General features: G+C 64.8%; 53 protein-coding genes (1 of these 53 only partly in view). 24 read left to right on the top strand and 29 right to left on the bottom strand.

The features are described 5' to 3' along the window. The 4 genes in view from CH283_RS22510 to CH283_RS22495 are tightly spaced (at most 8 nt apart) and all read right to left on the bottom strand, a layout consistent with a single transcriptional unit that may run on beyond the window. Window positions 1–849 carry the 5' portion of an ABC transporter ATP-binding protein gene (locus tag CH283_RS22510; protein ID WP_094640466.1) on the bottom strand. 171 nt of this gene lie to the left of the window's left edge, so 849 of the gene's 1,020 nt are visible here — the first part of the coding sequence; it begins with the start codon at window positions 847–849; its stop codon lies off the left edge, out of view. Continuing rightward, window positions 846–1,832: an ABC transporter permease gene (locus CH283_RS22505; RefSeq protein ID WP_094640467.1), complete on the bottom strand. Its 987-nt coding sequence runs from the start codon at window positions 1,830–1,832 to the stop codon at window positions 846–848. The genes CH283_RS22510 and CH283_RS22505 overlap by 4 nt, the downstream gene beginning before the upstream one ends. Before the next feature lie 8 nt (window positions 1,833–1,840). Next, window positions 1,841–2,770 carry an ABC transporter permease gene (locus CH283_RS22500; protein WP_068048905.1) on the bottom strand — a complete coding sequence of 310 codons (930 nt, stop codon included), beginning with the start codon at window positions 2,768–2,770 and terminating at the stop codon, window positions 1,841–1,843. 1 nt (window position 2,771) lies between these two features. Then, window positions 2,772–4,349, bottom strand: a complete 1,578-nt coding sequence (locus tag CH283_RS22495) for an ABC transporter substrate-binding protein (RefSeq protein ID WP_094640497.1) — start codon at window positions 4,347–4,349, stop codon at window positions 2,772–2,774. 339 nt (window positions 4,350–4,688) lie between these two features. Here CH283_RS22495 and CH283_RS22490 point away from each other — a divergent pair, with 339 nt between their 5' ends. Both CH283_RS22490 and CH283_RS22485 read left to right on the top strand, forming a co-directional pair. Continuing rightward, window positions 4,689–5,684: a 2-hydroxyacid dehydrogenase gene (locus CH283_RS22490; RefSeq protein ID WP_094640468.1), complete on the top strand. Its 996-nt coding sequence runs from the start codon at window positions 4,689–4,691 to the stop codon at window positions 5,682–5,684. Then, window positions 5,681–6,076, top strand: a complete 396-nt coding sequence (locus CH283_RS22485; RefSeq protein ID WP_094640469.1) for a universal stress protein — start codon at window positions 5,681–5,683, stop codon at window positions 6,074–6,076. The genes CH283_RS22490 and CH283_RS22485 overlap by 4 nt, the downstream gene beginning before the upstream one ends. Before the next feature lie 3 nt (window positions 6,077–6,079). On the opposite strand, the gene CH283_RS22480 is transcribed toward CH283_RS22485, so the two are convergent. Further along, window positions 6,080–6,973, bottom strand: coding sequence for a LysR substrate-binding domain-containing protein (locus tag CH283_RS22480; RefSeq protein WP_068048920.1), 894 nt, complete (start codon window positions 6,971–6,973; stop codon window positions 6,080–6,082). Window positions 6,974–7,127: 154 nt separating this feature from the next. On the opposite strand from CH283_RS22480, the gene CH283_RS22475 reads away from it, so the two are divergent. Both CH283_RS22475 and CH283_RS22470 read left to right on the top strand, forming a co-directional pair. Then, a complete protein-coding gene (locus tag CH283_RS22475; protein ID WP_255183307.1) occupies window positions 7,128–8,636 on the top strand; it encodes a SulP family inorganic anion transporter in 1,509 nt (502 codons plus the stop codon). Between the two features lie 30 nt (window positions 8,637–8,666). Further along, on the top strand, window positions 8,667–9,074 hold the full coding sequence (locus CH283_RS22470; protein WP_068048924.1) for a MerR family transcriptional regulator: 408 nt from the start codon (window positions 8,667–8,669) through the stop codon (window positions 9,072–9,074). A gap of 8 nt (window positions 9,075–9,082) precedes the next feature. On the opposite strand, the gene CH283_RS22465 is transcribed toward CH283_RS22470, so the two are convergent. Together CH283_RS22465 and CH283_RS22460 are read right to left on the bottom strand one after the other, a co-directional pair. Further along, window positions 9,083–10,339: a lipase family protein gene (locus CH283_RS22465; RefSeq protein ID WP_094640471.1), complete on the bottom strand. Its 1,257-nt coding sequence runs from the start codon at window positions 10,337–10,339 to the stop codon at window positions 9,083–9,085. Window positions 10,340–10,497: 158 nt separating this feature from the next. Next, window positions 10,498–12,084 (bottom strand): ribonuclease J, encoded by a 1,587-nt coding sequence (locus CH283_RS22460; protein ID WP_373454847.1) that lies wholly within the window; start codon window positions 12,082–12,084, stop codon window positions 10,498–10,500. Between the two features lie 378 nt (window positions 12,085–12,462). On the opposite strand from CH283_RS22460, the gene CH283_RS22455 reads away from it, so the two are divergent. The 4 genes from CH283_RS22455 to CH283_RS22440 are packed head-to-tail and all read left to right on the top strand — an operon-like array spanning window position 12,463 to window position 17,049. Next, window positions 12,463–13,953: a SulP family inorganic anion transporter gene (locus CH283_RS22455; protein WP_094640473.1), complete on the top strand. Its 1,491-nt coding sequence runs from the start codon at window positions 12,463–12,465 to the stop codon at window positions 13,951–13,953. A gap of 56 nt (window positions 13,954–14,009) precedes the next feature. Then, a complete protein-coding gene (locus tag CH283_RS22450) occupies window positions 14,010–15,548 on the top strand; it encodes a flavin-containing monooxygenase (RefSeq protein ID WP_255183305.1) in 1,539 nt (512 codons plus the stop codon). After that, complete coding sequence (locus tag CH283_RS22445) at window positions 15,545–16,390, top strand: SDR family NAD(P)-dependent oxidoreductase (protein ID WP_094640474.1); 846 nt, start codon at window positions 15,545–15,547, stop codon at window positions 16,388–16,390. Before CH283_RS22450 ends, CH283_RS22445 begins: the two co-directional genes overlap by 4 nt. Next, window positions 16,387–17,049 (top strand): TetR/AcrR family transcriptional regulator, encoded by a 663-nt coding sequence (locus CH283_RS22440; protein WP_094640475.1) that lies wholly within the window; start codon window positions 16,387–16,389, stop codon window positions 17,047–17,049. The genes CH283_RS22445 and CH283_RS22440 overlap by 4 nt, the downstream gene beginning before the upstream one ends. Here CH283_RS22440 and CH283_RS22435 read toward each other — a convergent pair. Next, a complete protein-coding gene (locus CH283_RS22435) occupies window positions 17,046–17,978 on the bottom strand; it encodes an alpha/beta hydrolase (RefSeq protein WP_094640499.1) in 933 nt (310 codons plus the stop codon). The two genes, CH283_RS22440 and CH283_RS22435, sit on opposite strands and share 4 nt — an antisense overlap. 81 nt (window positions 17,979–18,059) lie before the next feature. On the opposite strand from CH283_RS22435, the gene CH283_RS22430 reads away from it, so the two are divergent. Then, the gene (locus CH283_RS22430; protein WP_094640476.1) at window positions 18,060–18,602 is read left to right on the top strand and encodes a TetR/AcrR family transcriptional regulator; all 543 of its coding nucleotides are present in this window, start codon (window positions 18,060–18,062) and stop codon (window positions 18,600–18,602) included. Window positions 18,603–18,624: 22 nt separating this feature from the next. Here CH283_RS22430 and CH283_RS22425 read toward each other — a convergent pair whose 3' ends face one another. From CH283_RS22425 to CH283_RS22410, 4 genes are read right to left on the bottom strand one after another with little or no spacing between them, the layout of a single operon-like run. Further along, a complete protein-coding gene (locus CH283_RS22425) occupies window positions 18,625–19,572 on the bottom strand; it encodes a GGDEF domain-containing protein (RefSeq protein WP_141215202.1) in 948 nt (315 codons plus the stop codon). A 49-nt stretch (window positions 19,573–19,621) separates the two neighbouring features. Next, window positions 19,622–20,890, bottom strand: a complete 1,269-nt coding sequence (locus CH283_RS22420; RefSeq protein ID WP_094640477.1) for a glucarate dehydratase family protein — start codon at window positions 20,888–20,890, stop codon at window positions 19,622–19,624. After that, window positions 20,890–21,816, bottom strand: a complete 927-nt coding sequence (locus CH283_RS22415; protein ID WP_094640478.1) for a 5-dehydro-4-deoxyglucarate dehydratase — start codon at window positions 21,814–21,816, stop codon at window positions 20,890–20,892. Before CH283_RS22415 ends, CH283_RS22420 begins: the two co-directional genes overlap by 1 nt. A gap of 32 nt (window positions 21,817–21,848) precedes the next feature. Beyond that, the gene (locus CH283_RS22410) at window positions 21,849–23,447 is read right to left on the bottom strand and encodes an aldehyde dehydrogenase (NADP(+)) (RefSeq protein ID WP_094640479.1); all 1,599 of its coding nucleotides are present in this window, start codon (window positions 23,445–23,447) and stop codon (window positions 21,849–21,851) included. A 288-nt stretch (window positions 23,448–23,735) separates the two neighbouring features. Between CH283_RS22410 and CH283_RS22405 the strand changes: the two genes are divergently transcribed. The 6 genes from CH283_RS22405 to CH283_RS22385 all read left to right on the top strand — a co-directional run bounded on the left by CH283_RS22405 (window position 23,736) and on the right by CH283_RS22385 (window position 29,543). Then, a complete protein-coding gene (locus tag CH283_RS22405; protein WP_094640480.1) occupies window positions 23,736–25,082 on the top strand; it encodes an enolase C-terminal domain-like protein in 1,347 nt (448 codons plus the stop codon). Window positions 25,083–25,096: 14 nt separating this feature from the next. Next, window positions 25,097–26,050 (top strand): 2-hydroxyacid dehydrogenase, encoded by a 954-nt coding sequence (locus tag CH283_RS22400; protein WP_094640500.1) that lies wholly within the window; start codon window positions 25,097–25,099, stop codon window positions 26,048–26,050. A gap of 73 nt (window positions 26,051–26,123) precedes the next feature. Then, window positions 26,124–26,348, top strand: coding sequence for a hypothetical protein (locus tag CH283_RS28995; protein ID WP_303396123.1), 225 nt, complete (start codon window positions 26,124–26,126; stop codon window positions 26,346–26,348). Window positions 26,349–26,360: 12 nt separating this feature from the next. Continuing rightward, window positions 26,361–27,323 carry an L-talarate/galactarate dehydratase gene (locus CH283_RS22395; RefSeq protein WP_303396124.1) on the top strand — a complete coding sequence of 321 codons (963 nt, stop codon included), beginning with the start codon at window positions 26,361–26,363 and terminating at the stop codon, window positions 27,321–27,323. A 248-nt stretch (window positions 27,324–27,571) separates the two neighbouring features. After that, window positions 27,572–28,885, top strand: coding sequence for a TrkH family potassium uptake protein (locus CH283_RS22390; protein WP_094640481.1), 1,314 nt, complete (start codon window positions 27,572–27,574; stop codon window positions 28,883–28,885). Beyond that, entirely contained in the window at window positions 28,878–29,543 is a 666-nt protein-coding gene (locus tag CH283_RS22385) for a potassium channel family protein (protein ID WP_082898696.1), read from the top strand. Before CH283_RS22390 ends, CH283_RS22385 begins: the two co-directional genes overlap by 8 nt. Here the strand turns inward: CH283_RS22385 and CH283_RS22380 are convergent. Then, a complete protein-coding gene (locus CH283_RS22380; protein WP_094640482.1) occupies window positions 29,527–31,002 on the bottom strand; it encodes a mannitol dehydrogenase family protein in 1,476 nt (491 codons plus the stop codon). The two genes, CH283_RS22385 and CH283_RS22380, sit on opposite strands and share 17 nt — an antisense overlap. Then, window positions 30,999–32,021, bottom strand: coding sequence for an NAD(P)-dependent alcohol dehydrogenase (locus CH283_RS22375; RefSeq protein ID WP_094640483.1), 1,023 nt, complete (start codon window positions 32,019–32,021; stop codon window positions 30,999–31,001). Before CH283_RS22375 ends, CH283_RS22380 begins: the two co-directional genes overlap by 4 nt. Before the next feature lie 115 nt (window positions 32,022–32,136). On the opposite strand from CH283_RS22375, the gene CH283_RS22370 reads away from it, so the two are divergent. From CH283_RS22370 to CH283_RS22350, 5 genes are read left to right on the top strand one after another with little or no spacing between them, the layout of a single operon-like run. Further along, window positions 32,137–33,162 carry a sugar-binding transcriptional regulator gene (locus CH283_RS22370; protein WP_094640484.1) on the top strand — a complete coding sequence of 342 codons (1,026 nt, stop codon included), beginning with the start codon at window positions 32,137–32,139 and terminating at the stop codon, window positions 33,160–33,162. Beyond that, window positions 33,159–34,511: an ABC transporter substrate-binding protein gene (locus CH283_RS22365; RefSeq protein WP_441344161.1), complete on the top strand. Its 1,353-nt coding sequence runs from the start codon at window positions 33,159–33,161 to the stop codon at window positions 34,509–34,511. The genes CH283_RS22370 and CH283_RS22365 overlap by 4 nt, the downstream gene beginning before the upstream one ends. Then, on the top strand, window positions 34,508–35,458 hold the full coding sequence (locus CH283_RS22360; RefSeq protein WP_037196012.1) for a carbohydrate ABC transporter permease: 951 nt from the start codon (window positions 34,508–34,510) through the stop codon (window positions 35,456–35,458). Before CH283_RS22365 ends, CH283_RS22360 begins: the two co-directional genes overlap by 4 nt. Beyond that, a complete protein-coding gene (locus tag CH283_RS22355; RefSeq protein ID WP_068049004.1) occupies window positions 35,458–36,342 on the top strand; it encodes a carbohydrate ABC transporter permease in 885 nt (294 codons plus the stop codon). Before CH283_RS22360 ends, CH283_RS22355 begins: the two co-directional genes overlap by 1 nt. An 11-nt stretch (window positions 36,343–36,353) precedes the next feature. Beyond that, window positions 36,354–37,460 carry an ABC transporter ATP-binding protein gene (locus CH283_RS22350; RefSeq protein WP_094640485.1) on the top strand — a complete coding sequence of 369 codons (1,107 nt, stop codon included), beginning with the start codon at window positions 36,354–36,356 and terminating at the stop codon, window positions 37,458–37,460. On the opposite strand, the gene CH283_RS22345 is transcribed toward CH283_RS22350, so the two are convergent. Further along, the gene (locus CH283_RS22345; protein ID WP_217901133.1) at window positions 37,457–37,930 is read right to left on the bottom strand and encodes a DUF3995 domain-containing protein; all 474 of its coding nucleotides are present in this window, start codon (window positions 37,928–37,930) and stop codon (window positions 37,457–37,459) included. The two genes, CH283_RS22350 and CH283_RS22345, sit on opposite strands and share 4 nt — an antisense overlap. Before the next feature lie 77 nt (window positions 37,931–38,007). On the opposite strand from CH283_RS22345, the gene CH283_RS22340 reads away from it, so the two are divergent. Next, entirely contained in the window at window positions 38,008–39,723 is a 1,716-nt protein-coding gene (locus tag CH283_RS22340; RefSeq protein ID WP_373557647.1) for an AMP-binding protein, read from the top strand. 13 nt (window positions 39,724–39,736) lie between these two features. Here CH283_RS22340 and CH283_RS22335 read toward each other — a convergent pair whose 3' ends face one another. From CH283_RS22335 to CH283_RS22325, 3 genes are all read right to left on the bottom strand, one after another. Next, window positions 39,737–40,549, bottom strand: a complete 813-nt coding sequence (locus CH283_RS22335) for an alpha/beta fold hydrolase (RefSeq protein ID WP_373557648.1) — start codon at window positions 40,547–40,549, stop codon at window positions 39,737–39,739. Between the two features lie 72 nt (window positions 40,550–40,621). Beyond that, window positions 40,622–42,232, bottom strand: coding sequence for an ABC-F family ATP-binding cassette domain-containing protein (locus tag CH283_RS22330; RefSeq protein ID WP_094640487.1), 1,611 nt, complete (start codon window positions 42,230–42,232; stop codon window positions 40,622–40,624). A gap of 133 nt (window positions 42,233–42,365) precedes the next feature. Further along, complete coding sequence (locus CH283_RS22325) at window positions 42,366–42,911, bottom strand: hypothetical protein (RefSeq protein ID WP_068049016.1); 546 nt, start codon at window positions 42,909–42,911, stop codon at window positions 42,366–42,368. Window positions 42,912–43,002: 91 nt separating this feature from the next. On the opposite strand from CH283_RS22325, the gene CH283_RS22320 reads away from it, so the two are divergent. From CH283_RS22320 to CH283_RS22310, 3 genes are all read left to right on the top strand, one after another. After that, window positions 43,003–44,832, top strand: a complete 1,830-nt coding sequence (locus CH283_RS22320; protein ID WP_094640504.1) for a penicillin-binding transpeptidase domain-containing protein — start codon at window positions 43,003–43,005, stop codon at window positions 44,830–44,832. Window positions 44,833–44,938: 106 nt separating this feature from the next. Then, window positions 44,939–46,600, top strand: a complete 1,662-nt coding sequence (locus CH283_RS22315) for an NTF2-like N-terminal transpeptidase domain-containing protein (RefSeq protein WP_176460201.1) — start codon at window positions 44,939–44,941, stop codon at window positions 46,598–46,600. A gap of 67 nt (window positions 46,601–46,667) precedes the next feature. Next, a complete protein-coding gene (locus CH283_RS22310) occupies window positions 46,668–47,414 on the top strand; it encodes a sulfite exporter TauE/SafE family protein (protein WP_068049019.1) in 747 nt (248 codons plus the stop codon). A gap of 18 nt (window positions 47,415–47,432) precedes the next feature. Here CH283_RS22310 and CH283_RS22305 read toward each other — a convergent pair whose 3' ends face one another. The 11 genes from CH283_RS22305 to CH283_RS22255 all read right to left on the bottom strand — a co-directional run bounded on the left by CH283_RS22305 (window position 47,433) and on the right by CH283_RS22255 (window position 57,153). Next, the gene (locus tag CH283_RS22305) at window positions 47,433–48,767 is read right to left on the bottom strand and encodes an FAD-dependent oxidoreductase (protein ID WP_094640488.1); all 1,335 of its coding nucleotides are present in this window, start codon (window positions 48,765–48,767) and stop codon (window positions 47,433–47,435) included. After that, complete coding sequence (locus CH283_RS22300; protein WP_094640489.1) at window positions 48,764–49,819, bottom strand: ArsO family NAD(P)H-dependent flavin-containing monooxygenase; 1,056 nt, start codon at window positions 49,817–49,819, stop codon at window positions 48,764–48,766. Before CH283_RS22300 ends, CH283_RS22305 begins: the two co-directional genes overlap by 4 nt. Window positions 49,820–49,824: 5 nt before the next feature. Further along, window positions 49,825–50,241 (bottom strand): arsenate-mycothiol transferase ArsC, encoded by a 417-nt coding sequence (locus tag CH283_RS22295; RefSeq protein WP_068049029.1) that lies wholly within the window; start codon window positions 50,239–50,241, stop codon window positions 49,825–49,827. Then, window positions 50,238–50,660 carry an arsenate reductase ArsC gene (locus CH283_RS22290; RefSeq protein ID WP_068049031.1) on the bottom strand — a complete coding sequence of 141 codons (423 nt, stop codon included), beginning with the start codon at window positions 50,658–50,660 and terminating at the stop codon, window positions 50,238–50,240. The genes CH283_RS22295 and CH283_RS22290 overlap by 4 nt, the downstream gene beginning before the upstream one ends. Window positions 50,661–50,696: 36 nt before the next feature. Further along, complete coding sequence (locus CH283_RS22285) at window positions 50,697–51,371, bottom strand: arsenate reductase ArsC (protein WP_094640490.1); 675 nt, start codon at window positions 51,369–51,371, stop codon at window positions 50,697–50,699. Next, the gene (gene arsB, locus CH283_RS22280) at window positions 51,371–52,459 is read right to left on the bottom strand and encodes an ACR3 family arsenite efflux transporter (protein ID WP_068049037.1); all 1,089 of its coding nucleotides are present in this window, start codon (window positions 52,457–52,459) and stop codon (window positions 51,371–51,373) included. Before arsB ends, CH283_RS22285 begins: the two co-directional genes overlap by 1 nt. Further along, window positions 52,456–52,821 (bottom strand): ArsR/SmtB family transcription factor, encoded by a 366-nt coding sequence (locus CH283_RS22275; RefSeq protein ID WP_094640491.1) that lies wholly within the window; start codon window positions 52,819–52,821, stop codon window positions 52,456–52,458. The genes arsB and CH283_RS22275 overlap by 4 nt, the downstream gene beginning before the upstream one ends. Window positions 52,822–52,852: 31 nt before the next feature. After that, window positions 52,853–54,106: an APC family permease gene (locus CH283_RS22270; RefSeq protein ID WP_094640492.1), complete on the bottom strand. Its 1,254-nt coding sequence runs from the start codon at window positions 54,104–54,106 to the stop codon at window positions 52,853–52,855. Window positions 54,107–54,172: 66 nt separating this feature from the next. Then, a complete protein-coding gene (locus CH283_RS22265; RefSeq protein WP_217901132.1) occupies window positions 54,173–55,270 on the bottom strand; it encodes a serine hydrolase domain-containing protein in 1,098 nt (365 codons plus the stop codon). 42 nt (window positions 55,271–55,312) lie between these two features. Further along, on the bottom strand, window positions 55,313–56,623 hold the full coding sequence (gene nhaA, locus CH283_RS22260; protein WP_068049049.1) for a Na+/H+ antiporter NhaA: 1,311 nt from the start codon (window positions 56,621–56,623) through the stop codon (window positions 55,313–55,315). Window positions 56,624–56,772: 149 nt separating this feature from the next. After that, window positions 56,773–57,153, bottom strand: coding sequence for a DUF3054 domain-containing protein (locus tag CH283_RS22255; RefSeq protein WP_373455117.1), 381 nt, complete (start codon window positions 57,151–57,153; stop codon window positions 56,773–56,775). Window positions 57,154–57,303 lie beyond the last annotated feature (150 nt).

The following is a 57,303-nucleotide window of genomic DNA, read 5'->3' as shown; positions in this document are numbered from 1 at the left end:
CGACTTGAGATCCTCACCGCGGACGGCGTGGACGGGCACCGAGTCGAGCAGTCCCTTCGTGTACGGATGGCGTGGTTCACCGAACACCTCGGACACCGGTCCGGTCTCGACCACGTTGCCCGCGTACATGATGGCGACCCGATCGGCCTCCTCGGCCACCAGGGCGAGGTCGTGGGTGATCAGGACGACGGCCATGTCGTGTTCGGTGCGCAATTCCTTGAGCAGAGCCATGATCTGGGCCTGGACCGTCACGTCGAGGGCGGTGGTGGGTTCGTCGGCCAGCAGTACCGACGGACTCAGGGCCACGGCCATGGCGATCAGCAGGCGTTGGCGCATGCCACCGGAGAATTGGTGTGGGTACGAGTCCGCGCGTGATTCGGGCTCGGGAATTCCCACTCGGGTCATCAGCGCGATGGCTTCCGCGCGTGCTTGCTTGGCGGACATACCCCGGTGGATCCGAAACGGTTCGGCCAGTTGGGTTCCGACGGTGTAGACGGGATTGAGGGCCGTCAGCGCGTCCTGGAAGACGATGGCCAGTTCTGTGGCGGCGATGGTGCGCCGCACTTTGGTCTTGGCGGTGACCAGGTCCACCTCACCCATCTCCACCGAGCCGCCGGTGATGTCGGCGATCGGCTCGAGCAATCCGACGATGGCCTGTGCCGTCATGGACTTGCCGCAACCGGATTCGCCGAGCAGAGCCAGGGTTTCACCGCGCCGGGCGGTGAAGGTGACGTTGTCGACGGCGCGAATGACACCCGACGGCGTCCGCAGATCGACGGTCAGTCCGCGAACGTCGAGGGCGATGCTGCCGGTGTCGGGTCGCTGGTGTGCGGTTGCCGGTGCGCTCATGAGATGACCTTTCGTACGGGGAGCAGGCGAGAGCGCTTGGAGCGGGGGACGTTGAGTCGCCAACGCTGCGCCGGGTCGGTGGCGATGCGCGCCCAGGCAGCGAGCACAGTGGCCGAGACGGTCGTCAGCACGATGGCCAGACCGGGGAAGAACGAGAGCCACCAGGCGGTCTGCAGGTAGGTGCGGCCCTGCGAGACCATCAGTCCCCACGAGACGTCCGGTGGCTGAATGCCGATGCCCAGGAAGCTCAACGACGATTCGGCGAGAATGACGAAGCAGAAGTCCAGGGTGGCGACGGTCAGCAGGGTCGGCAGCAGAATCGGGGCCACATGCCGGCGGATCACCGATCCGCTCTTCGCGCCGAAGGTGCGGGCGGCGTCGACGAACAACCGACTCTGCAGCTCGGCGGACTCGGCGCGGGCGGTACGTAGGTAGATCGGAATGCGCGTAACAGTGAGGACCAGAACGATGTTCGCGGCACTGGGCGAGAAGACGTAGAGCACCACGACGGCCATCAGCAGGGACGGGAAGCTGAGGATGACGTCGGCGACGCGCATGGCCGCGGTCTCACGCCAGCCGCGATGGAAGCCGGCCCACATCCCGATGAACGAGCCGATGATCGCCGAGAGGATCACGGCCGGAACGGCCACCGAGAGTGTGGTTCTGCTGGCCACGATCAGCCGGGCCAGCATGCTGCGTCCCAGCGGATCCGTGCCGAGGATGTTCATCCACCCGGTGTCGAGGGTGAACGGCGGCAGATTCGAGCGGTCGAGATCCTGATCGGTGGCGGCGTCACCGACCAGCATCGGGCCGAAGATCGCGGTGAGGAAGACCAGTACCAGGATCGCGGCGGCGACGGTGGCGACCCGGTCGCGCAGCAGCAGCTTCCACAGCGGGGCCGACGCCTTGCGGGCTTCCACCGGAACCGACGGTGGAACATCCTCGGGCTCGGATGTTTTCGGTGCTTCGAAGTCGAGTGACATGTTCCTACCTAGACCTTCACCTTGTCGCGAACCCGGGCGTCGAGCAGTGCGTAGCAGGCATCGATGACGATGTTGAGCACGAATATGCTCACCGCCGTCAACAACACGGCCGCCTGCAGAACAGCGAAATCGCGCTGCAGGATGGCGTCGATCATCAACTTTCCGATGCCGGGCCAGCCGAAGATGGCCTCGACGACCACCGCGCCGTTGACGAGCCCGACCATCAGGTCGCCGGCAACCGTGAGCGCCGGTGCAGCGGCGTTGCGTAGAGCGTGGTGGGTGACGACTCGAAGATCGCCTGCGCCTTTGCTTCTCGCGAGGCGAACGTACGGTGCCGACAGCGCCGAGACCATCGCGCCGCGCACCACCTGGGTCAGTACGCCGAGAGGGCGAATGAGCAGGGTGGCGATCGGCAGCACCCAGGAGAGCATTCCGCTGTCCACGCCCGAGGTGGGCAGCCAGCCGAACAGGATGGCGAAGACGTAGACACCCATGATGGCGAACCAGAAATCGGGGATGGACGCGGCCGTCATCGACAGCAGGCTCGAGATGCGATCGGCCAGCGAATTCGGTCGGTAGGCAGCCCAGCATCCGATGATCACAGCGCCGAGGATGGCGAGGAACATCGTCGCGAACGCCAGCTGCAGCGTCGCGGGGAACGCGCGCAGTGCCATCGCCGACGCGTCCTCGCCGGTGCGCAGCGACTGCCCGAAGTCGAGTTGCACGACGCCCTTGAAGTAGTCCATCAGTTGCGTCAGGACCGGCTGGTCGAAGCCGTTGGTGGCGCGGAACGCCTCGCGTTGGGCCTGGGTTGCAGACTCGGGCAGGTACAGGCTGGTGGGGTCGCCGGTGAGCCGAGCGAGGAAGAACACGCCCAGCAGAACGACGAACAGCGGGATCAGGCTGGTGTAGATCCGTCGGCGCAGGAATCTGAACATGTCAGGGCCTCTCGGTGTCGGCGCGGGTCATGGCGGCGAGGTGCATTTCGTCGACCGTGGCCGAGTTGGGGGTGTAATCGACCGAGGATGCCTTGGCGAGCACCCCGTTCATGTGCGCGATGTAGGCCATCTGCATGATGTCCTTCGGTTCGTCGGCGAACACCTGCGCGTACGCGGCCTGCCTGTCCTCGCCGGTGAGAGCCCCTGCGGCAGCGATCTTCCGGTCGAATTCTGCTGTGCCGTAGGCACTCTGGAATCCGTCACTGGTGAAGTACTGATCGACGGTGAACGCGGAGTCGCCGGCTTGATTGCCGTGCTGAATCACCAGCAGATACGGGCCGACGTCGGGGAACGGCCGCTCCTGGTACTCGGCGGTGCCTGCGGCGTCCATCATTTCGATCGTGACGTTCATGCCGATCTTGGACAGTGAGTTCTGGATGACCTCCACCGTTTCGTTGATCTTCGGGAACTGCCCGGTGCGTCCGATCAGGCGGATCTCGGTATCGACGGGCACGCCATCGGCCCGGGCCTCGTCGATCAGTGTGCGGGCCTGGTCCATGTCGTAGGGCCACGGTGTCAAGTCCTCGTTGAAGCCGACGACACCCTCGGAGATCAATTGTTCTGCAGGGGAACCGAGTCCACGGAACAGTGCCTTGACGATGCCCTCGCGATTGATGGCGTAGTTGATCGCCTGGCGTACGCGCATGTCGTCCAGGGGCGGTTGCATGGCCTGGATGCGCAGCGCTGTGGTTTCGTTGTTGGGGTACGCGACTCCCAGATCGCCTGCGCCGTCCTCCGGTCCGACCGAGGTGGCGATCTCGGCCTCACCGTTGGTGACCATCGATGCGCGGACGCTGCCCTCGCTGCGCCACTGGTACTCGGCCCTGGCGTACTCGGGCTTCGGGCCCCAGTAGGTTTCGTTGCGCACCAGCGAGAGCTTCTGACCGTAGTCCCACCGCTCGATCGCGAACGGTCCCGTTCCGATGGGTTCGCGTACCCGCTCGGTGTAGCTCGAGGTGCGGGGCACCATCTCCACGAACGAGAGCCGAAGCGGCAGAATGGGATCGGGCTCGGGCGACTGCACGGTCAGCGTCATCGGGTCGACTGCGGTGACCACCAGGTTCGCGTCGCCGAACACGTACCCCTCGACGTTGCAGCCCAGTTCGGAATTGACGGTGCGATCGATCGAGAACGCGGCGTCCTCGGCCTCGAACGGACTGCCGTCGCTGAACGTCACGCCGGGGTGGATGGTGAACGTCCATTCGGTGTCGGAGGTCTGCTCCCAGGAGTCAGCGAGCTTGGGCTCGAGATCGCCGGTGCTGGGGTTGCGTTCCATGAGTGGCTCGGTGATGTTCGAGCGCGTCACCACACCCACCGACGTGAGCGAGACGTCGCAGGCTTCGAGGGTCGGCGGCTCCTGCGGCAGAACGATGCGAAGAGTATCTGCGCGGGCGGCTCCGCCGTTGTTGGAGTTGGCGACGGTGCATCCGCTCGCGACAAGTGAAAGTGACAGCGCGCCAACGGCTATTGCGGCGACACGGTGGGTCCGTCCCTGCTGCACGAAGAGTGCAGGGCTCATGGTGGCCTCCAGTGGGAAAAAGGATCCGCGTCTGCAAGTCGCAGCCGAATCTGTGACGGTAGACACACGGTATGAGCGGGTCATCTCCACCGTCAACCGGACGAAATCGACTTTTCGTCCAGTTCTGTGGGTCACAGCGACGGCTTGACTGCGGTCCGAGTCACAGCATTGCTGGACTGACCAGGCAAGATGCATGACGACCCCGGCGGAGCTGCATCGGCGACGCGTCGTTCATGCCGTTTGGGTATCGGTCCATGTTATTTCCGTGTTGGACAGGTATTCGAAGGGCGGCATACTGTACAGGAAACGCGCACGCTCCACCATCTCGCGAGGAGAACCATGGTCACCGTCAGCTCGCAGAAAACCTCTGTGTCTCAATCCGATTCGCAACGAGGCGGTCGAGTTCTCCGAGTGGGACCGCTGAAGCCGTCGTTGATGGACACCCTGGTTACCGAGTACGACGCGCTGGAACTGCCCGAGGGCGACGATCGCGACGAGTTCCTGTCCGAGCACGGTGCGTCGATCTCTGCGGTGGTCACCTCCGGCCGCACCGGCGTCGATGCTGCGTTGATGGAACGGTTGCCGCAGCTCGGAGCCGTTGTGAACTTCGGCGTCGGCTACGACACCACCGACGTCGACGCGGCAGCCGAACGCGGCGTCGTCGTCAGCAACACCCCCGACGTGTTGACGGACTGTGTGGCCGACCTCGCCGTCGGTCTGGTGATCGACACCGTGCGCGGCCTGTCCTCGGCCGAGCGATTCGTGCGCGCCGGCCGCTGGCCCACCGAGGGCAACACGCCACTGACGCGTCAGGTCACCGGCAAGCGTGTCGGAATCATCGGCCTCGGCCGCATCGGCTCGGCAATTGCCGATCGGCTCAACGGGTTTCGCTGCGAGATCTCGTACCACAATCGCAACGAGATCGACGGTTCGCCCTACGTTTACGCTGCCGGCCCGACAGCGCTCGCCGAGAACGTCGACATATTGATCATCGCCGCGTCCGGCGGTTCGGGTACTGCGCATCTGGTCGATCGCGCAGTGCTCGAAGCTCTGGGACCGCAGGGATATCTGATCAACGTGGCCCGCGGAAGCGTCGTCGACGAGGAGGCGCTCATCGAGTTGCTCGGTGCGGGGAAGCTCGCCGGAGCGGGCCTGGACGTCTTCGCGCACGAACCGGACGTGCCCGACGCCCTGTTGGCGATGGACAACGTGGTGCTGCTGCCGCACGTGGGCAGCGCAACGGTGGAGACGCGGGCTGCGATGGAAGCGCTCACGCTCGAGAACCTCGATCGCTTTCTGGCCGACGGCACCCTCGTCACCCCGGTGACGCAGTGACCGTCGTCGTCGGCTACTCGCCGACCACCGAGGGAAAAGGCGCGCTGCCCTTCGCTTTTCGCGAGGCACACATGCGTGGTACGGACCTGATCGTCGTCGCCGAGGACAGCAGTGCATCCGATGCCGACTTCGGTGCGGCCGTCGAATCTGCCCGCGAGGAGGCGTCGGCCATCGGGGTGGCGGCGAAAATTCACGACAACGAAGCGGGCCGCTCGCATGCCGACAATCTGATCGACCTGTCGTTCGACGAACAGACGCAACTGGTCGTCATCGGCATCAGGCGTCGATCACCCGTCGGAAAGTTGTTCATGGGCAGCATCTCTCAGCGCGTTCTCCTCGAGGCCCACTGCCCGGTGACGGCCGTCAAGCCGCCGGTGGGGACGCCGCGATAGCCATCACGACCATTCCCGCGTCGGCAGCACATCGGTCATGAAGCGGTGCAGTGCCGGGTTGTCGTTGTCCACTCGCCAGGCGGCGTCCAACTCGACGGGGCGTTCCTTGACCGTCCGAACCGGCCGGAACACAACACCTTCCGGCCGCATGGTCGACGCGGACTCCGGTACCAGTGCCAATCCGATTCCGGAACGAACGAGCACCAGCATCGTGTGCACCTGGGTCACGTACTGCACGTAGCGCGGAGACACCCCGACGATGGTGAAGGTACTGATCAGCAGTTCGTGGAAGTACCGCGCGTCGACCGGTGAATACATGATGATCGGCTGCTCGTCGAAGTCCTCCACCGACAGTTCGCTCTTCTCGGCCAGCGGATGAGTGTCGGGCATCGCCGCGATCAACGACTCGTGCAGCACCGGCCGCGACGCGATGCCCGGACGCTTGAGCGGTGGCCTGGCCAACCCGAGATCGATATCGCCGACGGCCAAGGATTCCATCTGCACCGCCGAGACCATTTCGCGTAGAACGAGTTTCACGTCGGGTAACTTCTCGCGTGCGGCGTCGAGCAGCTGCGGTAGCACCGCATGCGCCGATGCGCCGGTGAATCCGACGACGACGGTCCCCAGGTCTCCGGTGGGGACACGTCGCACAGTGAGGAGGGCGCCCTCGGCGAGGTCGAGGATGCGTCGGGCCTCGGGAAGGAATGCCAATCCCGCGGCCGTCAGGGTCACCGATCGGCTGGTGCGGTCGATCAGCTGCACGCCGACTTCGCTTTCGAGCTGTTGGATCTGCCTGCTCAGGGGCGGCTGCGTCATGTGCAGTCGCTCGGCAGCGCGGCCGAAGTGCAGTTCCTCGGCCACGGCGATGAAGCAGGACAACCTGTTGAGCGAGAACATCGATTCATTCCTTGCATCGCGCTGGCGGTTTCGGCGTGCCTTGTCACATCAATCTAGCGGAGAGCCGACAGCGGCGACGAGTAGCAACCTTCCCTCCGGTAAGAGTAGAGTCGCCCGCGCAGGACGTCCCCTGCACTCATCGAATGGAGCCGTCGTGTCTCGAGCTGCCCAGGTGCCTGCCACCGCCGTCGAAGACGTCTCGGTGCTGGGTGCATTGCGATCGCCGAAGCGGCTGAAGACCGAAGTGCTCGCAGGCCTGGTCGTGGCGCTGGCGTTGATTCCGGAAGCCATTTCGTTCTCGATCATCGCCGGCGTGGATCCGCGCGTCGGGCTGTTCGCGTCGTTCACGATGGCCGTCACCATCTCCATCGTCGGCGGCCGGCCGGCGATGATCTCCGCGGCCACCGGAGCGATTGCGCTGGTCGTCGCTCCCTTGGCGCGCGAGTACGGTCTCGACTATCTGATCGCAGCAGTGATTCTCGGCGGAGTGCTGCAGGTCGTGCTCAGCGTTCTCGGTGTCGCGAAGTTGATGCGATTCATTCCGCGCAGCGTCATGGTCGGATTCGTCAACGCGCTGGCGATCCTGATCTTCAGCTCCCAGGTGCCGTACCTGATCGGGGTGCCGTGGTTGGTCTACCCGATGGTCGCCGTGGGCCTGCTCATCATGTTCTTCCTGCCCAAGCTGACGACCATCGTGCCGGCACCGCTGATCGCGATCGTGATACTCACCGGCGTCACACTCGTCTTCGCGTTGGCGGTTCCGGATGTGGGCGACGAGGGCGAACTGCCGTCCTCGCTGCCGTCGTTCCTGATTCCGGACGTGCCGTTCACGTTCGACACACTGTCGATCATCGCGCCGTTCGCACTTGCGATCGCGCTCGTCGGCCTGCTGGAGTCTCTGATGACGGCCAAGCTCGTTGACGACATCACCGATTCGCATTCCGACAAGACCCGCGAGGGTTGGGGCCAGGGCGTGGCGAATCTGGTCACCGGATTCACCGGCGGTATGGGGGGCTGCGCGATGATCGGCCAGACCATGATCAACGTCAAGGTCTCCGGTGCGCGTACGCGGATCTCGACATTCTTGGCCGGAGTCTTCCTGCTGATCCTGGTCGTCGTCCTCGGCGACATCGTCGCGCTCATTCCGATGGCCGCACTAGTCGCGGTGATGATCATGGTCTCCATCGGCACTTTCGACTGGCACAGCATTCATCCGAAGACGTTGCGGCGCATGCCCAAGAGCGAGACCCTGGTCATGGTGGCCACGGTTGCGGTCACCGTCGTCACCCACAACCTCGCCTACGGCGTGTTGGTCGGTGTGGTCACCGCGATGGTGCTGTTCGCCCGACGGGTGGCCCACCTGACCGAGGTCGTCGATGTGGCTCATCCCGACGAGGACACCCGGGTCTACGCGGTGAAGGGTGAGTTGTTCTTCGCGTCGAGCAACGATCTGATCTATCAGTTCGACTACGTGGGAGATCCGAAGAACGTCGTCATCGACATGTCGGAGTCGCACATCTGGGACGCGTCGACCGTCGCGACCCTCGATGCCATCACCACCAAGTACGCAGCGAAGGGCAAGACGGTCGAGATCGTCGGCCTGAACGCGCCGTCGATCGAGCGGCACGAGCGCCTCAGTGGAAACCTCGGTGCCGAACACTGACTAGGGTGGGCGGTCGAGGAGAGGCGGCACATGGCAGACGACGGCATGCACATGCAGATCGGGCAGGTAGCTCAGAGAACCGAGCTGTCCATCCGTACGGTGCGTCACTACGACGACGTCGGCCTGGTCACGCCCTCTGCTCGGACCGTCGGCGGCTTCCGGCTGTACACCGAGTCCGATGTCGAACGCCTGCTCGTCATCCGTCGGATGAAGCCTCTGGACTTCACGCTGGCCGAGATGAAGCAGCTACTCGAATCCCTCGACGTTCTGGGCGATGCGAACGCGACCGACGACGATCGGTCGTCGGCCGCGGCTTTCGTGCGTGAATGCCACGCCAAGGCAGAGGAAAGCTGCCGCACGTTGCGGCGGCAGCTCGCCTACGCCGAGGAACTGACCGAGGTGCTGTCGACTCGCGGGGCACCAGCCCGGAGCGAGTAGGTTCGGCTCTAGCGGCCGAAGCTACTGCATCCAGGTCGAACCGGAATTCCCGCGAGGCGGTCGTCCAACCACGCGAATGCACCGGGAGCTCCACTGCCGGCAACGATGCTGTGCTCACCCAGGTATTCCTCGAGGCGGACGTCGGCTCCGCGTGAACACCACTTGTCGAACACGGCCTCGGGACCTTCCTTCGGAATCCAGAACTCCTGCTGTCCGTGATATAGGAACACCGGTGCCGTCGGGGTTCCGCCGTCTCCCAATCGATTCTGATCGGCAACTGCGAGCGCCAGCGGCGAATCGAACGCATCGGGAGTGATGGACAGTGACTCGATGCGGATCGGAGCAACGATTCCGAACGGTGCAATCCCGACGATGCACAGGTCCTTCGACGCCTGTGCGAGCCGCCACCCGTCGTCGTTGTAGAGCGACAGCATCTCCGGGTACTCGCGCGCAACGCCCATCGCTGCCGCGAGGAACACCGCCGACGCTGCGTTGCCGTTCATGGACTGACGTAGCAGCGCGAAGTCGGTGGGCGTTCCGCCGAACGCTGCGCCGACGATGTTCAGTTCGGGGGCGTAGGCCGGAGCCTCCTGCACGGCCCAGCCCGATGCGATCGCCCCACCCGAGTAGCCCGTAATACCCAGGGGCGCAGTCGGATCGAGGCCGAGCGCGGCGGTCGTGACCGCGCCGCGCAGACCGTCGAGTACGGCGTGCGCCGCCATCGGTCCGACGGCGTACGCATGGCGTGGCCCCTGATGGTCGGTGACTACGACGGCGTAGCCCCGCGCCAGAAGCAGCTGCACGGGCGCCAATTCCGGAGCGATGCCCCGTTGCATGGTCCACGATGGCTCACACGTGGCGCCGAGCGAATCGATGGCCATGTTGTAGGCAACAACAGGGCGCGGACCCGGCGAGGTCCAGGGTGCGGTCGGGACGATGACGCTGGTGACGATGGCAGCGGGGCGGTCCTTCGCGTCGGTCGAGGCGACCAGCAGTTGGGTGGTGGTGACCGGGGTGACGAGTGGTCCGGCGGTGACGCTGCGGGTCCGCAGAACTGTTCCGGGAGCGGCTGTTTCGTATCCGGGCGGCGGAACGACCCACGGATCGTCGAGCGGTGTCGCGGCGATCGATTCGGCGGTTCGCGGTGGATTCTGGAAATCGCCGAGTGGATCGGCACCCGCCGACCATTGCCCGCCCGACACCACCAACGAAACCGCAGCGACCGCCGCTGCACACCGACGGCCGAACTTCGCGTACTTCCCCATCTGAGACCCCCCGGTCCAAGTTCCGGATCGTTACCGGAGCTTTCCAAACGACTCTAGGGGCCGGAACCATCTACAGGGGCCGAACGCACTATTTTCTCGGATCGAACCATGATGAATTGCTTCGGCGTCACGTCACCTCGCCACTCACACGAGACGCTTCAGCCGTCGACGACCACCGGGACGATGAGGGGCTGACGGCCAAGGGTCTGCTTGGCCCACCGCGCCGATTCCTGCACGATGCGCTTCTCGATGTGCTCGCGTGAGGCGACGTTCCCGTCGCTCTCGCGGGTCAGAGTCTTGCCGATCGCCTTGGCGAGTGAGTCGAAAGCGTTGGCCTCGTGGGCGAATCCGCGTCCGATGAAGTCGACGTCGTCGACCAGCAGGCCGGTGTCGGGGTCCACGATCGCGATGACCGTCAGCACGCCCTCGTTCGCGAGCAGGCGACGTTCGGCCAGCGAATCCTCCGTCACACCGCCGACGGCACTGCCGTCGACGTAGATCAGTTCGATGGGGACGGAGCCGGTGATCTGCGCGACGCCGTCGAACAGATCGATGACGCTTCCGTTCTCGGCGATCAACACTCGATCGCGGGGAACGCCGGTCCTGATCGCGAGATCGGCGTTGGCGCGCAGATGCCGCGACTCACCGTGTACGGGAAGCACATTGGCGGGTTCGAGGATGTTGTAGCAGTAGACGAGCTCGCCTGCGCTGGCGTGACCGGAGACGTGCACCTTCGCATTTCCCTTGTGCACCACGCGTGCACCCTTGTCGACGAGACCGTTGATGACGCGGTAGATCGCGTTCTCGTTTCCGGGAATGAGGCTGCTCGCCATCAGCACGGTGTCGCCGTCGCCGACCTTGATCTGATGCTCACCCGACGCCATCCGCGACAGCGCGGCGAGAGGCTCGCCTTGCGATCCGGTGCAGATCAGCGTGATCTTGTTCGCCGGAAGACGGTTGAGCTTCGGTAGATCGACGACGAGCCCGTCGGGCACATCGAGGTAATTCAGATCGGTTGCAATCTTCATGTTGCGCACCATCGATCGGCCCACGAACGCAACCTTGCGGCCCTGCGCATGCGCGGCGTCGAGTACCTGTTGAATGCGGTGCACGTGACTGGCGAAGCTCGACACGATCACGCGCCCCGTCGTTTCGCGGAACACCTTCTCGATGGCCGGGACCAGATCGCGTTCGGAGACCATGAACCCGGGAACTTCGGCGTTGGTGGAGTCGACGAGAAGCAGATCGAGCCCTTCCTCGCCGAGGCGTGCGAAGCTACGGAGATCGGTGATCCGGCCGTCCAGCGGGAACTGGTCCATCTTGAAGTCGCCGGTGTGCAGCACAAGCCCGGCGTCGGTGCGAATGGCGATGGCGAGACCGTCGGGAATCGAGTGGTTGACGGCGATGAACTCGAGCTCGAACGGGCCTTCCTGACGGGTTTGCCCCGCCTCGACCTCGATCAGCTTTGTCGATACCTTGAACTCCTCGAACTTGGCAGCGAGGAAGTGCAGCGTCAGCCGCGACGAGATGACGGGGATGTCGCCGCGCTCGCGCAGCAGGTACGGGACGCCACCGATGTGATCCTCGTGTCCGTGGGTGAGGACGATCGCAACGACGTCGTCGAGACGATCGCGGATGCAACTCCAGTCGGGGAGGATGACGTCGACGCCGGGCTGGTGCTCTTCGGGGAACAGGACGCCGCAGTCGACGATCAGCAGTTTTCCGTCGTATTCGAAGACCGTCATGTTCCGACCGATCTCGCCGAGACCGCCGGTCGCGATCACGCGAAGGTGCCCTGCCTGGAGCGCGGAGGAGGATCGCTTTCTCGGTGCGGCGGGGGATCTGCGGTTCCGTGGTGATCTCGACATGCCTCTTACGCTACGGGGGGCCTCCGACCTGGTGTCGACCCCGGTCCGAAGACTGTCGATTTGCGTCAACTCTACTGTTGCGTAAGAGTAGGGATCAGTTTCCCGACTGTTTCTCCCCCACCTGATGTGTGCGGGACGCGTGAGATGCCCATCGGGCTCCACGAACAAAGCCTTCGGGCGCAGCGATGCGCCCACCCATGGACGAGAGCGGCCGTTGGTCGGCACGTGAAGTCCATCGATCACGAATGGAGAGATATGAGCGACTCCGCCGAGCGGATTCCTACCGTCATGGGTGCCCTGCGGTCCCCCCGAATGCTCAAAACCGAGGTGCTGGCCGGCCTGGTTGTCGCGTTGGCGCTGATCCCCGAGGCCATCGCGTTCTCGATCATTGCCGGCGTCGATCCGCGAGTGGGCCTGTTCGCGTCCTTCACGATGGCCGTGTCCATCGCGTTCCTGGGCGGTCGCCCCGCGATGATCTCCGCGGCCACCGGAGCGATTGCCCTGGTCATCGCCCCGGTCGCCAAGCAGTACGGCCTCGACTACTTCATCGCCACCGTCATCCTCGCCGGCGTCCTCCAGGTGGTTCTCGGGGTCCTCGGCGTTGCCAAGCTGATGCGCTTCATTCCTCGCAGCGTCATGGTGGGCTTCGTCAACGCACTGGCAATTCTGATCTTCACCTCGCAGTTTCCGTCGCTCATCGGCGTTCCGTGGCTGGTGTACCCGCTGGTGGCCGTCGGTCTGCTGATCATGTTCCTGCTCCCCAAGGTCACCTCCGTCGTTCCCGCACCTCTGGTCGCCATCGTGCTGCTGACCGTTGCCACGGTGGTGTTCGCGCTGAACGTCCCCAACGTCGGCGGTGAAGGCGAGCTGCCGTCGAGCCTGCCCGCACTGCTGTTTCCCGACGTTCCCCTGAACCTCGAAACCCTGAGCATCATCGCTCCGTACGCGTTGGCCATGGCCATCGTCGGGCTGCTCGAGTCGTTGCTCACCGCCAAGCTCGTCGACGACGTCACCGACACGCACTCGAACAAGACCCGCGAGAGCTGGGGCCAGGGCGCAGCCAACGTCATCACCGGCTTCTTCGGCGGCATGGGTGGTTGCGCGATGGTCGGCCAGACGATGATCAACGTCAAGGCCTCGGGTGCCCGGACGCGCATCTCGACGTTCCTCGCCGGTGTGTTTCTGCTGATTCTCGTGGTCGGGCTCGGCGATATCGTGGCGTTGATTCCGATGGCCGCGCTGGCGGCCGTCATGATCATGGTCGCGATCGGCACGATGGATTGGTACAGCATTCAACCGAAGACGTTGCGGCGCATGCCCAGGAGTGAAACAGCAGTCATGCTGGCAACCGTGGTCGTCACCGTCGCCACCCACAACCTGGCCTACGGAGTCGTGGTGGGAGTGGTCACCGCGATGGTGCTGTTCGCCCGACGGGTCGCTCACCTGACCGAGGTCGTCGATGTGGCTCATCCCGACGAGGACACTCGCGTGTATGCGGTGAAGGGTGAGTTGTTCTTCGCGTCGAGCAACGATCTGATCTATCAGTTCGACTACGTGGGAGATCCGAAGAACGTCGTCATCGATATGTCCGAGTCGCACATCTGGGACGCGTCGACCGTGGCGACCCTCGATGCCATCACCTCGAAGTACGAGGCGAAGGGCAAACATGTCCGGATCATCGGACTGAACGCCGCATCTGCCGAACGGCACGTTCGATTGAGTGGGCAGCTGTCCGGCGGGCACTGACGCAGCAAGTCCGGTTCCGAAACCATTGCGGACTCGCGCGTCATCACTTTAAAGTGATGACGCGCGTCATCGGATCGCGTTTCGTGCGGGAGGGGTTCGTCAGCATGCATGTTCACACCGCGGTGATCATCGGCAGCGGTTTCGGTGGCCAGTGCGCCGCGAAAGCACTGCTCGATCGGGGAATCGACGACCTCGTGATTCTCGAAAGGCGTCCCTTCCTCGGTGGCACGTGGAAGCAGAACCGCTACCCGGGTGCAGCCGTCGATGTGCAGAGTCCGCTCTACTCGATTGCGTCGGAGCCGTTCGAGTGGACGCGGATGTTCGCCGAACGTGAGGAACTCGATCGGTACACCCAGCACGTGCTCGATTCCAACGGGTTGCCTGCTCGAACACATGCGAACACGGATGTGCAGAAGATCGAATGGGTCGGTGATCACTGGGCAATTTCCACCTCGCGCGGCGAGTATGCGGCGAAGTTCGTGGTCAATGCCTCGGGACCCCTCAGCACTCCCGTCGTGCCACCGTTCCCTGGCCGAGAGAAGTTTCAGGGCAAGCAGTTTCACACGAACGACTGGGACACCGAGTACGGCCACGCCGGCAAGCGGGTGGCCATCGTCGGCAGCGGTGCCAGTGCCGCACAGGTGATTCCTGCGATCCAACCCGACGTGGAACAGCTGCACGTTTTCCAGCGCACCCCGCACTGGGTGATGCCCCGTCACGATCGCGAATTCACGCCGTGGCAGCGCAGGTTGCTGAAGTTGGAACCGATCCGCAGGCTGGTCCGCGCGGGGATCTACTGGAGTCTCGAAACTCGCATCATCGGCTTCAAGTACTCGCGGACTATGTTGAAGGCGGTGGCGCAGCGAACTGCGTTGAAACACATCGAGTCTCAGGTGCCGGATTCCGAGCTTCGAGCGAAGGTCACCCCTGACTACGTCATCGGGTGCAAGAGGGTTCTGCTGTCCAACACGCTCTATCCCGCGCTGGGGCAGGCGAACGTCACCCTGCACGACAAGAACGACGGCATCTCGGAAATCACCGAGACCGGAATTGTCACCACCACAGGCGAACACGTCGATGTCGATCTTCTGGTGTGGTCCACCGGATACGACGCCACCGACGGCGTCATCTCGTACCCGGTGATCGGACGTGACGGCCGAGCCCTGTCCGACGTCTGGGATCCCTACCCACGTGCCTACCTCGGTACCACGATTCCTGGATTCCCCAACCTGTTCGTCGTCACCGGGCCGAACACCGGAATCGGCCACACCTCTGCGATCTTCCTCATCGAGGCGCAGATGGAGTACATCGTGCGGGCCGTCGACGCCGTCCGGCAGGTGGGTGCGACGGCCATCGAGGTCACCGCAGCTGCCGAGCAGGAATACACCGACACGATTCATCGCGAGATGGAGGGCACAGTCTGGAAGGACGGTGGCTGCCACAGCTGGTACCAGTCCAAATCCGGACACGTCGTGGCCATGTTCCCCGGGTTCAGCTTCACATTCCGCCGGTGGGCCAAGCGTTTTCGGCCCGAGGCCCATCACATCCACCGGTCGTCCACCGAGGCGACGACGAAGGACGAGGTATCGGCATGAGCAAGCACACCGGCCAGGTCGCGCTGATCACCGGCGCGGCAGGCGGAATCGGTTCCGCCGTTGCCACTGCGCTGCATCGACGCGGTGCCTCGATCGTTCTGGTCGATATGAAGTCCACCGATCTCGAATCGGTGGCGGCGAAGCTGGGTAACCAGCGCGTGGCGATCGCGTACGCCGACGTCACGGTGCGCGAGCAGCTCGACGCAGCCGTCGCAACCGCGATCGACACTTTCGGCACGCTCGACATGGTGATGGCCAACGCCGGAATCTCCAGCGGTGCGAAGGCATCGACCGTTCGCTCCGTGGACGACGGAGTCTTCGAGCGGGTCATCGGCGTCAACCTGATCGGCGTGTGGAACACGGTGCGGGCCGCTCTGCCGCACATCGTCGAGTCCGGGGGCTACGTGCTGCTCACCTCGTCCACGTACGCGTACCTCAACGGCCTGGCGAATGCGCCGTACGCGGCTTCGAAGGCGGCGGTCGAGCAGCTCGGTCGTGCTTTGCGGGCGGAACTTGCGGGCACGAAAGCGACTGCTGGAGTGCTGTATCCGGGATGGGTGGCGACGCCGATCGCCGAGGTCGCATTCGGCGGCGACGACGTGGCGACGGCCATGATCGACCGGGCTTTTCCCTCGCCCCTGCTCCGTCCGATCACGCCGGACAAGCTCGCGCGCGTGGCCGTTCGAGGTATCGAACGGCGGGCTGCGCGTATCGCCGTCCCCGGTCGCTGGATCCCGATCTCGATACTGCGCGGCATCGTGAACCCGATCATGGACGCCGCGATGGAACGGGACGCCGAATTGATCCGTCTGACTGCCGAATTGGATGCCCGACGGTCATGAGCACGGTGTCCGAAGCCGCAGGTCGCGCCTACGGCGGTGAGAGCGCGGCCGACCGCGACGATCGCAGGCGGCGGCAGCTGCTCGACGCCGGGCTACGGGTGTTCGGCAGCGTCGGATACCGCGCCGCGACGGTCCGCGGACTGTGCCGCGAGGCCAAGATCGCCGATCGAGACTTCTATCGGCACTTCGACAAGACCGAGGACTTGCTGCTCGCTGTCTACGCCGAATGCATTGCACGCCTCACCGATTCGGTATCCGACGCAATCGTGCAGGTGGATCGGGACGGTGATCTCAGGGATGTTGCGAAGCAGTTGCTCGACCCCTTCTTCCAGGTCATCGAAGATCCGCACCTGGCCCGAGTGGTGTGGATGGAGGTGCTCGGGGTCAGCCCCCGCGTCGAGCAGACGTACCTGACGGTGATGCAGCAATTCGGAACACTGCTGCTCGGCTACCTTCGTACGTTCGCGGGCGAGGTTCCCTCGGGCCCCGATCTGGATGTCGACCTGCTCGCCACCGCGGCCATCGGCGGCATCAGCCACACCGCGATGACCTGGTATCAGAGTGGCTACGCCGCAGACCGACGCATCGTCGTCGCGACCATCGCGACCATGCTCGCCAACATCGTCGCGCCCCTCGCTGCGGAATCAGTGCGCCACTAGCCCTGGCTCACCGGCACAACCCTTTTCAGGAATGCGAGTTGTTCCTCGATGATGGTCGGGAACAGTGGCTGCACGTAGGGGTCGAAGTGCCCACCCTTGTGGATGTGCACGGTGGCGTCGGGAATCCTGCGCGCGACCTTCTGGCACACCGCCGCCGGCGTGATGGCGTCCTCCGACATGATCTGTACCAGTACCGGACAGGTGATCTTCGACGCGGTTCTACCGGGCGAGTACAGCCCGATGCGTAGAAGGATCCGTGCTGCAACGGTTTCGGGGTAGGCACCGGATTCGAGCCCGGACTCGGCGAGAAGTTTGTCGCGGCCGGGCGCGGCGTCGGGCGTGGCCATCACAGCGACATCACCGGGGTAGCCGACGGATTCGACGTACCGGGGGGATTTCCCGCGCACTGCGCGGATCTGGTCGATCACTGCCGATGGGGCGAGCTTCATGGTGCGCCGAAGTCCGGTGGCGCGCACGGCAGCGATGCCGTCGACGTGCGGAACCTGAGCGATGACAGCGGCGAAATTCTCTCCGGCACCTGCCCTGGTGAGCACGTGTCCGCCGGCGAAGGAGGTGCCCCAACCGACGATGCGAGCGGAGTCCACACCGTCGAGAGTCCTGGCGTAGGCGACGGCGTTGGTCCAGTCGACGAGTTGCTTGCCGATGTCCAGGAGCTGCCGCGGCTGGCCGTCGCTGTCGCCGAAGTGGCGGTAGTCGAAGACGAGAACCGTGTAGCCGGCGCGGGCGAAGATCTCCGCGTAGGCGAAGAGGCGAATGGCACGCGGGGTGCCGAATCCGTGGGCCATCACCACGGCCGGTGTGTCGGCGGTGGCTCCGGTCGGCCGATACACCGCAGCGGCGCAGCGCACTCCCTCGGAGTCGAACCATTCGTCGGTGCGGGTGTATCCGGCCTGGTCGTCGGCGCTCATGTGGTGGTCCTTCGTCTGGTCCTTGATCGGCATTCAAGAAGCTAGCACTGTCTTGAATGCCGATCAAGATAGGATGTCGAGATGCCGCGCAACCGTCGACCCGTCGATCGCGCCGAGAAGCGCTCCGAGATCGTGAGCGCCGCTCGGTCGCTGTTCGTCGACGACGGCTACGAGCACACGCCGATGGGGCGGATCGCGACTGCGGCCGGAGTGACCACCAATACGATCTACTGGTATTTCGGTGACAAGGACGAGCTACTCGTCGGGGTGCTGGACGAGATTCACACCGATGCGCTTGCTCGGTTCGCCGCGCTCACCGGGCTCTCGGTGAACGAGCAGGTCCTCTGGGTGGTGGAGGAGCTCGAGAAGTATCACCGGCTGGTCGACACAGTGCACTCCCGCACCTCGGTATCCTCGTGTCTCGACAAATGGCACAACAATTTTCACTCGTTGTGGGAGCAGTGGATCGCCGCCGAGCTACGCCGCGAGGAGGTCGGTGAAGCCGAGATCGAACCGACGACTCGCATGATCGTCTTCGTCGTCGAGGCCATGTTGACGCACCCGCAGGACGAGTCGTCGAAGCGGGCGATCATCGATCTGCTCTTCCGCAAGGTCGGCGTCTGACGGTTGTCGGATCGCTGGAACGTCAGTCGTGGATGGTCGTTCGGTTTCGGCCCAGTTTCTTCGACTCGTACAGCGCTCGGTCGGCGCGCTCGAGGGTCGCGCGGGCGGTCTCTCCGTCCTGTCGACAAGCCACCCCTACCGAGATCGTCAGGTCCGCGGGCAACTCCGTCCGCACTCGATCGATGGCGGTGCGCAGCTCGGCACCCGTGCCGGTGATGCACAGTACGGTGAATTCGTCGCCGCCCGAGCGGCTCAGCAGATGCTGCGGCGGGAGGAAGTTGCGTAGTGCATCCGACACGGTGACGAGTGCGTGATCGCCTGCCGCGTGCCCGAAGTCGTCGTTGATCACCTTGAAGTGATCGATGTCCACCACGGCGACGGCGTCGATCTTTCCGCTCGCGACCGTTCCCGGCCGAGCGTCCAGCTCTCTGGTCAATCGCCGCCGATTCGCGAGTCGGGTCAGATCGTCGATCTCGGAGGTCGATGCCACGCTCTGGACCCAGGCCGCAGAGATCGCGATTGCCACGACAACGAGCTCGGCGTTGACCACCAGAACGGGGTGCAGGTCTCCCACCGCGATGCCCAGGTACGCAATGTAGCTCGCGTTGAGAACCGTTGTACGCCAGGCGATACGGGCGGGCAGGACGATGAACGCCGGCGTCACCAACAGTAGCTGGAGAAAGATCCCGGACAACGCCGCGATCTCGCCGCCCGCAGCGGTGCAGAACAAGGCGATACTCGTCAGGCCCGACAGATGCATCAACAGGTACAGCCGCCGGGAAAGTACCGGAGCTGCGGCAATCATGTACACGCCCAGTGCGCACCACAGCACAGCCAGCGCACACAGGACCGCGGCGGCCCGGGGGGACGCCGCGACGACGATGACGACACCGACCAACCCGCTGACGAGGCAATTGACCCCGGACGTCCGCGCTACCGAGGCAGGGGAGTACTGCCAGCCACTGTTCACACCACTAGCCTCTCGCACGGTCCCCACGACCTGCTGCGAGTTTAGCCCCCTACCAGCGTGGGCACGTGTTCTCGAAGCTCGGATCGATGCTCTGCATGTAGCCGGTGTCGTCGCGGTCGCGGATACCGCAGTCGAGGTACTGCTGATGCAGCGCTGCGAGGGCGGCCTCGTCTATCTCGATGCCCAACCCCGGCCCGGTGGGCACGGCCACCGCACCGTCGACGAAGTTCAACACCCCGGGTACGACGACGTCCTCGTTCTTCCACGGCCAGTGCGTATCGCAGGCGTAGGTCAGATTGGGCGTCGCCGCGGCCAGGTGCACCATGGCGGCCAGACTGATGCCGAGGTGGCTGTTCGAGTGCATCGACAGACCCAGCTCGAAGGTCTCGCAGATTCCGGCGAGCAACCTCGATCGTTGCAGGCCGCCCCAGTAATGATGGTCGGACAACACCACCTGCACCGAATCCTTCACCACCGCGGGCCGTAGATGATCGAACGCGACGACGCACATGTTGGTCGCGAGTGGCATCTTCGCCTCCCGCGCGACCTCGGCCATCCCGTCGAGTCCTGGTGTCGGGTCCTCGAGATACTCGACGATGCCGTCGAGCTCGGCGGCAACGCGGATGGAGGTGTCGACCGTCCACGCCGCGTTGGGGTCCAGCCGGAGCGGAAGCTCGGGGAATGCCTCCCGCAGCGCCTTGATACCGGCGATCTCCTCGTCGGGCGGGAAGACGCCGCCCTTGACCTTGATGGCCTCGAAGCCGTACTCGCCGATCATCTTTCGAGCCTGCCGAACCAGGCCTTCCGGATCGATCGCCTCGCCCCATTCGTCGGGCTGCTGCCCGGGATGCGCAGCCCACTTGTAGAACAGGTACGCGCTGAACGGAACCGAATCGCGCACCTTGCCGCCGAGCAGATCCGACACCGGTCGTTGCAGTACTTTTCCCTGGACGTCCAGGCAGGCGATCTCGAAGGGTGAGAACACACGGTCGGTGGTGCTGGCCGTGGTGATCATTCCGGCGACGCCGTCACCACCGGTGATCGACAGGGTTCCGAGTACGGAGTCGACGGCGTCACGAATCGCGTTGAGTGCGAACACGTCCAGGCCGGTGATGGCCTGGGCCGCCGCGTCGAGACGAGCCAGGTGTGCGGTGTCGGCATAGGTCTCACCGAGTCCGACGATTCCTGCATCGGTATCGAGTTGGATGATGGCGCGCAGTGCGTACGGCTGATGTACACCGACGGTGTTGAGCAACGGAGGGTCGACGAACGCGATCGGGGTGATCCGAGCGCCGGTGATCAGAATCGGATCCTGCATCAGTGCACCGCGAGCTCGTCCGCCAGCACGGCCCGGCCGGCGGCTACGATCGCGGTCAGTTCTTCGAGGTGCGGTGCACTGATGTCCACCAGTGGCGGGCGCACGGGGCCTGCCTCGATGCCCTCCATCGTCACGCCTGCCTTGATGAGAGAGACGGCGTAGCCGGGAACCTTGTCGCGTAGGCGAACCAGCGGGTGGAAGAACTCGCGCAGCAGTGCGGCTGTGAGCTTCTCGTTTCCGCTGTCGAGGGATCGGTAGAACGCCAGCGCAAGCTCGGGCGCGAAGGCGAACGTCGCCGAGGAGTACAGCGTGACACCGATGGCGCGGTAGGCCTGCTGCGAGACCTCGGCGGTGGGCAGGCCGTTGAAGAACTGGAAGGGCTTGCCCGACGGCTCGAGGGCATCCAGCACTGCCCGAACGATGCGGCCGACCTGATCGAGATCGCCTGTACCGTCCTTGAATCCGACGACGGTGGGGAGCTGCGCCACCTCGACGGCCGAGTCCTCGGTGAAGCGAGCGTTACCGCGGTTGTAAACGATCAGTGGCAGATCCGAGGCACCGGCAACGGCCTCGGTGTAGTTGACCAACCCGGCCTGCGGCATCGTCACCAGATAGGGCGGGAGCAACAGGATTCCGTCGGCTCCGTTGGTCTTCGCGCTCGCGGCGAATGCTTTTGCCTGGGCGACGGATCCGCCTGCACCGGCGTAGACGGGGACGCGGCCGGCAACGACGTCGACCGCGGTGCGCACGATCTTGCCGAACTCCTCGCTTTCGAGGGCATGGAATTCGCCCGTGCCGCACGCGATGAACACTCCACCGGGTCCCGCATCGACACCCTTCGCGATGTGCGCGGCCAGCAGGTCGTAATCGACCTCACCGGTGGCAGTGAACGGGGTGACGGGGAAGAACAGGACTCCGTCGAGCATGGTGGTCTCCTCGAGAACTAGGTGGGGGTGAGTCAGTCTTGGGTGAGCTGGCCGTCGATGCGGCGAAAGATGCCCTCTGGGTTGCCATCGGCAATTGGATTGGGCAGCAGAGATTTCGGCACGTCCTGGTAGGAAACAGGACGCAGGAAGCGCTCGATGGCGAGAGATCCGACCGAGGTGGTGCGGGAATTGGAAGTGGCGGGGAAGGGGCCGCCGTGGACCATTGCGTGGCCTACCTCGACGCCGGTGGGCCATCCGTCGAACAGGATGCGACCGGCCTTGAGTTCGAGCACCGAGAGGAGTTTGCCTGCCTCGGTGTGATCGGACTCGTCGGCATGGACAGTGGCGGTCAGCTGCCCTTCGAGGAGCGCGGCGACGTCGCGAACCTGCTGTGCATCGGTGCAGCGAACGATGAGGCTCGACGCGCCGAACACCTCGGCCTGTGCTGCATCGGAGGTGAGGAACGTATCGGCGTCGGTGGTGAACAGCGCTGCGCGGCAGGCGTTCGGGGCCTGTGCGTCTGTACCCCTGGCGAGCTCGGTCACGACTTCGCTCAAAGTGTCGACACCCTCGGCGTAGCTCGCGGCGATGTTCGGGGTCAGCATCGTGGTGGGTGTGGACTCCTGCACAGCGGCAGTGGCCGCCTCGGTGAAGGTCTGCAGGCCCGGGCCGTCGACGGCGATGACGAGACCGGGGTTGGTGCAGAACTGGCCCGAGCCCATGGTGAGCGATGCGACGAAGGCGCGGCCGAGTTCGGCTCCGCGGGTGGCGAGTGCGCCGTCGAGGACGAAGACGGGGTTGATGGAACTCATCTCGGCGTACACCGGGATGGGCTCGCGGCGACCGGCCGCCGCGGCAACGAGAGCCGTTCCGCCCGCGCGTGATCCGGTGAATCCGACGGCCTTGATGCGAGGGTCGGTCACCAAAGCGGTACCGAGTCCGCGGCCGGAGCCGAACAACAGTGAGAACGTTCCAGAGGGCATTCCGGTGGAGGACACCGCGTCGGCGATTGCGCGGCCGACCAACTCGGACGTTCCCGGGTGGGCGTCGTGTGCTTTGACCACCACAGGGCATCCGGCTGCGAGGGCGGACGCGGTGTCGCCGCCGGCGACGGAGAAGGCGAGCGGGAAGTTGCTGGCACCGAACACTGCTACCGGTCCCAGGGGAATCTGTCGCTGGCGGATGTCGGCGCGGGGGAGGGGCGCGCGGTCGGGCTGGGCCGGATCGATACGGGCTCCGTTCCAACTGCCCTCGCGCAGAACGGAAGCGAACAGACGCAGTTGTCCGGTGGTGCGGCCGACCTCGCCGGTGATGCGGGCCAGCGGAAGTCCTGATTCTGCGACGGTGCGCTCGATCAGGGTGTCGCCGAGCGCCGCGATGTTGTCTGCGATGGTCTCGAGGAACTGCGCGCGGGTCTCCGAGGACGTGGCCCGGTAGTCGGCGAAGGCGTCGGCCGCTGCAACACAGGCCTTCTCGACGTCGTTGTTGTCTCCGTGCCCGTAGGCGGGTTCGAGATCTCTGCCGGTGCTGGGGTCGATTCCGTGAATCTGCACGCCGGCACCTAATACCGGGACGCCGGCGATGATCATCCGGCCGGTGAGAGTGGTGGACTGTGTCGTCGACGCTGTCATGGGGTGACTCCTAGGGCTGTGATGCGGTGCGTGCACTGACGCCGAGGCGTGACCTGGCTCATAGCTCACCACGGTAGAAGGGCGATCGATACATGTCCAAGTCTAAAAAAGTCGCATTCGATCCACTCTCGGTATCGATCGCGCTGCCAGGTGTGATGGGCTCCCGTTGTGCCTACCGATGCCACTACTGCATCGGTCGATGCGCAGATGGTCTTGGACATGAATCGATCGGGAGTCCTAGTGTCGTCTGTGAGCCGAGTCACCCATGGCGTATGAGAGAGGTCGGACATGAACGTCCACACGAGCACCCCCGTCGTCACCGAGATGCGCGTCATTCCCATTGCCGGTCACGACGACATGCTGCTGAACCTCAGCGGAGCGCACGCCCCGTACTTCACCCGCAATCTGGTGGTGCTCACCGATTCGGATGGGCGCATCGGTGTCGGTGAAGTGCCCGGCGGAGAGGCGATCCGGCAGACTCTCGAGGATGCACGGGTACTCGTCGAGGGCCAGGGCATCGGTCGGTACAACGCCGTGCTGGCCGAGATGCGCCGCACGTTCGCGGATCGTGATGCCGGGGGCCGAGGCGCGCAGACCTTCGATCTGCGGATCGCGATTCACGCTGTGACCGCGGTGGAATCGGCGTTACTGGATCTACTCGGCCAGCATCTCGGCGTCAGCGTCGCCGCGTTGTTGGGAGACGGTCAGCAGCGTGACAAGGTCCAGGCTCTGGGCTACCTGTTCTTCGTCGCCGATCGCACCAAGACCGACCTCGCCTACCGTGGTGCAGCCGACGAGGCTGCTGGGGCCGACGACTGGATGCGCATCAGGCACGAGGAGGCCATGGATCCCGAGTCGATCGTGCGCCTCGCCGAGGCGGCGCAGGCCCGATACGGATTCCAGGACTTCAAGCTCAAGGGTGGTGCGCTGCCCGCCGCCGAGGAGGCCGCTGCGGTGCGCGCATTGGCCGAGCGATTCCCCGAGGCTCGAATCACGTTGGATCCCAACGGCGGTTGGTTGCTGAAGGACGCGATCGAGACGTGTCGTGGCCTGCGGGATGTCCTGGCCTACGCCGAAGATCCCGTCGGACCGGAGGGCGGATTCTCCGGTCGAGAAGTGATGACCGAATTCAAGCGCGCCACCGGGTTGCAGACCGCGACCAACATGATCGCCACCGACTGGCGCGAGATGGGCCACACCATCCGATCCGGTGCCGTGGACATCCCGTTGGCCGACCCGCACTTCTGGACGATGGCCGGTTCTGTCCGCGTAGCGCAGCTGTGCGATGCGTGGGGTCTGACGTGGGGTTCGCACTCCAACAACCACTTCGACGTGTCACTGGCCATGTTCACCCACGTCGCCGCGGCCGCTCCAGGAACGATCACGGCCATCGACACGCACTGGATCTGGCAGGACGGACAGCGAGTGACCAAGGAGCCGTTCACGATCGAGGACGGCTACCTCACCGTGCCCGACAAGCCGGGTCTGGGTGTCGAGCTCGACTTCGAGCAGATCGATGCGGCGCACGAGCTGTACGAGAAGGAAGGTCTCGGTTCCCGCGACGACTCCATCGGTATGCAGTACCTGATCGAGGGATGGGCGTTCGACAGCAAGCGGCCGGCCCTGGTGCGATGAGTTCCGGTGCGCGGATGAAGATCGTTGTCGGTGACCGTAATGTGCTGCCGCATCGGGAGCAGTTCGAGGCGGGCCTGCCCGCCGATGCCGAGGTGGTCTGGTGCATCCCGTTCGACGAAAACCGCATCATCGACGAGCTTGCCGATGCCGACGTCTACGTCGGTGGCAAGTTCAGCGCGGCCATGGGTGCCGCTGCGCCGAATCTGCGTATGGTGCACGTCGCAGGCGCGGGAACGGACAATGTCGATCGTTCCCGCTTGGGTCCCGATGTGCAGGTGTGCAACACGTTTCACCACGAGCAGTCGATTGCCGAGTATGTCGTTGCTGCGACCGTGATGCTGCGACGTAAGTTTCTGCAACAGGATCGGGCGCTGCGCGCGGGCCGGTTCGCGACCGCTGTCTACGATCCGAGCATCGCGCAACCGTTGTCGCTGAGCGGTGCTCGCATCGGATTTGTCGGCTTCGGGCATATCGGTCGAAAAACGTGGCAGTTGTTTCGGGCGTACGGGGCAACCGGTGCTGCGGTCACCGGCAGCGGACGAGCTCCGGACGAGGGCCTCGAATGGGTGGCTGATGCAAGGGATCTGACGAGGCTCGCCGATTTCGCGGATGTTCTCGTGGTCTCCGCACCGTTGAACGAGCACACTCGCGGGATGATCGGTGCCGAGGAACTTCGGAGGCTGGGTGAGGACGGGATACTCGTCAACGTCGGCCGTGGGCCCTTGGTGCAGGAACAACCACTGTTCGACGCACTGTCTCGCAACGAGATCGCCGCAGCTGCCATCGATGTCTGGTACCGCTACCCGGGGCCGGACGGGGTGGGCGAACCGAGTTCTCTGCCGTTCCGTGAACTCGACAACGTGCTGATGACTCCCCACTCGTCGGGCGTCACGCACCACACGTTCGTGGGCCGAGTCGCCGATATCGCGTCGAACGTCGATGCTTTGGCGGCATCGTTGAGCCGGTAAAAGGTGTTGGACGTGCATAGTTCGCCGAAATAGGCTGGGAAGCAACATAATCGACGAACTCAGGAGTTGCACGATGACCATCGCAACGGAAAAGCCCACCAGTGGCCTCGCCGCACCGGACGCCGCAGTCAGGGCCCTGGCCGCCGGGGCTGCAAGCCTCGACCGCATCGTCGAGGTGACATTGTCCTCGATCGTGTTGCCGCTGAAGAATCCGATCAGCGATGCCAAGGTGCTCACGGGTCGGCAGAAGGCGATGACCGAGGTGGTGTTCCTGTTCGCGGAGATTCGCACCGAATAGGGCCATGAGGGAATCGGTTTCGGTTATTCCAAGCGTGCGGGCGGCCCCGCCCAGTTTGCGCATGCCCAGGAGATTGCTCCGGTCCTCATCGGTGAGGACCCTAACGACATCGGCAAGATCTGGAACAAGCTGGTGTGGGCCGGAGCCTCGGTGGGGCGCAGTGGTGTGGCGACGCAGGCGATTGCCGCGATCGACATCGCGCTGTGGGATCTCAAAGCCAAGCGTGCGGGGTTGCCGCTGGCCAAGCTGATCGGCTCGGCGCGCGATTCGGTGCAGACGTACAACACCTCGGGTGGTTTTCTGCACACTCCCATCGAGGAGGTCATGGAGAACGCCGCCATCTCACTGGCCAACGGCATCGGCGGCATCAAACTGAAGGTGGGACAGCCGTATTGGCGTACCGATATCGCCCGCGTCACGGCGGTCCGCGAATTTCTCGGTGACGATGTCCCGCTGATGGTGGACGCCAATCAGCAGTGGGATCGGCCGACCGCTCAGCGCATGGGCCGCATTCTGGAGCAGTTCGATCTGGTCTGGATCGAGGAACCCCTCGACGCCTACGACGCCGAAGGGCACGCCCAGCTCGCTCGCAGCCTGGATACCTCGATCGCGACGGGAGAGATGCTGGCAAGCGTCGGTGAGCACGTCCGCCTCATCGAGGCCGGCTCGGTCGACATCCTGCAACCCGACGCTCCTCGAATCGGCGGAATCACGCAGTTCCTGAAGTTGGCCACGCTGGCAGAGCATCACGATCTGCAACTCGCCCCGCACTTCGCCATGGAGATCCATCTGCACCTCGCGGCGGTGTATCCCCTGCAGACGTGGGTGGAGCACTTCGACTGGTTGGACCCACTGTTCGACGAGCATCTCGAGACGCGAGACGGGCGCATGCATCTCTCCGCGCGCCCGGGACTGGGCTTCACGTTGAGCGAACAGGGACGTGCGTGGACCGTGGCAAAAGTAGTGGTGCGCTGACGCGGGAGCGCTGACGCGCAGGTGCGCGGGAGTGGAGCCCGCGGAATGACCCAGGTGCACGGGAGTGGAGCCCGCGGAATGACCCAGGTGCACGGAAACTCGACCTCTGCTAAGAGTTTTCGTGCACGTGCCGCGAAGCGGCTCTTCCACTCACATGGCGCGAAGCGGAGCGTACTGTTTCTCGGGTGACAGACGCTCACCAGGCATCGCGATGGTCCGCGATCTTCAGGCCGACGCCGGTTCGGGTCATGGCCACAGGGTTCGCGCTCGCCATCGCGATAGGTGCGGGCGTGCTGTCGCTGCCGGCGGCGACCGTGCCCGGCAGCGAGACCGGGTTTCTGCAGGCGTTGTTCACGTCCACCTCCGCCGTCAGTCTGACCGGCCTGATCGTGGTGGACACTCCGGTGTACTGGTCGGGATTCGGGCAGGGCGTGATCCTTGCCCTGATTCAGATCGGCGGATTCGGGATCATGACGATCGCGTCCCTGGTCGGTCTGGTCCTGGCCGATCGAATAGGTCTGCGCGGCAGGCTCAACGCGGCCGCGGAGGTGCGCACCTCGGGGCTGGGTGATGTCCGAAGCGTCGTCATCGGCGTGTTCCGCACCAGTCTGATCATCGAGAGCGTCGTGGCGACAGCCCTCGCGGCGCGCTTCTTTCTCGGATACGACGAGCCTCTCGGTCGTGCACTGTGGCTGGGGACCTTTCATGCGGTCTCCGCGTTCAACAATGCCGGCTTCGCGTTGTTCAGCGACAACATGATCGGGTTCGCCACCGATCCGTGGATCTGCATCCCACTGTTGATCGCGGTCGTGTTGGGCGGCATCGGATTTCCGGTTCTCTTCGAGATCGCCCGTCGAGTTCGGTCCCGAGCCAGGGGCGGTCGATCGCCCCACCGCTGGTCGCTGCACACACGACTGACGCTGACCGTCACCGGAGTTCTGTTGGTACTCGGACCGACAGTGGTGATGCTCTTCGAGTGGTCCAGAACGCTGGGAGGATTCGGCTTCTGGGACAAGATGCTCGTCGCGACGTTCCAGGGAATCATGCCCCGAACCGCAGGGTTCAACAGTGTCGATTACGCGGATGTCGACAACGCGACCCTGCTGGTCACCGACGTCCTGATGTTCATCGGTGGTGGCAGCGGCGGAACCGCAGGCGGCATCAAGGTCACCACGTTCGCACTGCTGCTGTTCGTCATCCTGGCCGAGATCCGAGGTGACCGCGAGGTGACGGTGTTCGATCGTCGGATCGACGCGCGCGTGCAACGTCAGGCGTTGACCGTGGCACTGATCGGCGTCGCGTTGGTCATGCTCCCGGTCGTCGCGTTGCTGGCGGGCACGGACTTCGACCTCGACGTCCTGCTGTTCGAGGTCGTTTCGGCCTTCGCCACCGTCGGTCTGTCGACCGGTATCACCGCACAGTTGCCCGGGTGGGGACAGATGATCCTGATCGTGCTGATGTACCTGGGCCGCATCGGTTCCATCACTCTGGTCAGCGCCCTCGCCGCCCGCGACCGCGGTCGGCGCTACACGCTCCCCACGGAAAGGCCGTTCATTGGCTAGGAAACCGTCCTCCGACGTCGTCGTCGTCCTCGGCCTCGGCCGCTTCGGCAAGTCGCTGGCGCTGGAATTGATGGGCCAGGGCGTCGAGGTCCTCGGCATCGACACCGACGAGGCTGTGGTGCAACGTGTCTCGGACCGGCTCACGCATGCGGCCGTGGCCGACACCACCGACGAGGAGTCGTTGCGCCAACTGTCGGTTCACGAGTACGACCGCGCAGTGGTGGGCATCGGATCCGATCTCGAGGCAAGTCTGTTGACCGCGTCCGCGCTGATCAACCTGTCGGTGTCCAACATCTGGGCCAAGGCGATCAGCAACGCGCACGCCAAGATTCTCACCCAGATCGGCGTGCACCATGTGGTGCGGCCCGAGCACGACATGGGTAAGCGCGTCGCCCACCTGGTGCGCGGTCGGATGATGGACTACATCGAATTCGACGACGGTTTCGCCATGATCAAGACCTCTCCGCCCGCCTCCATCATCGGAAAGAAGCTGGGGGAAAGCGGGATACGCACCAAACACCGTGTCACCGTCGTCGCGGTCAAGCGTCAGGGCGAAGGATTCACCTACGCCACGGCCGACACGGTGATCGGTGCAGGCGATACCGTCATCGTCTCCGGTCAGGTTCGAGACGCCGAACGTTTCAGTGAGTCGACCTGAGCGATTCCAGCGTCTCGCGTGCTCCCCGCTCCTGCAGAGACGACAGTTGTTTCGTGTATTCGGCCACGAACCGCTCGTTGTCGATCAGATCCCCGAACACTGCGCGGTTGGCGATGAATGCCGTGGGGTTCTCGCGCTGACTCTGCGCGATCGGCACCAGTGAATCCTTGAGTTGGTCGACGATCTCGATGGGCTCGCCGGACTCGTCCACGGCCTCGGCGTAGCGAGCCCAACTGGCCACCACCGCGGTGGAGCGGGTGATCTGACCGCCGGTCTCGAGGTTCTTGCGGATGACGGGCAAGAGCCACTTGGGAATTCGGTCCGAGGACTCGGCGCACAGGCGAGCGACGGTATCGCGGATCTCGGGGTTGGAGAACCGCTCGATCAACGTCTTCTTGTAGTCGGTCAGATCGATGCCGGGGACCGGCTGCAGCGTCGGGGTTGCCTCCTCGTCCATGTAGGCGAGCAGAAAATCGGCGAACAGCGAATCCTGGCACACCTCGTGGACGAGTCGATAGCCACTGAGGTAGCCGAAGTACGCGAGCGCCTGGTGGCTGGCATTGAGCAACCGCAGCTTCATCAGCTCGTAGGGGGTGACGTCCTCGACCACCTGCACGCCCACCTCTTCCAGCGGTGGACGGCCGAGGGTGAAGTTGTCCTCGAGCACCCACTGCGTGAACGGCTCGCCCGCAACGGGCCACTGATCGTCGATGGCGTACCGCAGCGAAAGTTGCTCGGTCACCTCCGGTGTCGTGACCGGCGTGATGCGATCGACCATCGAATTGGGGAACGCGCCTTCGGCTTGGATCCAGTCGGCCAACGCCGGATCCTTCAGGCGCGCGAACGCGGTGAACGTCGACTGCGCCATGTGTCCGTTGCCCTCGATGTTGTCGCAGGACATGATGGTGAACGGTGCCATGCCGCGGTCCTTGCGCCGAGCCAACGCTTCGATGACGAGCCCGAATGTCGTTGCAGGAACAGCGCCGTCGGCGAGGTCGGCGACGATGGCCGGATTGTCGGCGTCGAACTCGCCCGTCGTCGCGGAGAAGTTGTAGCCACCCTCGGTGATGGTGAGCGAGACGATCTTCGTCGTGTCTGCTGCCATCTTCTCGATCACGGCCTCGGCGTCGTCCGGTGCGAAGAGATACTCGACGATGGAACCGATGACGCGGGTGTCCCACGTACCGTCGGAATGCTTGAGCGCCAACGTGTACAGGCAGTCCTGTGCCTGCATGACGTCGTTCATTCGCCGGTCGCCGGGCAGTACGCCTACGCCGCAGATTCCCCAGTCCAGCGCCTGCCCCTGCTGCAACAGACGGTCGACGTACATCGCCTGGTGGGCGCGATGGAAGCCGCCGACACCGAAATGCACGATGCCGACCGTCACCTCGGATCGGTCGTACGTCGGAACCGCGACGTCCTCGATGAAGTCGGCGAGGTTCTGCGAGTTCAACTTCATGCGTCGTTCTCCTTCGAAAGTCCTGGAATCACTACGGCTTTGATGCTTCCGGGTTGCCTGTCCGCGTTCAATGCATCCTCGACGCCATCGAGCCCGAATCGCGCCGTCACCATCGCGTCGAGATCCACCATGCCCGACGCCACCAGCGCGCGTGCGATCGGCCATGTGTTGGCGTAGCGAAAGACGCCGGTGAGCAGCAATTCTCGGTTCTGGATCAGCGAGATCGGCAGCGGATAATCTGATCCACCCATGCCGACGAGGACGACCGTGCCTGCGGGCCGGACCGCGTGGATGCCGTCGATCACGGCTCGGGCCGCACCGGACGCGTCGATGAACGCATCGACCGTCAGGGAGCGCACGTCCTCGACGGCGGGGTCGAGCACGCGAGTCGCGCCGAACCTCTGCGCGTTGGCCCGGCGGGAAGCGTCGATGTCGGTGACGACCACCTCGGTGGCACCGAATGCGCGAGCGACCTGCGCGGTGACGAGCCCGACGGGCCCCGCTCCCGCGATGAGCACGCTCGAGCCCGCGGAGATCCGTGCTTTCTGGGCCGACGCGATGCCCACCGACAGCGGCTCGAAGAGCGCAGCAGCCTCGTCGGAGATGTCGTCGGGGACGTCGTGGGCGAAGGTCGATTGGATCGACACGTACTCCGCGAGCGCCCCGTCGATGGGCGGCGTCGCGAAGAACTCCATGGCCGGGCACAGGTTGTAGCGGCCTGCTCGGGACTGGGCGCTGGTGGGATCGGGGCGCTGCGGCTCGATGGACACGCGCTGCCCGACGCGGGCGTCGGAGACGTCGTTTCCCACGGCCACGATGACGCCCGCGGCCTCGTGTCCGAGGACCAGGGGGCCGTCGACCACGTACTCGCCGATGCGCCCCTCCCGGTAGTAGTGCGCGTCGGAACCGCACACCCCGACCGCCGTGACCTGTACGAGGACCTGATCGGGCGCGGGGGTGGGGACGGGCCGTTCTTCGAGTCGTATCTCCTGTGCTGCGGTGAGGACGCTGGCCTGCATGGACTGTGGCACGGGTCGCCCGCCGTCGGGGGGTGTTGTGTAGATCACACCTTAATGTTAGCTTAGTGAGCAGATGAACACGAGCTGAGCATCTGCTCATAACTTGGGAGGCGAAATGGATGGATCGTCATCCGGTCCAGCGGGGTCGAAGTCTCCGCGGTCCGGAGAGGATCTGCGCCTGGCTCTGCGCGCCGCAACCATGTACCACCTCGAAGGCGCGACTCAGGCCGAGATCGCCGTGAAGCTCGGTGTCTCACGCCCCACGGCAGGGCGGTTGGTTGCACGCGCTCGCACCCAGGGACTGGTGACCATCGAGATCAACGTTCCCGACGACCTGCAGGGCACCGTGCACGCCGACATCGAGCGTGAACTCGAAGCGCAGTTCGGGCTGACCGAGGTGCTCGTCGTCTCGGACGTCATCGACGGCACGGACGCCGGCTACGGTTCCCTCGGCCGGGCAGCGGCGACGCTGCTCTCTCGTCGGCTCCAGGACAAGGATGTGCTGGGCTTCACCTGGGGACCCGAGACGGTGGCGGTCGCCAGCTCGCTCAAGACCAGGTCCACCAAATGTGCTGCGGTGGTGCAACTCGACGGTTCCATCACCTCGGCCGACTACCAGACCGGCGTCGAGTACACACTCGGACGGTGCGCTGCGTACCTGCAGGCGACACCCATCAGGCTCAATGCGCCGCTGTACGCCGATCAGGCGACTGTCGTTGCGTTGGAGCAGGACTCCGTGATCTCTCGCGCACTCAAAGCCGGGACCGATGCCGATGTGATGATGTACGGCATCGGTCCCGTTTCCACGTCCACCACATTGTTCGAGGGCAGCTTCATCGACCTCGAGGTGCTCGACGAACTGCGCCGACTCGGTGCGGTCGGTGAGATCGGCGGACGGTTCTACGACGCCGACGGCAAGGACACCGGAGGATCACTCCCCGGCCGAACCGTGTCGGTGGGGCTCGACGCCATCAGGGCCTGCGATCGGGCGGTGCTCGTCACGGGCGGAAAACGAAAACACGAAGCGCTGCTCGGTGCACTGCGCGGTGGACTGGCATCGATCTTGGTCACCGACATCGAAAGTGCGCGTTGGCTTGTGGATCGATCCACATCAGCGTCGAATGGAAAGGTATCTCAGTGAAAGTTCTACCGAAGGTGGTTGTCGCGACCTCGCTCGCGACGACCTTGGTGGTGTCCGGATGTGCCGGTGCCGGCTCGTTCGGTGGTGATGGTGACGGTACGACGGTCACCGTCGCGATCGTCTCGAATTCGCAGATGTCCGATGCCATTTCGCTTGCTCCGGAGTTCGAGGCGGAGAACCCGGGTATCAACCTGAAGTTCGTGTCGCTCTCGGAGAACGAGGCCCGAGCCAAGATCACGGCCTCGGTCGCGACCGGCGGCGGTGAGTTCGACGTGGTGATGATCAGCAACTTCGAGACCCCGCAGTGGGCCGAGAACGGTTGGCTGACCAATCTTTCCGAGTACGCCGACGCCACGCCGGGCTACGACGAGGACGACTTCATTCCCACGCTGAAGGAGTCGCTGTCGTACGAGGGCAGCATGTACTCGGTGCCGTTCTACGGTGAATCGTCGTTCCTGATGTACCGCAAGGATCTGATGGAGCAGGCCGGTATCGACATGCCTGCCGAGCCCACCTGGCAGCAGGTGGCCGACGCCGCAGCCGCTCTCGACAGCCCGGGCCTGTCCGGAATCTGCCTGCGCGGCAAGCCCGGCTGGGGTGAGGTGCTCGCACCGCTCAACACTGTCATCAACGCGTTCGGCGGCCGCTGGTACGACGAGAACTGGAACGCCCAGCTGAACAGTCCCGAGGTACGCGAAGCCGTGCAGTTCTACGTCGACACCGTGCGCGAGCACGGTCAGGCCGGCGCGGCGACCAGTGGGTTCAGTGAGTGCGGAACGCAACTCTCCCAGGGCAACACCGCCATGTGGTACGACGCCACCTCGGCCGTCTCGGTCCTCGAGGACCCGTCGTCGAGCAACGTCGTCGGGCAGATCGGTTATGCCAAGGCCCCGTCGGCGGCCAAGGGCGACAACGGTTGGCTGTACTCCTGGGCACTGGGCATCCCCAAGACCAGTGAGGCCCCCGACGAGGCATGGAAGTTCGTCTCGTGGATGACCAGCAAGGAATACCTGAACAAGGTCGGTAACGAACTCGGTTGGGAGCGTGTGCCTCCCGGAAGTCGGCTCTCGACCTACGAGATTCCCGAGTACGCGGAGGCGTCGGCGGCCTACGGTCAGCTGACCCTCGACTCCATCGACAGTGCCGACCCGAACGACCCCACCGTGGATCCGGTTCCGTACACCGGAGTCCAGTTCCTGACCATTCCGGAGTTCCAGGACCTCGGTACCCGGGTCAGCCAACAGATCAGTGCCGCGATCGCCGGACAGATCAGCGTCGACGACGCGCTCGACCAAGCGCAGCAATACGCCGAAGTGGTCGGCAGGACGTACCAGGAGGACCAGGGATGACCACCACCGAAGAACGGACGGCTCCGGCCGAACCGGAGAAGTTCGTACCGAGACCGAGAACGATCTCCAAGGCAGAGGGGTGGCGTCGACGCGGGCCACTGTTGCCGGCGTTGGTGTTCGCCATCATCGTCACCCAGATCCCGTTCCTTTTCACGCTGTACTACTCGACGCAGTCCTGGAACCTCGTTCGTCCGGGTTCGCGTGAGTTCAACGGTCTGAACAACTACATCGACGTGTTCCGCGACAGTCAGTTCCGCGAGGTCGCGATGAACACCGTGATCATGATCGTCGGAACCGTGATCATCTCGGTGGTGCTCGGCCTGGCCCTCGCTCTGCTGCTCGATCGAAAGTTCATCGGACGCAGCCTGATCCGCACGCTGCTGATCACCCCGTTTCTCGTCACCCCGGTCGCCGGTGCGCTGATCTGGAAGACGACGATGTTCGATCCCGTCTTCGGCCTGATCAACTTCGCGCTGAGCCCGTTCGGAGTCGGCGAGATCGACTGGGTGTCGCGGTTCCCGCTGGCCGCGGTCATGACGAACCTCGTGTGGCAGTGGACGCCGTTCATGATGCTGCTGATCCTCGCCGGCCTGCAGTCCATGCCGAAGGACATCGCCGAGGCTGCGCGTGTCGACGGGGCAGGCCCGTTCAAACTCTTCCGTGAGTTGACGTTGCCGCACCTGCGTCGCTTCATCGAACTCGGCACCGTCCTCGGTGCGATCTATCTGGTCAACACCTTCGATGCCGTCTACATGATGACCTCCGGTGGACCGGGAGTCGCGTCGGCGAACCTGCCGTTCTACATCTACCAGCGTGCCTTCCTCGGCTTCGACATCGGTCAGGCCGCGGCCATGGGCGTCGTCACCGTGGTGGCAACCATCGTTCTCAGCACACTGGCGCTGAGACTGATCTTCAAGAGCTTCAGCGCAAACGAGGAGGCGGCGTGATGAGCACGGCAACCACGAGCAAGAAGAAGGCCGTCGCGCAGACCTCCGACGGGCAGGAGATCCGGAAGAAGAGCAAGTGGGGCCCGGGCACGATCTGGTCGTTCGTTGCCTGGGTGGCCGGTATCGCATTCTTCTTCCCGGTTCTCTGGATGGTGATCACCGGCTTCAAGCAGGAGGCCGACGCCTACTCCAACCCGCCGAAGCTGATCTTCACCCCCACCCTCGATCAGTATCGAGGTGTCCTCGAGAGCGGCATCGGCACCACCCTGCTGAACTCGGCGTTCGCGACCATCGTCTCGACGATTCTCGTTCTGCTGCTGGGTGTTCCGGCAGCATTCGCGCTGTCGCTGCGGCCGGTGAAGAAAACCCAGGACGTGCTGTTCTTCTTCATCTCCACCAAGATGCTGCCCGTCGTGGCCGTCATCGTTCCGCTGTACGTCATCGTCGGTGACATCGGCATGCTCGACAACATCTGGGCACTGGTGATTCTCTACACCGCGATGAATCTGCCTATCGCCGTGTGGATGATGCGCTCGTTCTTCATGGAGGTGCCGTCGGAACTGCTCGAGGCCGCCAGCATGGACGGTGCGTCGCTGTGGACGTCGGTCCGCGAGGTGATCCTGCCGCTCGTCTCTCCCGGTATCGCAGCGACGTCGTTGATCTGCGTGATCTTCTCGTGGAACGAGTTCTTCTTCGCCGTCAACCTCACTGCCGTTCAGGCCCAGACGATTCCGGTGTACCTCGTCGGATTCATCACCGGCCAGGGCCTGTACTGGGCCCAGCTTTCCGCCGCTGCGACGTTCGCAGCACTCCCCGTCGTCCTTGCCGGATGGTTCGCGCAGAACAAGCTCGTGCGCGGTCTGTCCTTCGGCGCCATCAAATAGGAGAAAGTCTCATGGCTGCAATCACGTACAAGAAGGCATCCTGCGTCTACGAAGGTGCCGATTCGCTCGCCGTCGATTCCCTCGACCTCGACATAAAGGACGGCGAGTTCGTCGTCCTGGTCGGACCGTCCGGCTCCGGCAAGTCCACCGCACTTCGGATGCTCGCCGGTCTGGAGGAGATCGACGGTGGCGCAATCGAAATCGGCGGCAAGAACATGGTGGGCGTCCCGTCCAAGGACCGCGACATCGCCATGGTGTTCCAGAACTACGCGCTCTACCCCAACAAGACCGTCGGCGAGAACATGGGCTTCGCACTCAAGATGCGCGGAGTGAGCCTCGAGAAGCGTCAGGCACGCGTGGCCGAAGCGGCCCGTCTGCTCGATCTCACCGAGTACCTCGATCGCAAGCCCGGCAAGCTCTCGGGTGGCCAGCGTCAGCGAGTTGCCATGGGCCGCGCCATCGTTCGTGAGCCGCAGGTGTTCTGCATGGACGAGCCACTGTCCAACCTCGACGCGAAACTGCGAGTGCAGACGCGTACGCAGATCGCGGCGTTGCAGCGTCGGCTCGGCACCACGACGGTCTACGTCACCCACGATCAGGTCGAGGCCATGACGATGGGTGATCGCGTCGCCGTCCTGCGTGGTGGCAAACTGCAGCAGTTCGCCTCTCCCACAGACCTGTACGACCACCCCGTCAACGCGTTCGTCGCAGGATTCATCGGCTCCCCGGCGATGAACCTGATGACGGTACCCATCGGCTCGGGCGGCGTGCAGATCGGTAAGTTCCTGCTCCCGCTCGAGCGCGACGAGCTGACCAAGCTCGCGAGCCTGGGGATCGACGAGGTCACCATCGGAATGCGGCCCGAGAACATCGGCATCGTCCACGGTGGCGGCGAAGGCTTCGAGGGCAAGGTCGATCTCATCGAGGAGCTCGGCAGCGAGTCGTACGTGTACGCGCACCTCGACGACCCGAAGGTGAAGGGACTCGACGGGGGACCCGTGTCGCTCGTCGCCCGCTCGGCAGTGCGTGCCCCGGCGAGGATCGGCGAGAGCATCGGACTGAAGCGCCTCGACGGAGCGATCCACCTCTTCCATCCGGAAACAGGCGAGCGCATCTAGCGCGGCTGGTACGGCGCTTTCCGAGAGAGGATCAGCGCCGTCAGAAGGGCGGCACCCCAGAGCAGGAAGATGCCGTCGAAGAACAGGTGCCCGTACTTGACGCTTCGGTTCTCGTCCGAGGCGATCAGGCCGATCACCGCTCCGACGAACGACGCTCCGCCCCAGAGAATCAGCAGCACCGAGCCGGGCCAGGATATGCCGAGGACGATTGCCGGCAGCCTGGTCCGGTTCTGTGCTGCCAGGCGCGGCCGGTTCATGTAGGCGAGGGCGGGAAGAAAAGCCGCTGCAAGTTTGACCAGCGTGAGCACCAGCAGTGCCGTTCGCGCAGTCTGCGGTTCGGTCTCGACCCATTCCGTGGCGAATGATCCGACGGTGTTCAACATCCATCGGCCACCTGCAGCCCAGTAGCCGGAAAACGCGGCGTGAACTATCCCCAGTGCACCCGCGATCGCGAAGTATCCGATGGCCACGGTGATCGAGGCTAGCCGAGTTCTCACCCCCGTTCAGGGGTAGCGAGGGATTGTTCATCTCCCCTACCGTGGCGGTGATGAGCATCACAGGCTACGGAGGAAGCATGGCCGAATCGGCACATACGGCATTCAGGAACGCTCGCGACCTACTGCTCGACTCCTACGGCGAGTACGACCGCGCCGTAGAGACTTTCGAGTGGCCGTCGTTCGGTGAGACGTTCAACTGGGCCATCGATTGGTTCGACGCGATCGCCCGTGGCAACGACGGCACTGCGTTGTGGATCGTCGAAGAGGACGGCAGCGAGGCCAAGTACAGCTTCGACGACATCGCGCGTCGTTCCGACCAGGTTGCCAGGTGGCTCGAGCAACAGGGCATCGGCCGCGGCGACTCGGTGATCCTGATGCTCGGCAATCAGGTGGAACTGTGGGAAACGATGCTCGCGGTGATGAAACTGGGCGCGGTGTTGATGCCGACCACCACTGCCATCGGGCCGGCAGACCTGACCGACCGTGTGGTGCGCGGCAATGCGCGCGCAGTGGTCGTGAACCCCTCGGACACCGGCAAATTCGACGACGTACCCGGGGACTACCTGCGCATCGCCACCTCCGCTCGAGATGGTTGGGTCGACTATGCCGAGGCTCGTTCTGTCGAGGCCGCGCCGTTCGAGTCCGTGACGGCTCCCACCGACCGCCTTCTCATGTACTTCACCTCCGGCACCACCAGCAAGCCCAAACTCGTCGAACACACTCAGATCTCCTATCCCGTTGGGCATCTGAGCACGATGTACTTCCTCGGTTTGCGGCCGGGCGACGTGCACCTGAACATCAGCTCGCCCGGGTGGGCCAAGCACGCGTGGAGTTGCTTCTTCGCGCCGTGGATCGCCGAGGCGACGATCTTCATCTACAACTACGGCAAATTCGACGCGAAAGCGTTGCTGGAGCAGATCCGCCGGGCCGAGGTGACGACGTTCTGTGCTCCACCGACGGTGTGGCGCATGCTGATTCAAGCCGATCTCGCCGGTGGCGGTGGTTCGCTACGCGAGGCCATCGGAGCAGGTGAGCCACTCAACCCCGAGGTGATCTCGCGGGTGCAGCAGGAGTGGGGCCTGAACATCCGCGACGGGTTCGGCCAGACGGAAACCACTGCGCTGGTTGCCAATACACCCGGCGCGGTACTGAAGTCCGGCTCGATGGGGAGGCCGCTGCCGGGCGTACCGGTGGTGATCGTCGACCCCACCACCGGCGAACTCGCCGACGAAGGTGAGATCTGCCTCGACCTGGCGCAGCAGCCGTTCAACCTGATGACCGGATATCTCGGCGACCCCGAACGCAACGCCGCTGTCATGGCCGACGGTTACTACCACACCGGCGACGTCGCATCGAGGGACTCCGAGGGCTACATCACCTACGTCGGCCGCACCGACGACGTGTTCAAGGCCTCGGACTACAAGATCTCCCCGTTCGAGCTCGAAAGCGTGCTCATCGAACACCCCGCCGTTGCCGAGGCCGCGGTGGTGCCCGCCCCCGACGAGACGCGACTGGCCGTCCCCAAGGCGTATGTGGCATTGGCGTCGGGCTGGGAACCCAACGAGGACACAGCGTTCGAGATCCTCAAGTACGCCCGCGAGCACCTTGCGCCGTTCCTGCGTGTGCGCCGAATCGAGTTCTTCGAGCTACCGAAAACCATCTCCGGCAAGATCCGCCGAGTGGAACTGCGCGCCCGCGAGGACGCGGCCGTCGGACCGCTGGAGACCGAGTGGCGTGACGACCAGTTCCCTGCACTGAAGAGGTGATGTGACACCGAGGTCACTCGTCCCAGAACCGTTCGAGGATCCCGAGCACTTCCGGGGTGGCGGCCATCGTCGTCGCGTGGTCGAATCCGCGGATGACATGCAATTCGGAGTTCGGGACCAGCGCTGCGGCAGCTCGGGTGTCGTCGAGCCTGGTGCCGTCCTGACTGCCGACGTAGAACAGCGACGGCTGGGTGAACTGCTGCAACGCGTCGTCGGGTAGGCCGGGATCGGCGTCGGACGCCCGAATGTACGCGGCCATGGCCTGGGCGTCGTTGGCGGAGAACACCGCTCGGGTGCCGTTGTCGATCGGGAACATGCGGTGGTTGTTCCATGCCTCGAGGAACCCGTCCATGCCGCCTTGCTCCAACACGTCTGCGCATCCGGGGAAGAACAGGCGATCGAACGCGCCGGCCTGAGCGCCGTGACTACCGCCGCCGACGGCCAGTGATCGCACTCGCTCGGGAGTCGCTGCCGTCAGCGCCAACCCGGCCCGAGCCCCGAACGAATACCCCAGATAGTCGACGGTCTCCGCGCCCACGGCGTCGAGCACCGCCGTCAGATCGCCGACGATCGTGCTCATCGCATACGCGTCGGGAGTGCGGGGTTTCTCGCTGCGGCCGTGCCCGCGACTGTCGATCAGAATCAACTGCCGAGCCCCGCGCAGCGCCTTCACATAGCCGAACGTCCGCCAGATCGTGTGCGTCAGAAAACTGCCGTGCACCATCAACAACGGAGGCCCGGACCCCACCACCGTGTACGCGATCTGTGTCCCATCGTCGGCATTCGAGGCGTACTCCACCCCGCAATCCTCGCCCCAGAAGTCCACTCAATGTGACATTGACCCCCAAACTGCGCCTGTGGGTCGTTTCGCAGGCTCCACTCCCGCGTCCACTGGATGTCACATTGACTCCCCACTGGCGGGCGTTTGTTCGGCGGACTCGGGAGTCTCGGCGGTCGGGGTGAGGTCGACGGTGCGGGTGGGTCCGATGGCGTCGAGGAACGGTCGATCGTGGCTGGCGATGATCAGTGCACCCTCGAATGTGTCGAGCGCGTCGATGAGGTGTTGTCGGCTGGTGATGTCGAGGTTGTTGGTCGGCTCGTCGAGTATCAGGAGCTTTGGAGCAGGCTCGGCCAGCAGTATTCGGGCCAGTGCGGCCCGCAGTCGTTCGCCGCCGGAGAGGGTGGCGACGACGGCGTCGGCGTCGGATCCGCGGAACAGGAAGCGGGCGAGTTGGCCGCGGATCTGTTCGGCCGTGGCCTGCGGAGCGACGTCGGCAACGTTCTCGGCGACGGTGCGGGATTCGTCGAAGATGTCGAGTCGCTGCGGCAGATACTTCCACGGCACCTCTGCCCCGGTGGCGTCCAGGGCCCGCAGCAGCGTGGTCTTGCCGCTGCCGTTCGGTCCGATCAGCGCAATGCGCTCAGGGCCCACGATGTGCACGGCCTCGTGCGTCAGAACCACCTGCCCGGGATGGACTTTCGTCGCCGGGAGGTCGACGCGTATCTCGCGGTCGTCGCGCAGGAGATCCTCGGCGGCCGACAGGGACGATCGGGCGTCGTCGACGCGGTCGCTGTGGGTTCCGTGGAGTTTGCCTGCCGATTCCTGGGCGGCCCGCTTGCGTCGGCCCGCAAGGATCGGTGGCACGCGCTTCTGTTCTTCCATCTTCTTGCCGAAGCGCAGACGTCGGTCGAGTTTGATTCGGGTGTCGATCAATTCGCGTTCCTGCTTGCGAACATCGTTCTTCGCATCGCGGATCGTCGCCCGTGCCGCCTGCTGTTCCGCGTCGATCACCTCTCGGTAGTGCTGGTAGTTGCCGCCGAACATGCGCAACCGGGACACTCCGCTGCGCTCCGCTCGCACCTCGGCGATGGTGTCCACGCGTTCGAGCAACTCGAGGTCGTGAGTGCACACGATCAGCACACCGGGGTAGCCGTCGACTGCCGTGTACAACCGTTCTCGCGCAACGTGGTCGAGATTGTTGGTCGGCTCGTCCAGTAGCAGTACCTCGGGCTGGGCGAGCAATTGCGCGGTGAGTGCCAGCAGCGTCGTCTCACCGCCCGACAGGGTGCCGACGCGGCGATCGAGGTCGCCCACAGAGCCGACGATGCTGCCGAGGCCGAGCTTGTTCAGCAGGGCCAGAGCGCGTTCCTCGACGTCCCACGCCGATCCGACAACTGCGAAGTCGTCCTCGGTGGAGGAGCCGGATTCTATGCGATGCAATGCTTTTCGCACCGAATCGATCGCCAGCACCCGATCCACGGGCAGATCGGGGTCCAGTGCGACGTCCTGGCGCAGATGGCCCAGCACGCCGGGAATCGAGATCGAACCGCGCTGCGGCGTCAACTCCCCGGCGAGCAATCTCAGCAGGGTCGACTTGCCGGCACCGTTGGAACCGATGAGACCTGTTGTGCCGCTGGGGAAGATGGCTGACATGGCGTCGAACACGGGGGCGCCGTCCGGCCAGGCGAACGTCAGATTCGAGACAGAGAGGGAGGATGAATGAGGCATGGTTGCTCCAAAGGTGTGCATGCGGACGATCTGCAGGCGTCTAGAACCTTTGGAAGAGCAATGGCCTCTCCGAATCTGTGGGCAGCAAGGCGAAGGCCACGCTAGCCCCGAACCCGATGGCCACGCAAGCGAATTACACCGACGGGCCCTTCTTGCGTAGTTCGTCGACCGTCGTCATGGCGCCACGCAATTCGTCGAGCCACTCCTGGGTGTGCTCGCCGACGAGCTTCACGGCCCAGGCCAGAGCGTCGGCCCGGGAGCGGGCGACGCCGGCGTCGACGAGAGTGTCCAGCACGCGACGCTCGGGCTGACGCAGGCGTGTCATGACCGGGACGGCGAGGTGGGTGAACAGGACCACCTCGGACCCGGTCCGAACTCCCCACGCGACCTTGCGGCCGTATCGCTTCTCTGCCTCGTCGGCGATCTGCATGCGGTCGCCCCGGGTGGTTTCGCGGAATCGCGCGATGCGGCCCTCGGTGGCTGCGGATGAACTGTCCTGCTCCACGGGCAGTGTCCCGACGACGACGATTTCCTCTCGGTCGACCTCGACCGAGGCGGCACCGTCGAACCAGGTGTCCGGGAGGCGGCCACCGAACCAATCGGCTGCATCGGTGGCATCCGGAATGTCTGCGTGCTGCCAGCCGCCGGGGCGACCGAACGAGCGTCCGTTGGGTTTCATGGGGACTCCTCGATGGACGTTGTAAGACTGATTACATAATTACATCTTATTTCGAGATCGTGCCACCGGTGTTTCGCGGATGCACTGGGGCATGATCGACCCCGTGCGCACTTCGAGAAGACCGACGACTCTGGCCGCGATCGTGTCCGTACTGGCATTGGTGCTCGCCGCTTGCGGGCAGAGTGGGCCGGATCAGCCGCAGACTGTCGCCGAGCAGTTCGCGGAGGCGGTGAACAGCTCGAACATCGATCAGGCGGCCGCGTTGACCACCGACCCGGCCGGCGCGACGGCGGCGCTCACCGGGCTGTACGACGGGCTTTCGGCCGGCGGTACGGTGACGGCAACTCCCGATTTCGAGGCAGTCGACGCCAACGAGGATGCGGGCACGTTCACGTTGAATGCCGGCTGGCGCTTCTCGACGACCACCGACGGCACCGCCGAACCCGACGGCGAACCGAAGGAGTGGAGCTACACCACCTCTGCGACAGCGGCCGAGACCGAGCAGGGCTGGAAGATCACCTGGGATCCGGCGATGTTGGTTCCGGGCCTGACCGCCGACTCGTCGGTGCGTTTCACTCCCACCGATGCGCTCGTCGCACCGCGCATCTTCGACGACAACGGCGTCGAGCTGATGTCGCAGCAGGTGGTGACCCTCGTCAACGCCGATGCGACGGCCGATCCGGCAGCGGTCGCGAATCTCGTCGGCTCCGTCGTTCCGGGTGTCACGGCCGAATCGGTGGCAGCGACTGTTGCCGGCGCGCAAGGTGACTCAGCGACGATCGTCACCCTTCGTCAGTCCGATATCGACCCCATCGGTGCTCAGCTCGCGACCGTCCCCGGAGTCACGCTGGCTCCGCAGACGCGGCTGCTCGCCACCGACCGGAACCTCGTTTCGCCGGTCCTCAACGACCTGACGACGCTGTGGGAGCAGGAGCAGGCCGCCAATCGTGGATGGGCTGTGCAGGCCGTTGCCGCGGACGGCTCCATCACCCCGCTTGCCGGCCGCGACGCCGCAACGGGAGACGACATCGCGACCACCCTGGATTCGGCACTGCAGCTCAAAGCCGAGAATGCTCTCGCGTCGCTGCCGCAGCAGGCGGCCATCGTTGCACTTCGGCCGTCGACGGGTGCGGTTCTCGCCGTGGCGCAGAACGCCGCCGCGGACGCCGAGGGTCCGATCGCCCTCACCGGTCTGTACCCGCCGGGGTCGACGTTCAAGACGGTGACCACCTCGGCTGCACTGCAGTCCGGTGCAGTCACCCCCGATACCGTGCTGCCGTGCCCGGCGACCGAGAACATCGAGGGTCGGCAGATCCCGAACGACGACAACTTCGATCTCGGCAACGTGCCGCTGCACACCGCTTTCGCCAGGTCCTGCAACACGACGATGGGCCGCCTGGGCGTGGCACTCCCACCGAACGGACTGACCGACGCGGCCGCGCAGTACGGCCTCGGCGTCGACTACGTAACCCCCGGTCTGACGACCGTCACCGGGTCGGTGCCGTCCGCCGACACCCCGGCGCAGCGGGTCGAATCCGCCATCGGTCAGGGGCAGGTGACCGCGTCGCCGTTCGGAATGGCGCTGGTCGCGTCGTCGATCGCGAACAACGGATTGCTCCCACCGACGGTGGTCCCCAGTGAGCCGGGAGTGGGAAACATGCAGCCGGCAGCGGTGAACCCCCAGGTCACCGAGCAGATCAAAGCCATGATGCGCGAGACGATCACCGGCGGAACGGCCACAGCGCTGAACGACATCCCAGGGTTGCTCGGCAAGACCGGCACCGCCGAATTCGGTGCGAACAACGAAGGAGCGCACGGCTGGTTCGTCGGTATCTCCGGCGATCTCGCGTTCGCGGTGTTCGTCAACGACGCAGGCAGTTCGACCCCGGCCATCGAAGCTGCGGGTCGTTTTCTGCGCTAGTCCAGGTCCGGAACCAACCGGGGCGTATCCCAATCGTGACCGGCTCGTATGAATCCCGTGCTTGTTACTCATGTGACTACAGTGAATATTGTGACTCATGAGTTCTATGAGTCGTGCCCGTCGTGGCCCGCGCAAGGTCCGCGGTCGCTACCTCGTCGCCGTTGCAGCATCGGCGACGTTGACGGTCTCGGCAGCGTTCTGGATGGTCGATCGCCCACCGAGCGAGGCAGAGGTGCTGGTCTCGAAATTCGTCGATGCCCTGGACAACCGAGACGTCGCTGCTGCTGCCGCGATGACGACCTACCCCAACGCCGCGACGGCCGCGCTGAACCAGATGTTCGACGGCTTGTCGGCCGACGGCATGTCCACCGGGGATTTCGACCTGACCCAGTACATGGACCTCTCCGACGAAAGTGGCTACTTCACTCTCGCGTCGGCGTGGAACTTCGGTGAGGGCAAGGACTGGAAGTACAGCGCTCAGGGCTCGACCAAGAAGCTCAGCGTCGGCTGGCGCATAGCGTGGGATCCGGCCACTCTCGTCCCGGACCTCACCTCGGGCGGATCGGTTCGATACACCCGGACCGACGCTGCCCCGCCGCTGATCTTCGACGCCGCGAACAACGTGCTGATGAGCGAGCGAACCATCAACGCCATCTCCCTCGACCCGGCGCAGACGAGCGATCCGGCGGCGTCCACCGCGCAACTCGCAGACGTCATCGATGTCGTCGCACCGCTCATCACCTCCGAATCGATGCTGGCCGAGCTGAACTCGTCCGGCGGTGCACCGATCACCGCAGTGACCCTGCGCGACGACGATTTCGCCGTCCTCGAAGACGACCTGCGTGCCGTGCCGGGAGTGGTGGTTTCTCCGCAACCCAAGCTCATCGTCGACGACCGTCGGATCACCTCACCCGTGCTCGACTCGTTGCGAAGTGCATGGCAGGAAGGGCGCGACGCCACCGCAGGCTGGGCCGTCGACACCTACACCGTCGACGGAATCGGTGAGCGCCGTGTCGGTTTCCAGGGCCCTGGTGGTCCTGACCTGCACGCAACGCTCGATCCGCGCGTTCAACTCGCCGCCGAGAATGCGGTGGTCATGGCGGGGTCGTCGGCGTCGATCGTCGCCCTGTCCACCTCGACCGGTGCCATTCTCGCTGCGGCACAGAACAGTTACGCGAACGAGCAGGGCGACGTGGTGTTCGGGGGCTCCTACCCGGCCGGCACCGCGTCGGAGTTGGTCAAGGCGGCACAGTCCGATCGCGGCGACGACAGCGCCGAGGATGCAGCTGCGGCACTGGGTCTCGGTGTCAGCTACTCGATGCCCGGACTCGACGCCTACACCGGAACTCCCGCCGACAGTCGCAGCGCGATCGACGGTATCAGGGCCGTGTCGACCGCCTCCGGTGACGAGGCGACCGTGACTCCGTTCGGTCTCGCACAGATGGCGGCCGCGATCTCACGGGGCAGCGCTCCGACTCCGACGATCGTCGCCGGTCAGACCGCGGTCGCCAATCGTGAGTCCCGGGCACTCGGGTCGGATGCAGCAAATCGGTTGCGCGGCATACTTGCCGACTCGTCCCGCACCAGCGGTCTCGACACGTTCGACGGGGTGCAGGGATTCGCCGGGGAAAGTGGCGACGATCGCTTCGTGCTCGCCACCAGCGGTGATGTCGCGTTCGCGGTCTACATCGAGGATGCGGACGGCGGGGATCAGGCAGTGCGCATGACGAGCCGGTTGCTGCAGGAGATGGCGAACCCCGTCGAGTAGGGCAGGAATGGAGCCTGCGAAATGACCAGGGATTCGGGTCGATCGTTAGGCACGGTAGTTTTATTCGGTGACTGTGCTCGATTTCGGACTCCTGGTGGTGGCCGGGTTCTTCGCCGGGCTCATCGGGTTCGTCACCGGGCTCGCATCGCTGGTCTCCTACCCTGCGCTGCTTGCGGTGGGTCTGCCAGCGGTGTCTGCGAACGTGACGAACACGGTCGCCTTGGTCGCGGCCGGTGTCGGGGCGACGGCGAGTTCCTCGGCCGAGCTCGCCAAGGACGGCAAGCAGCTGGTTCGGTACGCGATCTACTCGGCTCTCGGCGGTACCACCGGTGCGGTTCTGTTGCTCAATACGCCGGACGGTTCGTTCGAGGTGGTCGTACCGTTCCTGGTGGCGATGGCAGCCATCGCGCTCCTGCTGCAGCCGAGTATTCGAAAGCTGTCCGGCGGCAGAGAGTTTCCGACGCTCTATCCGCTGGCCCTGTTCGCCGTGGCGATCTACGGCGGCTACTTCGGGGCCGGGGCAGGCGTCATCTTTCTGGCGTTGGCGTTGATCTGCACTTCGGATACCTTCTGGCGCGCAAGCGTTCTGAAGAGCTTCTTCCTCGGCATTGCCAATCTGATTGCGGCGATCATCTTTTCGTTCTTCGGTCAGGTGCACTGGTGGGCGGCACTTGCGCTGGCCATCGGATGTTTCGTCGGCGGTGCCTGCGGGCCACCGACGGTCAAGGTGATCTCGCCGATCATCCTGCGCGTCGGCGTCGGGATTCTGGGACTGGGTCTCGCCGGATGGCTGGGGTATCAGGCCTTCGGCTGACGGGCGGTCACCTGTTCGCTACTTGCGCGACGGTGCGCCGAGAGTGATCAACTCCGGCGCAGCAGGGGCACCGCAGCAACCGCCGCTCGACGGGGCGTCGGGCTCGTCGAACAGGCCCGCGCCGCCGCAGACGCCGGTGTCGGGCAGTGTCAGCTCGACCTTTCGTGCGCCCTCGTGGTCTCCGGCGAGTTCGGCTGCGATGCTGCGAACCTGCTCGTATCCGGTCATTGCAAGGAACGTCGGCGCGCGGCCGTAGCTCTTCATACCCACCAGGTAGAAGCCGGGCTCGGGTTGGGTGAGTTCTTCGACTCCGTGCGGTGACACCGATCCGCACGAATGCATGTTGGGGTCCACCAATTCGGCGACGAACTTGGGTGCCTGCAGGGTGGGATCGAGATCGAGGCGAACCTCGGACAACCACGACAGATCCGGTCGGAAGCCGGTGAGTGCGACTACGCGATCGACATCTCCGATGCGAGCGCCGGTATCGCCGACGAGGGTCATCCGATCACCCTCGACCGCAACGGTTTCGGTGCGGAATCCGGATTGCACGGTGAGGAAGCCGTCGTCGACGGCATTCTTGGCGCGTTGTCCCAGCGCGCCGCGGGCGGCGAGTTCGTCGGCTTCGCCGCCGCCGAACACGTCTGCGGTGACGCCTCGGCGCACGGCCCAGGTGAGCGTCGTTCCCGGTTCCTCTGCAGCGAGTTCGGCGAAGGTGATGATGGCGGTCAGGGCGGAGTGGCCGCTGCCAGCGATGACCGTGTGCTTGCCCGCGAACTGGGCGCGAATCGCCGGATCGGTCAGATCGGGGACCCGGTAGTCGATTCTGTCGGCGGAGAACTTCTCGCCGATGGCCGCAAGCCCCTCGCTACCCAGTGGATTCGGAGATCCCCAGGTGCCCGACGCGTCGACGACCGCGCGGGCGAGAACACGTTCCTCGCTGCCGTCGGAATGCCGGATGTGCACGGACAGCGGCTCGGTGTCGCGGCCGGCGTCGACGACGCGGTCGCGTCCACGGCGGGCTACACCGACCACTTCGGAATCGACTCGAACAGCGTCTCCGAGGACAGCGGCGAGGGGCGCGAGGTACCGCTCCACCCATTCGCGACCGGTGGCGTAGGTGTCGCCGTCCGGTGCGGTCCAGCCGGTCGGCTCGAGCAACCGTGCGGCAGCGGGGTCCACTACCTCGGACCACGGGGAGAACAATCGCACGTGGTTCCATTCGGACACTGCCGCGCCCGCGGACGGCCCGCGTTCGAGAACGACGACGGCAGAGCCGGTTTCGGTGAGATGTGCTGCGGCGGCGAGACCGATGGGTCCTGCGCCGATCACTACTACGGGGTATTCGTTCATGACTGATCTACCTTTCCTCGTCGAGCGAGAGTGTTCACTGCTGCGCGTGCGGTACGGCCGACGCCGATGAGCGTTGCCGATGCCGGTCCGGTCCAGTCGCCGTACCCCAGGAACATAAGGGTCGACTCGTCGTGAATATGATTGTCTTCCAACGTGATCCGAGGTCCGTCGGTGTGCAGATGCAGCGGCTGCAGATGCCGCAGCGCGGGCCGAAAGCCGGTGCACCAGACGATCGCATCCAGTTTCTCCGTCGTGTGCCCGTCCGTCACGCCGTCGGTTGTGATCGCCGTGAACATCGGCCGGGCCTGCAGGACGCCGCGATCCCTGGCCTCCTTTACCGGCGGGACCATGACGATGTCACCCAAGCCTGCGACCCCGCCGGTATCGGAGTCACCCGCTGCCAGCGCTCGGGCGCGGTCGCTGGCGACATCGAACAGCACGCGCCCATCGACGTCGTCGGGCAGGAATTTCGGTTCGCGGGCGGTGAACCACAGGGTCTCGGCCACGGTGGAGATCTCGGCAAGTATCTGAGCAGCCGAGTTTCCGCCCCCGACGATTCCTACCCGCTTGCCCACGAATCGATCCGGTGTGCGGTAGTCGGCGGCATGCAGTTGGGTCCCATCGAATTCACGCATGCCCGGGTAGCTCGGCCAGAAGGGCCGAGACCATGTTCCCGTCGCGTTGACGACTGCTGTGGCGGTGTACGACTCACCATCTGTGTCGATTCGGTAGCCGCCCGGGACCCGCTGCACGGCCGTCACCCGGACGGGCCGGTGCACCGGCAGTTCGTACTTCTTCTCGTACGCTCGCATGTAGTCGACCACATGAGACGCGGGTGGGAAACCGTTGTGCCACGGAGGCATCGGCCAGCCGGGGAGTCGCGAGTACTCCGCCGGTGAGAACAGGTGCAGCGACGGCCAGTAGTCCTGCCAGGACCCTCCGGCATGCGTCTGGTCGTCGAGAACGACGAAGTCGAGCCCGGCTCGTCGCAGGTAGTACCCAGCGGCCAGTCCTGCCTGACCGCCGCCGATCACCACCACGTCGTACTTCATTCGAGTCAAGCGTCGGTGCCGCGCATGCGAGATGCGAGTTCCTCGACGCGAGCGGCAATATCGTCGCGGACCAGACGCATGCGTTCGATGCCGTCGATACCGCGCTCGGACGGCTCGTCGGTGTTCCAGTTCTCGAACGTCGGACCGTCCACTGGTTCCACATGTGCCTCGCTGCCGAGGGTGACGACGTAGTCCATGCGGGCGAGCAGATCGGGATCGATCGGCTTGGGTGCTTCGCCCGACAGGTCGACGCCGACTTCGAGAAGAGACTCGGCCGACAGTGCGTTGACGGCACCTCCCGGTTTCGTTCCGGCCGAGTGCACCTCCACCGAACCGCCCGCCGCCTTACGCATCAGACCGGCGGCCATCTGAGACTTGCCGCCGTTCTTGACGCAGACGAACAGCACGCTGGGTGTCGTCATGACGCGGAACTCTGCTTTGCCGGAACCAGTTCGGCGATCAGGTCCTCGATTCGGCCTCTGATCTCGTCGCGAATCGGCCGCACCGCCTCGACGCCTTTGCCCGCCGGATCGGCCAGTGCCCAATCGCGGTAACTCACTCCGGGGAACACCGGGCAGGCGTCGCCGCAGCCCATGGTGATGACGACGTCGGATGTCTCGACGGCCTCGGGTGTGAGGATCTTCGGAGACTGCGACGAGATGTCGATGCCGACCTCGGCCATGGCCTCGACCGCCGCGGAATTGATGGTCTCTGCGGGTGCGCTACCGGCAGAACGCACTTCGACGGTATCGCCGGCGAGGTGGGACAGAAAACCGGCGGCCATCTGAGATCGACCGGCGTTGTGGACGCAGACGAAGAGAACACTGGGTGTGTCGGACATGGAGTCGTATGCCTTTCGAGCGCGGAGGCCGATGCCTCAGGCCGGTACGGTGGTGGTGGTCAGCTCGGTGAGCAGTTGGCGGACACGCGCGTCGAGATCATCGCGGATGCGACGCACTTCGTCGATGGATTTGCCGTCGGGGTCGGTCAGTTGCCAGTCCAGGTAGCGCTTGCCGGGGTAGACCGCGCACGCATCGCCGCATCCCATGGACACCACGACATCTGCGGCGGCGACGACGTCGTCGGTCAACGGCTTGGGGAATTCGCTGCCCAGGTCGATGTCGAGTTCTTCCATCGCCTGCACGACGATCGGGTTGATTTCGTAGGTCGGGGCCGAGCCCGCGGATCGGACGTGGACCAGTCCCCGTGCGTGGTGTTCGAGCAAGGCCGCGGCCATCTGGGAGCGTCCGGCATTGTGGACGCAGATGAACAGCACCTCGGGCACGAGTTTCGGTGCGTCACCCTGTGATTGGGCGAGTGCAGTGAGACGGTCCGCGGCGAACTTGCCGGCCAGAGTGGTCAGGTGCGTGTGAATCTTCGAGGTTCGACGCAGTGCGGTGTAGGACTCGAAGACGTAACGCTCGACGGTTTGGGTGGAGAAGATGCCCTCGTATTCCGCAGCGAGTCTCTCTGCGGTGCGCGAGAGAATTGCTTGGGGCATCAACAGTTCGGGCTGGGCGCGGTGGCTGCTGGGAGAAAGGTTGTCGGACATCAGGACTCCTTTGTCGCTGTGGTCGCGGACGAACTCGGGGCGAAGCGTTTACGCAGTGCGAGCGAGACGTAGACGAGGCCGACCAGTACCGGCACCTCGATGAGTGGTCCGACGACTCCGGCGAGTGCCTGCCCGGATGTCGCGCCGTAGGTCGCGATCGCGACGGCGATGGCGAGCTCGAAATTGTTGCCTGCAGCGGTGAACGCGAGGGTGGTGGTGCGCTCGTAGCCCAGACCCATCGCGGCACCGAGGGCGTAGCCGCCGCCCCACATCACCGCGAAGTACACCAGTAGAGGCAGCGCGATACGCACCACGTCGAAGGGCTGTGACGTGATCTGATCACCCTGCAGCGCAAAGAGAATGACGATGGTGAACAGCAGGCCGTAGAGCGCCCACGGGGCGATCCTGGGGATGAACTTCTCCTCGTACCACTCGCGGCCCTTGGCGCGTTCACCGAAGAAGCGCGAGGCGAATCCCGCAATCAGCGGGATTCCGAGGAAGATCAGCACCGATTTCGCGATCTGCCAGGGCGAGGCTTCGATGGTCGTCTGTTCCAACCCGAGCCAGCCGGGCAGGACCGACAGGTAGAACCATCCGAGGATGGCGAACATGAAGACCTGGAACACCGAGTTGATCGCCACCAGAACCGCGGCGGCTTCTCGGTCGCCGCAGGCGAGGTCGTTCCAGATGATGACCATCGCGATGCATCGGGCCAGACCGACGATGATGAGCCCGGTGCGGTATTCGGGTAGATCCGGCAGGAAAAGCCATGCGAGAGCGAACATCAGGGCCGGACCGAGGATCCAGTTGAGGACCAGCGACCCGATCAGTAGTCGCTTGTCGCCGGTGACGGTGTCGAGGCGGTCGTAGCGCACCTTGGCCAGCACCGGGTACATCATGATCAGCAGGCCGATGGCGATCGGGAGCGACACGCCGTCGATGGAGATGGACGACAGTGCGTCGTTCAGACCGGGGATCATGCGTCCGAGGATCAGGCCGACGACCATGGCCACGCCGATCCATACGGGCAGGAACCGGTCGAGGGTGGAGAGCTTGCCGACTACGGCGGTATCGGTCGTCGTACTCATGCCATGACCTCCGTTGACTCCGCAGCGTTCAGCACTGCCGACAGTTGCTGCAGCGCAGCGGGAACGACCGAGTAGTAGACCCAGGTGCCGCGCCGTTCGCAGTCGAGCAGCCCCGCCTCGCGCAACACCTTGAGGTGATGGGAGATGGTGGGCTGCGACAAGTCGAATGCGGGGGAGATATCGCAGACACACGCTTCGCCGCCTGCATGGCTGGCAACGAGGCTGAGCAGACGCAGGCGGACTGGATCTCCCAGTGCCTTGAACATCCGGGCCAGATCTCCGGCCCAATCCTCGGTCAGGGGTTCGTGGATCAGCGGCGAGCAGCACTCGCCGTCGACGGACGACCGGTCTTGGTTCGACATGCGTCTATATTGACGTTCATCGAACCAGCCGTCAAGTGAACAGTTGCCGAACGCGGATCAGTCGGTAGGCGACACCGAGCACGACCACGACGGTTCCGACGGCAATGGAGGTGGCGGGCAGCGTCGCAATCAAGACGACGCAGCCGATACTGCCGACGATCTGCAGAACCTTGGGGTACCGCCGGTTCTCGGTGTCCTGGGTATGGGCGCTCAGGTTCGCAACCAGGTAGTACAGCAACACCCCGAACGACGAGAAGCCGATGGCATTGCGCAGATCGACGACGAGAACGAGGACGCAGACGATCACTGCCAGAGTGAACTCGGCGCGATGCGGAACCGAGTAGCGGGGATGGACCGCGGTCAGATACGACGGCAGGTCGTCGTGGCGGGCCATTGCCAGCGACGTGCGGCCGATGCCTGCGATCAGCGCGAGGAGGGCTCCCAGCGCGGCCAACGCCGCGCCGATGCGCATCAGCGGTGACGCCCACGAATGTCCGGATGCCACAACCAGATCGACCAGAGGAGCCGACGACGACGCCAGTGAGTCGGAGCCCAGTACCGACAACAGGATCAGTGCAATCACCGCATAGACCAGTAGTGCGATACCCAGGGCGGAGACGATGGCGCGCGGAATGGTGCGCTCGGGCCGGACGACCTCCTCGCCCAGGGTGGCAATGCGCGCGTAGCCGGCGAAGGCGAAGAACAACAGGCCGGCCGACTGCAGAATTCCGTACCACCCACTGTCGGCGAACGAGCCGAGCCCGGCGACGTTCGGCTCGATCGAGCCCGTGAGTCCCAGGACGACACCCACGACGAGCACGGTGAGCACGGCGGCGACCAGAATCTTCGTCAGCACGGCCGTGCGGGTGATGCCGAAGTAGTTCACTGCCGTCAACGCAACGATGGCAAGCACAGCAACGACTTTCGTGTACCCGACAGGTGCGACGTAGGCCGCGAACACCAGCGCCATGGCTGCGGAGCTGGCGGTTTTGCCGATTACGAAGCTCCACCCGGCCAGAAAGCCGGGCCACTCGCCGAGCCGCTCTCGGCCGTAGATGTACGTTCCGCCCGACGTCGGATACTGCGCGGCGAGTTGAGCCGACGAGGTGGCGTTGCAGAACGCGACGACCGCGGCGATGGCGAGACCGATCAGCAGACCCGCGCCCGCGACGGCCGATGCGGGAGCGAACGCCGCGAACACCCCGGCTCCGACCATCGAACCGACACCGATGGCGATGGCGTCGAACAGCCCGAGTCGACGGCTGAGCGATGGCGGATTCGTCATGCCGGGAACCGATCGTCGATCACGGCGACAACTGTAGGTGCTGCACTCGACTCGGCGTCGATCCTGTCAGCGCAGTTCCTGGAACTCCGACAGCAGCGCGAAGGTGGCCTCGCACAATTCGGTCTGCGTCAGCAGGATGCCGACCGTCCCGTCCGGGTCGACGAAGAAGTCGGTGCCCTGCCCGCCGGACCATCCGTAACGGCCGAGGTGCTCTCCTTCGGTGACGACCGAGACGCCGAATCCCCACCCCGTACCCGGCCAGAAGCCCGGGTAGAAACTCTCGTCGGTCTTGATCGACGCGGGCACCTGGTCGTGTGTCATCAGCTCCAGGTGCTCGGTCGACACGGACGTCGGGATCGCACGGAGAAAGCGGTGAAAATCGGTCGCGGTCGACACCAGCTCGCCGTGACTCACGTCGACTGGGGGCGGTCCCGCACAGGGTCCGCCCGCGGCGGGTTCGGTTTCGATCAACGACCCGTCCTCGTACCGGTAGGCCGCCGTCAGGCGATGGCATCGGTCGGTGGGTACCCACAGTCCGGTGTCGGGCATGTCGAGCGGCCCGAACAGGTCGTCGCGGAGATGATCCTGCAGAGACCGGCCGACGATACGAGAGACGAGGATGCCGAGGATCGCGAAGCCGTGGTGGTAGCGCCACCCGGTACCGGGCTGAAAAGTCAGCGGAAGATCCGCCATGCGTGCCAACCACTCGTTTGCGCCGAGCGGAGACGGCGCGGGGCCGGCCTCCGTGTCGTTGGCCCGCATCGCCCGAGCAAGCGGGGTGTCTCCCATCTGAATTCCGTACCCACTGGTGTTGGTGAGCAAGTGCCGCAACGTGATCGGCCGGTCCTGCGGAACGGTGTCGTCGAGTGCAGCGTCGGGACGGGTGAGCACAGGGCGGTCGGCGAGTTCGGGAAGCCAGGGTACGACGTCGTCGTCGAGCGTCAGCCGGCCCGCCTCCACGAGCCGCAGGGCGGCCACGCCGGTGACGATCTTGGTCATCGACTGAATCCGGACCAGTGCGTCGACCGCCATCGGTGGACCGCCGACCGCCGATGACCCGACCGCGACGGGTTCCGCATCGGGGCCACCCAGGAGCGCCGTTGCCCCCGGCATCAGTCCAGCGTCGATGTGCCGGGTCAACAGTTCGCGCACGGTCTCGCTCACGGACTCATCGTGTCACCGCAGCGGTCCGGATTCCAGCGCTGGCTACTTTTGATACACGTCCGGGATGCCGTCGTGGTCGTCGTCGCGGGTCTCTTCGGTGTGGATGTCGCGGTAGGCCTTGTTGCGGCTGCGCAGGATGATGGCGGCCAACGATGCCGCGATGATCGAACCGGTGAGGACGCCGACCTTGACGTGGTCGTCGCGCTGAGTTCCCTCGCCGAAGGCAAGGTCGCCGATCAGCAGCGAGACGGTGAATCCGATACCCGCGAGCATCGAGACGCCCAGGACGTCGAGCCATTTCAGTCCGGCGTCCAACGTCGCCCGGGTGAAACGGGATACGAGGTAGGTGGTGCCGAAGATGCCGATGGCCTTACCGATGACGAGGCCGGCGATGATGCCGATGGCGATCGGATCGGTCAGTGCGCTGGCCAGGCCGGAGAATCCGCCGACGGTCACACCGGCCGCGCAGAATGCGAACAGGGGCACCGCGATGCCCGCCGAGATCGGCCGAATCTTGTGCTCGAAGTGCTCGGCGAGGCCGGGGCCCGCTTCGGGACCACCGTTGGCCTTGCTGCGCATCACGGGAACAGCGAAGCCGAGCAGCACGCCCGCGACGGTGGCGTGAACGCCGGACTCGTGCATGAGTACCCAGGTCACGACCGCCAGCGGGATGAGAATCCACCACGAGCGGACGCGCATCTGTACGGCCACCGCGAACAGGGCGAGCGGAATCAGTGTCAGGCCGAGCGCGATGAAGTTGATGTCGTCGGTGTAGAAGATGGCGATGACACTGACGGCCAGGAGGTCGTCGACCACAGCCAACGTCAGTAGGAAGGTACGCAGCGCGGTCGGCAGGTGGGTGCTGATCACGGCGAGCACGGCAACGGCGAACGCGATGTCGGTCGCGGTGGGGATTGCCCAACCGAGCAGTGCGCCGTCTCCGGTGCCGAGGTTGATCAGCACGAAAATGACTGCCGGAACTGCCATTCCGCCGATCGCCGCGGCGACAGGAAGGGCCGCACGTGCGGGATCGCGGAGATCGCCTGCGACGAATTCTCGCTTCAGTTCGAGTCCGACGACGAAGAAGAAGATGGCCAACAGTCCGTCGGCGGCCCACGTCGAGAGCGTCAGATCGAGATGCAGCGCCGACGGTCCGACGCGGGTGCTCATCAGCGAGTCGTAGGCAGCGGACCACGGTGAGTTGGCCCAGACCAAGGCGATGAGGGTGGCGACGAGGAGCAGTGCGCCACCGACGGTCTCCTTGCGGAGGATCTGTGCGACGCGATCTGCCTCGGACCAGGAGCCCCGGGAGAACAGCGGCAATCGCGTTTTCGGGGTTGATGAATCTGTCACGGAGAGAACGCCTTTCGGTAGCTTCGTCGAGCTGCGAACCGACCGAATATCAGACAGTGGGTACGCAGCACAGAGTTGTTGCCGACCAGACTTCCCGGCGCACCGTGGATCATCCTATCGCGTCGAGGCCGTTCCCGACGAACTCGGCGTCAACGAACGCTCGGCACGAATTTCGCCAGTGCACGCCAACCCAGTAGCAGAACTGCCGTGGCCAGCGTTGCCACGACGATGAACGACCCGGCTGTTCCCTGCCCGGTCAGTGCACGCAGCACCATGCCCACGACAACCGTCATCACCCACACGACGATGCCCGTCGGAACGATGAGAAAAGCGTCGAACTTGTTGCGGTACAGCGCAAACGCGACGACCCAGCCGATGGCGGCACCGACGACGAACGGCCAGGCGGTGTGGAACAGGCCGGACAGTGCGGTGGCCTCGGCGTGACTGCGCCGACCGATCGCGGCGAACAGCAGGACCATGGCCAGATCGAGGACGCCGGCAACTACAGGAGAACGAAACTTCACGCGCACCACTGTAGACACCGACGGCGAAAGACCCGCACCGACGATTGCGATGCGGGCCTTTCGCGGGTCCACCCAGGGCGGATCAATGTGGGTTTCAGTCAGTTGGACTGCAACAAAGCCGCATTGATCCGGCGGGGGAGGGGTGAAGCGGGGGAG

The organism is Rhodococcus sp. 05-2254-2, from assembly GCF_002259095.1.
Lineage (GTDB): Bacteria > Actinomycetota > Actinomycetes > Mycobacteriales > Mycobacteriaceae > Rhodococcoides.
This window is presented reverse-complemented; position numbering and strand designations above follow the sequence as displayed.

Bases quoted from the DNA above. Each gene is read 5' to 3' on its own strand.
- CH283_RS22300 (WP_094640489.1), bottom strand. From the start codon at position 49,819: ATGAAGTACGACGTGGTGGTGATCGGCGGCGGTCAGGCAGGACTGGCC.
- CH283_RS22405 (WP_094640480.1), top strand. From the start codon at position 23,736: ATGAACGTCCACACGAGCACCCCCGTCGTCACCGAGATGCGCGTCATT.
- CH283_RS22415 (WP_094640478.1), bottom strand. From the start codon at position 21,816: ATGCTCGACGGAGTCCTGTTCTTCCCCGTCACCCCGTTCACTGCCACC.
- CH283_RS22440 (WP_094640475.1), top strand. From the start codon at position 16,387: ATGAGCACGGTGTCCGAAGCCGCAGGTCGCGCCTACGGCGGTGAGAGC.
- CH283_RS22420 (WP_094640477.1), bottom strand. From the start codon at position 20,890: ATGCAGGATCCGATTCTGATCACCGGCGCTCGGATCACCCCGATCGCG.
- CH283_RS22375 (WP_094640483.1), bottom strand. From the start codon at position 32,021: ATGCAGGCCAGCGTCCTCACCGCAGCACAGGAGATACGACTCGAAGAA.
- CH283_RS22285 (WP_094640490.1), bottom strand. From the start codon at position 51,371: ATGTCCGACAACCTTTCTCCCAGCAGCCACCGCGCCCAGCCCGAACTG.
- CH283_RS22500 (WP_068048905.1), bottom strand. From the start codon at position 2,770: ATGTTCAGATTCCTGCGCCGACGGATCTACACCAGCCTGATCCCGCTG.
- arsB (WP_068049037.1), bottom strand. From the start codon at position 52,459: ATGAGTACGACGACCGATACCGCCGTAGTCGGCAAGCTCTCCACCCTC.
- CH283_RS22445 (WP_094640474.1), top strand. From the start codon at position 15,545: ATGAGCAAGCACACCGGCCAGGTCGCGCTGATCACCGGCGCGGCAGGC.
- CH283_RS22305 (WP_094640488.1), bottom strand. From the start codon at position 48,767: ATGAACGAATACCCCGTAGTAGTGATCGGCGCAGGACCCATCGGTCTC.
- CH283_RS22370 (WP_094640484.1), top strand. From the start codon at position 32,137: ATGGATGGATCGTCATCCGGTCCAGCGGGGTCGAAGTCTCCGCGGTCC.
- CH283_RS22450 (WP_255183305.1), top strand. From the start codon at position 14,010: ATGACGCGCGTCATCGGATCGCGTTTCGTGCGGGAGGGGTTCGTCAGC.
- CH283_RS22455 (WP_094640473.1), top strand. From the start codon at position 12,463: ATGAGCGACTCCGCCGAGCGGATTCCTACCGTCATGGGTGCCCTGCGG.
- CH283_RS22435 (WP_094640499.1), bottom strand. From the start codon at position 17,978: ATGAGCGCCGACGACCAGGCCGGATACACCCGCACCGACGAATGGTTC.
- CH283_RS22350 (WP_094640485.1), top strand. From the start codon at position 36,354: ATGGCTGCAATCACGTACAAGAAGGCATCCTGCGTCTACGAAGGTGCC.
- CH283_RS22360 (WP_037196012.1), top strand. From the start codon at position 34,508: ATGACCACCACCGAAGAACGGACGGCTCCGGCCGAACCGGAGAAGTTC.
- CH283_RS22270 (WP_094640492.1), bottom strand. From the start codon at position 54,106: ATGACGAATCCGCCATCGCTCAGCCGTCGACTCGGGCTGTTCGACGCC.
- CH283_RS22480 (WP_068048920.1), bottom strand. From the start codon at position 6,973: ATGTTCTCGCTCAACAGGTTGTCCTGCTTCATCGCCGTGGCCGAGGAA.
- CH283_RS22315 (WP_176460201.1), top strand. From the start codon at position 44,939: ATGAGTCGTGCCCGTCGTGGCCCGCGCAAGGTCCGCGGTCGCTACCTC.
- CH283_RS22330 (WP_094640487.1), bottom strand. From the start codon at position 42,232: ATGCCTCATTCATCCTCCCTCTCTGTCTCGAATCTGACGTTCGCCTGG.
- CH283_RS22390 (WP_094640481.1), top strand. From the start codon at position 27,572: ATGGCCACAGGGTTCGCGCTCGCCATCGCGATAGGTGCGGGCGTGCTG.
- CH283_RS22340 (WP_373557647.1), top strand. From the start codon at position 38,008: ATGAGCATCACAGGCTACGGAGGAAGCATGGCCGAATCGGCACATACG.
- CH283_RS28995 (WP_303396123.1), top strand. From the start codon at position 26,124: ATGACCATCGCAACGGAAAAGCCCACCAGTGGCCTCGCCGCACCGGAC.
- CH283_RS22400 (WP_094640500.1), top strand. From the start codon at position 25,097: ATGAAGATCGTTGTCGGTGACCGTAATGTGCTGCCGCATCGGGAGCAG.
- CH283_RS22325 (WP_068049016.1), bottom strand. From the start codon at position 42,911: ATGAAACCCAACGGACGCTCGTTCGGTCGCCCCGGCGGCTGGCAGCAC.
- CH283_RS22320 (WP_094640504.1), top strand. From the start codon at position 43,003: ATGATCGACCCCGTGCGCACTTCGAGAAGACCGACGACTCTGGCCGCG.
- CH283_RS22290 (WP_068049031.1), bottom strand. From the start codon at position 50,660: ATGTCCGACACACCCAGTGTTCTCTTCGTCTGCGTCCACAACGCCGGT.
- CH283_RS22460 (WP_373454847.1), bottom strand. From the start codon at position 12,084: ATGACGGTCTTCGAATACGACGGAAAACTGCTGATCGTCGACTGCGGC.
- CH283_RS22295 (WP_068049029.1), bottom strand. From the start codon at position 50,241: ATGACGACACCCAGCGTGCTGTTCGTCTGCGTCAAGAACGGCGGCAAG.
- CH283_RS22495 (WP_094640497.1), bottom strand. From the start codon at position 4,349: ATGAGCCCTGCACTCTTCGTGCAGCAGGGACGGACCCACCGTGTCGCC.
- CH283_RS22505 (WP_094640467.1), bottom strand. From the start codon at position 1,832: ATGTCACTCGACTTCGAAGCACCGAAAACATCCGAGCCCGAGGATGTT.
- CH283_RS22490 (WP_094640468.1), top strand. From the start codon at position 4,689: ATGGTCACCGTCAGCTCGCAGAAAACCTCTGTGTCTCAATCCGATTCG.
- CH283_RS22410 (WP_094640479.1), bottom strand. From the start codon at position 23,447: ATGACAGCGTCGACGACACAGTCCACCACTCTCACCGGCCGGATGATC.
- CH283_RS22275 (WP_094640491.1), bottom strand. From the start codon at position 52,821: ATGTCGAACCAAGACCGGTCGTCCGTCGACGGCGAGTGCTGCTCGCCG.
- CH283_RS22380 (WP_094640482.1), bottom strand. From the start codon at position 31,002: ATGAAGTTGAACTCGCAGAACCTCGCCGACTTCATCGAGGACGTCGCG.
- CH283_RS22470 (WP_068048924.1), top strand. From the start codon at position 8,667: ATGGCAGACGACGGCATGCACATGCAGATCGGGCAGGTAGCTCAGAGA.
- CH283_RS22355 (WP_068049004.1), top strand. From the start codon at position 35,458: ATGAGCACGGCAACCACGAGCAAGAAGAAGGCCGTCGCGCAGACCTCC.
- CH283_RS22430 (WP_094640476.1), top strand. From the start codon at position 18,060: ATGCCGCGCAACCGTCGACCCGTCGATCGCGCCGAGAAGCGCTCCGAG.
- CH283_RS22465 (WP_094640471.1), bottom strand. From the start codon at position 10,339: ATGGGGAAGTACGCGAAGTTCGGCCGTCGGTGTGCAGCGGCGGTCGCT.